The organism is Xanthobacter sp. ZOL 2024 (genome assembly GCF_052932325.1).
On the sequence record NZ_CM128808.1, the window covers coordinates 1,178,496 to 1,235,781 of the forward strand.

Consider the following 57,286-nt stretch of genomic DNA (forward strand, 5'->3'; position numbering starts at 1 on the left):
CCAACCTCGCCGACCTGCACCGCCACTGGCCCATCACCGAGCCGGAAACCTTCTTCACCGCCGCCTCGGGTGGCCTCGGCTGGACCCTGCCCGCCTCGGTGGGCATTGCACTCGGCGAGCGCGATACCGCCCGCAGGCGTCCGGTGCTGGTGGTGATGGGCGATGGCTCGTTGCAATATTCCATCCAGTCCCTGTGGACCGCGGCCCAGGCGAAGCTGCCCATCGTCTTCGTCGTGCTGCGCAATGGCGAATACGGCATCCTCAAAGCGTTCGCGCTGCTGGAGGAGACCCCCGGCGTCCCGGGGCTCGACCTGCCCGGCCTCGACATCGTCAGCCTCGCCAGGGGCTATGGCTGCACCGCAGAGCGCATCGCCGATCTCGACGCGCTGAAGGCGCGGGTGAAAGCGGGCTTTGCCGGTGATGGCCCGCTGGTGATCGAGGTGCCCATCGATTCCACCATCCCGCCGCTGATCTGAGCCGCCCGGCGGGCTCCGCGCCGGGTGCGGCGCCCGCCAGCCTTGCGGCGCAAGGCCCCGTCCTCTAAGACGCCGGAACGTTTTCTCACCAGCGTCGAAGAGTGCCATGGCGAAAGATCTGAAGCCGAAGGCCCGCCTGCCGCGGGGCCTTGCCGACCGCACCGGCGCGGAGCTTGCCGCCACCCACGCCATGCTGGCCAAGATCCGCGCCGTTTATGCCCTCTACGGGTTCGAGGCGCTGGAAACCCCGGCCTTTGAATATACCGACGCCCTGGGCAAGTTCCTGCCCGACCAGGACCGGCCCAACGAAGGCGTGTTCTCCTTCCAGGACGACGACGAGCAGTGGCTGTCGCTGCGCTACGACCTCACCGCGCCGCTGGCACGCTATGTGGCCGAGCATTTCGACGCCTTGCCCAAGCCCTATCGCTCGCACCGGGCGGGCTATGTGTTCCGCAATGAGAAGCCCGGCCCCGGCCGCTTCCGCCAGTTCATGCAGTGCGATGCCGACATCGTCGGCGCCCCCTCGGTGGCGGCCGATGCCGAGATCTGCATGATGGCGGCGGACACCCTGGAGGCGGTGGGCGTGCCGCGCGGGGATTATGTGATCCGCGTCAACAACCGCAAGGTGCTCGACGGCGTGCTGGAGGCCATCGGCCTCGGCGGCGACGACAATGCCGGGCGCCGGCTCACCGTGCTCAGGGCCATCGACAAATACGACAAGTTCGGCGTGGAAGGCGTGCGCCTGCTGCTGGGCACGGGCCGTAAAGACGAGAGCGGCGACTTCACCAAGGGCGCCGGGCTCGATGAGCGCCAGTCCGCCGTGGTGCTGGCCATGCTCACCGGCGAAGGTGTGCGCGCCGATGCCGACGGTGTGAAGGTGGAGATCGCCGGCGACGTGGAGCTCGCCGCCCGCCTCGCCTCCAACGCCGCCTTCCTCGAAGGCATGGACGAGCTCAACACCATCCGCATCCTGGTGGCCTCCGCCGGCTATGAGGACCGGGTGAAGATCGACCCCTCGGTGGTGCGCGGGCTCGAATATTATACCGGCCCCGTCTATGAGGCCGAGCTCACCTTCGAAATCCGCGATGAGGACGGGCGGCCCGTGCGCTTCGGCTCGGTCGCCGGCGGCGGACGCTATGACGGGCTGGTGGCCCGTTTCCGCGGTGAGAAGGTGCCAGCCACGGGCTTTTCCATCGGCGTCTCGCGGCTGCTCGCCGCCCTCGCAGCCCTCGGCAAGATGGACAGCGACGCGGAAGTTGGGCCGGTGGTGGTGCTCACCATGGACAAGGCGCCCGAGCGCATCGCCGACTACATGAAGATGGTGTCGGACCTGCGCGCCAACGGCATCCGCGCCGAGATGTACCAGGGCGGCGGCGGCATGAAGGCGCAGATGAAATATGCCGACAAGCGCGGCGCCCCGGCGGTGGTGATCCAGGGTTCCAACGAGAAGGACGCCGGCGAGGTCCAGATCAAAGATCTGGTGGAAGGGGCGAAGATCGCCGCCTCCATCGCCGACAATGCGGAATACCGCGCCGCCCGTCCCGCCCAGTTCGCGGTGAACGAGACCGAGATGGTCGCCGCCATCCGCGACGTGCTGGAGCGCCGCGCCGAACCCACCCTCGGGCTCGACGACTGATATTCTGCGCAGCGCCTGAGCGCCCCCATTTGGGACCGGTCGAAGGGCGGCGCCGATGGCATGATCGCCCCTGAGACTCCCGACGGCCGAAGCCGCCGGGGATAACCTCAGCTCAGCAGGTCCTTGAGGGTCAGGGCCATCACCAGGGTGGCCTTGTCGAGGTCGGAGAGGGTCAGCTTCTCATCCGCCCGGTGGCCGTTGGCCTCCTGGATGGTGTGCGGCCCGGCCCCATAGAGCACCACCGGCACGCCGGCTTCCGCATAGAGCCGGGCATCGGTGTAGAGCGGCACGCCGGTAGAGCCCACCTCCTCGCCCATCACCGCGGTGGCGTGGCGGCAGATGACCGAGGCGAGGTGCCGGGCCTTGTCGTCGGGCACCAGCGGGCGGGCCAGCAGCACCTGCCGCACCTCCACCTCCGCCTTCGGGAAGCGGGCCGCAGCCTCCGCGATCACTCCCCGCACCTCGGCTTCCACCTGTTCCGGCCGCTCTTCCGGCACAATGCGGCGGTCGAGGCGGAAGGTGACCTTGTCCGGCACCACATTGGTGTTGATGCCGCCGGAGATGAGGCCGACATTGAGCTGCGGCGCGCCGATGCCGGCGATCTCCGAGACCTTGCCCGCCAGCGTCCCACGATAGGCATAGAGCGCGGTGAGGATGCCGGTGGCCGCCTCCAGAGCATCGACGCCGGTGGCCGGAATGGCGGCATGGGCCGACTTGCCCTTCACCTCCACCTCCAGGTGCAGGCAGCCGTTGTGGGCCACCACCACCGCATAGCTGAAGCCGGCGGACACCGCATAATCGGGGCGCGACAGGCCCTGGGCGAGGATCCAGCCGGGGCCGACCTCGCCGCCGATCTCCTCGTCATAGGTCAGGTGCAGCTCCACCGTGCCCTTCAGCGGCAGGCCGGAACGCTTCAACGCATCGAGGGCGAAGGCATAGGTGGTGAAATCCGACTTGGAGACGGCGACGCCGCGCCCGTACATCACCCCGTCCACCACCTCGGCGCCGTAGGGATCATGGGTCCAGCCCTCGCCCGGCGCCACCACGTCGCCATGGGCGTTGAGGGCGATGGTGGGCCCCTCGCCGAAGCGGTGGCGGATGATGAGGTTGGTGACCGAGATCATGCCCGCCGCGCGCACCGTGGCTTCCGGCACCGGATGACGCTCCACAGTGAAGCCGAGACCTTCCATCAGCTCCGCCGCGCGGGCCGCGTGGGGGGCGCAATCGCCGGGCGGATTATCCGACGGCACCTTCACCAGCTCGGCCAGCATCTGGTGCTGGGCCTCGGCGCGGGCGGCGATCAGCGGCTTCAGGATCTCGATATCGGGCGCGCTCATGGCGGGTCCTTCTGTTGTTCTTATGTGGGAAGAAGAGCGCGGACAGCCCGCGCTCGTCGTTGGGAGTTCAGGGCCTCACCTGGCCGTCGCCCAGGCCTTGAGAACGGCGCGGTCCGCCGGCTCGATCTCGGTGACATTGTTGGGCGGCATGGCATGGGTGAGCACGGCCTGCACCAGGATCAGATCGCGGTTGCGGGCGATGGCTTCCGGCGTGTCCAGGAGGATGCCCTTGGGGGGCACCGCGATGCCCTCATACATGGGCTCGGCGGTGTGGCACATGGAGCAGCGGCCCATGACGATGTTCTGCACGTCTTCCGGCACCTCCACCGGGGTCGCCGCCTCGGCGGTGGAGACCAGTGCCGGCAGGCCGAGCGCTGCGCGCCCCGCCGGCGTGGTGGTGACCGACAAAGCGATGCCGATGATGAGGCACACCACCGAGACCGCCCAGCACCACCACTTGTCGCCGCGCCCGGCGTGGCGCTCGTTGTAGAAGTAGCGGATGAGCGTGCCCGCCACCAGCGCCAGCGCCACCATCACATAGGCATAGGGCGTGGAATAGGTGAGCGGATAGTGGTTGGAGATCATCAGGAAGACGACCGGCAGGGTGAAGTAGTTGTTGTGCGAGGAGCGCAGCTTGGCGGTCTTGCCGTAATAGGGGTCCGGCTCCTGGCCCGCCTTCAGCGCCGCCACCACCTTGTGCTGGTTGGGCACGATGACCAGGAACACGTTGGCGCTCATGATGGTGGCCATCAGCGCCCCGGTGTGGATGAAGGCGGCCCGCGGCGAGAACACATGCTGGTAGCCATAGGCCGCCGCCACCACCCCCACGAACACGATCGCCCCCACCTTCGCCGGCGAGTCGCCGAGCTTGGAGCGGCACAGGAGGTCATAGAGCACCCAGCCCAGCGCCAGGCCGCCGAGACCGATCACCAGCGCCACGGTGGGGCTGAGGTTCATCACCGCCGGATCGATGAGATAGATGGAGGACTGGTAGTAATAGATCCAGATCAGCAGGAAAAAGCCGGTGATCCAGGTGGCATAGGACTGCCACTTGTGCCAGATCAAATCCTCAGGCAGGAAGCTCGGGGCCACCAGATACTTCTTCACCTGGTAGAAGCCGCCGCCGTGCACCTCCCAGGCTTCCCCGCCCTTGCCGGCGGGAATATCGGGGCAGGCCCGGATGTGGGCATCCAGGTGCATGAAGTAGAATGACGCGCCGATCCACGCCATGCCGGCGATGATGTGCGCCCAGCGGAGCAGCAGGCTGCCCCATTCGTGCAGAATAGGTTCCATCTCAATTCGATCCTCGAAACTGGCTGGTCAAGGAAAGGTCGCGTCCTCGCCCTGAGGTGGTCTTTGGGGGCGGAGCCGCGCCGCATGGGGCAAGGCGCCCTGCCGCAGTGCGGGAAACCGTTCCCCTCCGCCACCGGCTTTCGTATCGTTGGCCCCGCGCCGCGACGGTGGATCGCAAAGCGGGGGATGGGACGTCGTGCTGGAGAACATGCGGGCTTTCGTGATGTCGGTGGAGAGCCAGAGCTTCTCCGAGGCCGCCCGCCGCCTGCGCCTGTCCGCCAATGTGGTGAGCCACCGCATCCAGACCCTGGAGAAGCACCTGGGCTGCCGGCTCTTCAACCGCACCACCCGGCGCATGAGCCTCACCGAGCAGGGCCGGGTCTATTACGAGAACATCACCGAGGCGCTCCGCCTGATCGAGGCGGCGGAGAGCAATATTTCCGAATTGGGCGCCCTGCCCCGGGGTGCGCTGCGCGTCACCGCCCCGCTGCACCTGGGCCGGGTGCTGGTGGCGGAAGTCGCCTCCCAATACCAGCAGGCCCACCCGGAAATCGACGTGCGGCTGCGCCTGTCCGAGCACACGCTCGACCTCGTGGCCGAATCCATCGACGTCGCCCTGCGCCTGGCGGCGTTCGAGGATTCCAGCATGATCATGCGCAAGGTGGCCCATGTGGAGCGCCTCCTGTGCGCCGCCCCCGCCTATCTGGAGCGGGCGGGCCTGCCGAAACGGCCGCAAGACCTGCTGTCCCATGAATGCCTGCTCCTTCGCTCCGCCAACATGCGCGAGCTGCGCTGGACGCTCACCGACCAGGGCAAGGACCTGCCCGTTCCGGTGACCGGACATCTGGAGGCCGACGACGGCGACGTGCTCACCGCATGGGCCCTGCAAGGGCGGGGCATCGTCGTGAAGCCCCGCTTCGAGGTGGCGCAGGCGCTGGCCTCCGGACAGCTGGTGCCGGTTCTGGAGGCGTTTCCCCCCGCGCCCGTCACCCTCGGCGTGCTCTATCCCGCCCGCCAGCTGGTGCCTCTGAAGGTCAAGGCCTTCGCCGACATGCTGGTGGACCGGGGGCGCCGCTACATCGCCCGGGAACTGGAGAAGATCGGGGAACAACCGGCGCCCTGAGCCCGCTGTTCCCCGGCCCTCCATCCAGCCCCCGCGCAGGAGCCCCTTTTGCCGTTCAGTGGGCCTCGGCCTGCTTGGCCGCGGCGACGATGTCGGCGGTGGAGGCCTTCTTGACGCCATTGAAGAACACGTTGAGCAACACCGCGACGATGGCGCACAGCAGGATGCCGCTTTCCAGCAGCGGGTGCAGCTCATGCGGCAGCGCCTTGAAGAAATTGGGCGACACCAGCGGGATCATGCCGAAGCCCACCGAGACCGCGACGATGAACAGGTTGTAGCGGTTCTCCTTGAAATCGACGCCGGTGAGGATGCGCGCGCCGGTGGCCGCCACCATGCCGAACATCACGAGGCCGGCGCCACCCAGCACCACCTGCGGCACCGCTTCCACCAGCGCCGCCATCTTCGGCAGCAGGCCGAGCACCACCATGATGGCGCCGCCCGCCACCGTCACCCAGCGCGAGCGCACGCCGGTGACACCGACGAGACCCACGTTCTGGGAGAAGGAGGTGTAGGGGAAGGTGTTGAAGATGCCGCCGATGAGCGTGCCCACGCCATCGGCGCGCAGGCCGCGGGAGAGCGCCTTCTGGTCCACCGGCTTGCCGGTGATCTCCGACAGCGCCAGGAACATGCCGGTGGATTCAATCATCACCACCACCATCACGATGCACATGGTGACGATGGGCACCAGGTGGAACGTCGGCGTGCCGAAGTGGAAGGGCAGGATCACGTCCACCCAGGCCGCCTTGGCCACCTTGTCGAAATTCATCAGGCCGAGCGAGCTCGCCAGCACCGCGCCGGCGATGATGCCCAGCAGCACCGCCACATTGGCGACGAAGCCCTTGCCCCAGCGGATCAGGGTGAGGATCACCACCATCACGAACAGGGAGATGCCGAGGCCGGCAAGCTGCCCGTAGTTGGGGTTGGCCACCTGCACCACCTTGCCCTCGATGGTCTGGGTGAAGAAGGGCAACCCGCCACCGGCCCAGTTGATGCCCACCCGCATCAAGGAAATGCCGATGATCATGATGATGGTGCCCGTCACCACCGGCGGGAACAGCGGCAGCAGGCGCGAGACGAACGGCGCCGCGACGATGCCGAACAGGCCGGCGGCGATCACCGAGCCGTAGATGCCCAGCAGCCCGATCTCGGGGCTGGCCGCCATGGCCAGCATGGGGCCGACCGAGGCGAAGGTGACGCCCATCATCACCGGCATGCGGATGCCGACGCCGAAGATGCCCAGCGACTGCACCAGGGTGGCGATGCCACAGGCGAACAGATCGGCGCTGATGAGGAAGGCCACTTCCTCCGGCGAGAGCTTCAGCGCGCGGCCGATGATGAGCGGGACCGCAACCGCGCCGGCATACATCACCAGCACATGCTGCAATCCCAATACGAAGAGCTTAGGTGCCGGCAGCACCTCGTCCACGGGGTTGACGGCTTCAGACATGAATGTCCCCTCGAAGGTATCATGAGGCAGATCTGGGAAGGTTCGTTATTCGGCGCTGTCGCGCTCGATATTGGCGCCGTCGCTTGCAAGCCCTGGCGGCTGAGACCATGGGCCCGCGACCTCGACGCTGTCGCTCTTTGGCGATCGCTGCAATGCATCAAAGACCATTTTGTCGGCTTGGAAAATGGTTGGAAAATCGGAATATCTTCCAATTTTTTTGGAAAATACTCGGGCTGCGGCTCCGCTATCATTTTCGCAATGCGGGATGAGCCTGCGACGGCGCGAGGAGCAAGATGGGACGTCTGTCGACCCACGTACTGGACACGGTGTCCGGCGGCCCCGCCGCCGGGGTGATCGTGGAGCTGAACCGCATCGAGGCCGATGGCACCCGCACCGCGCTGGCCCGGCACACCACCAATGCGGACGGGCGCACCGACACGCCCCTGCTGTCCGGCGAGAGCTTCGCCGCCGGCACCTATGAGCTGGTGTTCCACATGGCCGACTATTTCCGCGCCAGCGGCGCCAAGGTGGCCGAGCCGCCGTTCCTCGATCTCATCCCGCTGCGCTTCTCCATGGCGGCGGACGGCCATTACCACGTGCCGCTGCTGGCCTCGCCGTGGAGCTATTCCACCTATCGGGGGTCCTGAACCGCATGCCCCAATCCCTGCCGCCGGACGTGCCGCCCCGCGATCCCGTCACCGGCCAGCCCTATCCGCGCGATCTCATCGGCTATGGGTGCACGCCGCCGCATCCCCATTGGCCGGGGGAGGCGCGCATCGCGGTGCAGTTCGTCATCAATTACGAGGAAGGCGGGGAGAACAGCATCCTGCACGGCGATGCCGCCTCGGAAGCCTTTCTGTCGGAGATCATCGGCGCCCAGCCCTGGCCCGGCCAGCGGCACATGAACATGGAGTCCAATTACGAATACGGCGCCCGCGCCGGCTTCTGGCGGCTCCATCGCATGTTCACCAGCCGGGCGATGCCGGTCACCGTCTATGGCGTCGCCACCGCCATGGCGCGCAACCCCGAGGCCGTCGCGGCCATGCGCGAAGCCGAATGGGAGATCGCCAGCCACGGCTATAAATGGCTCGAATACAGGGATTTCAGCCGCGAGGACGAGCGCGCCCACATCCTCGAGGCGGTGCGGCTGCACACCAAGGTCACCGGCGCCCGGCCGCTCGGCTTCTACCAGGGCCGCTCGGCGGAGAACACCATTCCGCTGGCCATGGAGGAAGGCGGCTTCCTCTATCTCGCCGACAGCTATGCCGACGACCTGCCCTATTGGATCACCGGCCCCAAGGGCCCGCAGCTGATCGTGCCCTATACGCTGGAAGCCAATGACATGCGCTTCTCGGTGGCGGCCGGCTTCGGCTCGGGCACCGAATTCTACGACTATCTGAAAGACAGCTTCGACTGCCTTTATGCCGAGGGCGAGAGCGCGCCGAAAATGCTGTCCATCGGCCTGCATCCGCGCCTTGTCGGCCGCCCGGGCCGGGCGGCGGCGCTCGGCCGCTTCCTCGATTATGTGGCGGCCCACGACAAGGTGTGGGTGGCGCGCCGCGTCGACATCGCCCGGCACTGGATCGCCCGGCACCCGCCCAAGGGCGGCTACCGCCCCTCCTTCATGCCCAAAGGCCTGTTCGTGGAGCGGTTCGGCGGCGTGTTCGAGCACTCCCCCTGGATCGCCGAAGGCGCCTATGACCGCGGCCTCACCCCGGCGGAGGACACCGCCGCAGGACTGGCCGAGGCCATGAACGCGGTCCTGGAGGCGGCGCCCCGCGAGCAGCAGCTGGCGGTGATCCACGCCCATCCCGATCTCGCCGGCAAGCTGGCGGAAGCCAAGCTGCTGACGGCGGACTCCACCGCCGAGCAGGCCTCCGCCGGGCTCGACCGGCTCACGGCGGAGGAGAAGGCCCGCTTCACCGCCCTCAACGACGCGTACAAGACCAAGTTCGGCTTCGTCTTCATCATGGCCATCCGCGGCCGCAGCAAGGATGAGATCCTCGCCGCCTTCAGCCGCCGGCTGGAGCATGATGTCGAGGCCGAATTGGCCGAGGCCATCACCCAGATCGAGCGCATCGCCCGCCTGCGGCTCGACCAGATGCTGCCCGCCACGGCGCCCTGAGGGAGGCTCACCATGCCCGCCGCTGCCCCGATCGATCCGGCGCCCCTCGACGGCGCCACCCTCACCGAGCGCCTGAAGGAGCTGGCCGCCTTCTCCGACGTGCCCGGCGAGCTCACCCGCCTCACCCTGTCGCCGGCGCACAAGCGCGCGGCGGCCCAGGTGTCCTTCTGGATGCGCCAGGCCGGCATGAGCCAGGTGCATATGGATGCCACCGGCACCATCACCGGCCGCTATGCCGCCGACCGAGAGAATGCCAAGACCCTGCTGGTGGGCTCCCATATCGACACCGTGCGCAACGCCGGCATTTACGACGGCAACCTCGGGGTCGTCGTTGCCATCGCCGCGGTGGAGGAGCTCAGCCGCCAGGGCCGGCGGCTGCCGTTCGCCATCGAGGTGGCGGCCTTCGCCGATGAGGAGGGCGTCCGCTTTCTCTCCACCCTCACCTCCTCCAAGGCCATGGCCGGCCTGTTCGACCCCTCAGCCCTTGACGACATGGATACCCAGGGCATCTCCCGGGCCGAGGCGCTCAAGAGCTTCGGCGCCCCGGTGGAAACCCTGGCGGAATGCCGGCGCGATCCGGCCACCACCCTCGGCTATGTGGAAGTGCATATCGAGCAGGGGCCGGTGCTGGAGGCGGCGGGCGCGCCGCTCGGCATCGTCACCGGCATCGCCGGCGCCTCCCGGGGCCATGTGCGGGTGCGCGGCCAGGCTGGCCATTCCGGCACCCTGCCCATGCCCATGCGCCATGACGCTCTGGCCGCCGCCGCCGAGATGATCCTGGCGGTGGAAGCCCGCGGCCGGGCCGATGCCGACACGCTGGTGACCACCGTGGGCACCCTGCTGGTGGGCGGCGGCGCGGTGAATGTGGTGCCGGGCGAAGTGCAATTCTCCCTCGACATCCGCTCGCTCTCCGACGAACTGCGGGCCCGCGCCATCGCCGACATCGAGGAGGCCGCGCGCGCCATCGCCGCCCATCGCGGGGTTCAGGTGACGTTCGACATGCGCCACCACGTGCCCGCCGCCCTGTGCCACGGCCCGCTCAAGGATCGCATGGCTGAGGTGGTGGAGGATCTCGGGGTGCCGGTGGTGCGCCTGCCGTCCGGCGCGGGCCATGACGCCATGGTGTTCCGCGACGTGCTGCCCATGGCCATGCTGTTCGTGCGCTCGGAAAACGGCAGCCACAATCCGCGCGAATACGCCTCGCCCGCCGACATCGGCCTCGCCGCGCGGGCCCTCTACGCCTTCTTCCTGAAGACCGCCGAGGCGACCACCGACGCCTGAACGCGGCGCGGTCAGGCGCAAGGGGCGTGGAGAACCGGCGCCGTCAGGCGCGAGGGAGGTTTGAAACCGACGCCCTTAGGCGCAACGGAGCTTTGAAACCGACGCCGTCAGGCGTCGGTGTGGCCGCCCAGAACTTCCTCGGCGGTGAAGCCGTAGCTGCGGCCGCAGAACTCGCAGGTGACGGAGACCTTGCCGTCGTCCTGGATCATGCCGCGCCGCTCCTCCACCGAGAAGGAGGCGAGCACGCCGGCCACCCGCTCCCGATTGCAGGAGCAATGGGCGGTCATCGGCAGCGCCTCGAACACGCGGACCCCGCGTTCGTGGAACAGGCGGAACAAGAGCCGCTCGCTGGACAGATCCTTGTCCAGCAGCTCCACATCCTCCAGCGTGCCCACCAGGGAGCGCGCCTCGGTCCAGGCATCATCCTCGGCGAGGGTGTGGCCCTCGGTGCCCGCCGGCGCATCGCCGGGGTGAAGATCAGCCATGCGGGCGCGGGAGGGATCGTCGGGCAGGAACTGGGCGAGCAGCCCGCCCGCCCGCCAGGACGAGGCCTTGCCGCCGGGCCGCACCTCCTCGCCCACGGCGAGGCGCACCCGGGTGGGGATCTGCTCGGACTGCTGGAAATACTCGTGGGCGGCCGCCTCCAGTCCCTCGCCATCCAGCGCCACGACGCCCTGGTAGCGATTGGTGGACAGGCCCTGGTCGATGGTCATGGCCAGATGCCCGCGCCCCAGCAGATCCGCCGGGCTGGTGGCATTGCGGCGCTCGGCCTCGGCCAGCGCCTCCTTGTCGAAGCGGGCATAGGCGCGGATCTTGTCGGGGCTGACGAAGTCGGCCACCACCATGTCCACCGGCCCGTCGGTCTGGGTCTGCAGGATGAAGCGGCCCTCGAACTTGAGGGACGAGCCGAGCAGCACGGCCAGCGTCACCGCCTCGCCCACCACCCGCTTCACCGCCGGGGGATAATCATGGTGGGCCAGCACCGCGTCGAGGGTCGGCCCCAGGCGCACGATGCGCCCTCGCAGATCGAGGGCATCCACCTGAAAAGCGGTGACGATATCGTCCTGCGCGACGTCACTGGCGCCACGCGAGCGCTCGGCACTCATGCGCTCCTCCCTGAAAGGATGGCCATGCGCCCCGGCAAGCGCGGCGCATGGAACACGACATGCCCCCTCATAGCGCGGCGCCGCGGCCTCGGCCACAGCGGCGCGATGGGGTCAGCTGCCCGCTGCGTGGAAACACCAGGCAAGGATGCCCTTCTGCGCGTGCAGGCGGTTCTCCGCCTCGTCGAACACCACCGACTGCGGCCCATCCATCACCTCGCTGGTCACCTCCTCGCCGCGATGGGCGGGCAGGCAATGCATGAAGATGGCGTCCTTGTGGGCGCGGGCCATCAGGGCACCGTTGACCTGATAGGGCTTCAGCAGATTGTGCCGGCGCTCCGCCTCCTTGTCGCCCATGGAGACCCAGGTGTCGGTGAGGACGCAGTCCACCCCCTCCACCGCCTCTTCCGGATCCCGCATGAAGGTGACCTTGGCCTTGGTGCGCTTCACGAAATCCTTCAGCGCCTGGCGCGGGCCCAGCTCCTTCGGCGTCGCCACCTTCATGGAGAAATCGAACCGCTCGGCGGCATGCACCCACGAGACCAGCACATTGTTGGCATCGCCGGTCCAGGCCACCTGCCGGCCCCGGATGGGGCCGCGGTGTTCCTCGAAGGTCATCACATCCGCCATCACCTGACAGGGATGCGACACGCGGGTGAGCCCGTTGATGACCGGAACGGTGGCATAGGCCGCCAGTTCCATCAGGTCGTCATGGTCCAGGATGCGGATCATGATGGCATCGACGAAGCGCGACAGCACGCGCGCCGTATCGGCGATGGTTTCGCCGCGGCCGAGCTGCATCTCGGCGCCGGTGAGCATCACCGTCTCGCCACCCAGCTGGCGCATGCCCACGTCGAACGACACCCGGGTCCGGGTGGAGGGCTTGTCGAACACCATCGCCAGGGTCTTGCCCACCAGCGGGCGTTCTTCTTCCCCCGCCTTCCGCTTTGCCTTGAGATCCTTGGACAATTCCAGAACCCGCCGCAGCTCGGCCGCCGGGATTTCCGACAGGTCGAGGAAGTGGCGCACACCGTTCTCCGTCATTCCGCAGCCCCCTTGACCGGAGCGGAGGCCAGCGCCTGCTCCAGCCGCACACATGCGGCCTCGATCTTCTCCACAGCCAGATCCGCCTCGTCCGCCGAAACGGTCAGCGGCGGCAGCAGCCGCACCACATTGTCGGCGGCGCCGGGCGCGAGCAGACCCTCGGCCCGCAACGCCACCACCAGATCGGCGGCCGGCACCTGGGCCTTCAGACCCAGCAGCAGCCCCCGTCCACGCACCTCCGCAAGGATCTGCGGATGGCGCGCGGCCACCGCGCCCAGCTTTTCCACGAGCCGGGCGCTGATGGCATTCACATGGTCGAGGAAGCCCTCGGCCAGAACGATGTCGAGCACCGCGTTGCCCACCGCCATGGCGAGCGGGTTGCCGCCATAGGTGGAGCCGTGGGTGCCCAGAGTCATGCCCTTGGCGGCCACCTCGGTGGCCAGGCACGCCCCCATGGGGAAGCCGCCGCCGATGCCCTTGGCCACCGCCATGATGTCCGGCGTGATGCCGGCCCATTCATGGGCGAACAGCTTGCCGGTGCGGCCGACGCCGGACTGCACCTCGTCGAGCACCAGCAGCAGGCCCTTCTCGTCGCACAGGGCGCGCAGGCCCTTCAGGAAGGATTCCGGCGGCACGCGCACGCCGCCTTCACCCTGCACCGGCTCCAGCAGGATGGCGCCGGTCTGATGGGTGATCGCGGCCTTCACCGCGTCGAGATCGCCGAACGGCACATGGTCGAAGCCGGGCAGCGCCGGCTCGAACCCCTCCAGATACTTGGCATTGCCGCCGGCCGAGATGGTGGCCAGCGTGCGGCCATGGAAGGCGCCCTGGAAGGTGATGATCCGGTTCTTCTCCGGATTGCCGTTGGCGAACTGATACTTGCGCGCCATCTTGATGGCGCACTCCAGCGCTTCCGCACCGGAATTGGTGAAGAACATGGTGTCAGCGAAGGTGACCGCCGACAGCCGCGCGGCCAATTCTTCGCCGCCGGGAATGCGGAACAGGTTGGAGGTGTGCCACAGCTTGTGCGCCTGGGCGCTCAGCGCCTTCACCAGATAGGGATGCGCATGGCCGAGCACGTTCACCGCGATGCCGGCGGTGAAATCGAGATAACGTCGCCCGTCCGTCGTGACGAGCCAGCAGCCCTCTCCCCGCTCGAATTCGAGGTCGATGCGCGCATAGGTCGGCAGAACGGCGGTGATCACGAGATCCTCCTGAATGCGCCTCCGCCGACACGCAGGCCGACGAAGACAGCAGTCTCCTTCTTCGGGTGGGGCCGCACCCGGCCCCGGGCTTGTCCCCTTCCAATGGGGACGGCCGGACCTTGTCCGATCGGGGCGGGATGCCCCATTCGGACCGGGCCCGGGCAAGCGGGAATTAAAAAGGGCCGCCCCAGCGGGGGAGCGGCCCGACGCCCGGAATACTAATGATCGCGCGCGCGAGGTCAACAGATCTCCAAAGCCGCGCCGAAGAGCGGCACCTTCCAGGCCCGCGCTCCACGTCCATGCTCCAGACCCGTGCGCGCGCGGATCGTCCCATCGGCAACGATCTGGGGAAAACAGCCCGTGAGTGTTAACGGACTCTGTCGCCGGCGGCCGCCATATTGTAGCGTATTGATCATCGCCTACGAGATCTCGTGCGACCGACCTTCCTGGGACCTGCGGGTGTTAACGTTTCGCGTGCCATGTGGCGGCGGGATCGGGAAGAGAGTCCGAGTCCTCTCAGGCAGCATGGCGGTGCTGTCGGTGAGGCGATGTTGGGACGTCGCCCACGGGTGACGTCAGCTGATGCGGCAAATGGAGAAGAGCGATGAGCTGGAATGACGAGCGCGTCGAACTCTTGAAGAAGCTCTGGAGCGAAGGCCTCTCCGCGAGCCAGATTGCAGCCGAGCTCGGCGAAGTGACCCGCAATGCGGTGATCGGCAAGGTGCATCGCCTCGGCCTGTCCGGCCGCACCAAGGCGGCGCCCGCCCCCACCACCCGTCCGCGCACCAGCGCCCGGCCGGAAGGGCGCGAGCAGGCCCGGCCACAGCGGCCACTCACCCAGGGCAACGTGGCCCTGGCCCCCGAGCTCGAAGACCTGGTGGAGGAAGCTCCCGCCCCCGCGCCGGAGCCCGAGATGGCCAGCAACGTGGTGCCCATGGGCCAGCGCTGCACCATCATGAACCTCACCGAAAGCACCTGCCGCTGGCCCATGGGCGAGCCGGGCACGGACAGCTTCTATTTCTGCGGCTCCAAGAGCAATCCGGGCTCGCCCTATTGCGCGCACCACGCCCGCATCGCCTATCAGCCCGTCCAGGATCGCCGTCGCGATCGTCGGCTGGCCTATCTCTGAGCCGTCAACGCCGGCCCCATCCGGGGCCGGGTCGGCCATCGCCACCTGATGGCGCGGCGAGCCCATGAAGGCGTCCTCCCCCCGGGCAAGGCCGGGCGGCGGTGGGCGCCTTTGTCATGCCTGGAGCAGGCATGCCCCGGCCACGCGCGGGCCACGGCGCCAAGCGACGTCAATGCCCCGCAGCCGGACGGGCGGCCTCAATGGCACGCAGCACGGGCCCCACGCCCTTTCGCCACGCGGCGACCGGCACCCGAACCTCGAGCGACGCGCCTCAGCTGGCGCGGGCGAACATTTCGTTGAAGGAATAGCCGGCGCCACGCACGGTGCGGATGGGATCCAGCTGGCGGCCGCGGTTGAGCGCCTTGCGCAGCCGGCCCACGTGCACATCCACGGTGCGCTCGTCGATATAGACGTCCTGGCCCCACACCCCGTCGAGCAGCTGCTCGCGGGAAAACACGCGGCCGGGGCTCTGCATCAGAAACTCCAACAGGCGGAACTCGGTGGGGCCGAGATGAATCTCGCGACCGCCGCGATGCACCCGGTGGGTCTCGCGGTCGAGCTCGATGTCACCGGCCCGCAGCAGGGTCGCCACATGCTCGGGCTTGGCCCGGCGCAGCAGGGCCCGCACCCGCGCCAGCAGCTCGGGCACCGAGAACGGCTTCACCACATAATCGTCGGCGCCGGTGGCCAGGCCCCGCACCCGCTCGGTTTCCTCGCCGCGGGCGGTGAGCATGATGACCGGCAGGCGCTCGGTTTCCGGACGGGTGCGCAGCCGGCGGCACAGCTCGATGCCGGAGAGCCCCGGCAGCATCCAGTCGAGGATGACGAGATCCGGTACGCTCTCGCGCAGCCGCGTCTCGGCGTCGTCGCCGCGGTCGACACTTTCCACGCCGTAGCCTTCCGACTCCAGATTGTAGCGGAGCAGAAGGGTCAGGGGTTCCTCGTCCTCGACGATCAGAATACGCGCCGGCACAGTTTCTCACCCATCGAACAAAGCTCGCCTCACATCCGACCGCGCCGCGACGGCGACGGAGCCAAGGCGACGGCCTGCGCCGTCCCACCCCGCGCCGCCAGCCGCGTTCAGCCCTGGACGGTGCGCGCCGGGAAGGCGACGGTGGTGTCGCTGGAGGCGTCCGCCTTCGGGCGGCTCTCCGGCAGCACCTCGCCGGTGACCATGTAATAGACAACTTCGGCAATATTGGTAGCGTGATCCCCCATGCGCTCAATGTTCTTGGCGCAGAATAGGAGATGGGTGCACACGGAAATATTGCGCGGATCTTCCATCATGTAGGTCAGAAGCTCGCGGAACAGCGAGGTATACATGGTGTCGATGGCGTCGTCGCGCCCCCACACCTCCAGCGCCTTGGCGGGATTGCGGCCGGCATAGGCGTCGAGCACCTCTTTCAGCTGCTCCAGCACCAGTTCCGACATGTGCTCCACGCCGCGCACCAGCTTCTGCGGGTGATACTCGCCCTCGATGGCGATGACGCGCTTGCCCACGTTCTTGGCGAGGTCGCCGATGCGCTCCAGATCGTTGGCGATGCGGATCGCCGCCACGATCTCGCGCAGGTCGCTGGCCACCGGCTGGCGCTTGGCGATGACGAGGACGGCCTTGTCCTCGATGTCGCGCTGGGCCTGGTCGATGCCGGTGTCGAGGGTGACCACCTTCTGGGCCACCGAGATGTCGCGCTTGATGAGGGCGGTGACGCTGTCGGCCACCAAGCGCTCGGCCTGGCCGCCCATCTCCACCACGCTGCGGCCGATTTCCTTCAGCTCGACGTCGAAGGACGTCACGGTATGATCAGGCATCTGAGCCATCCTTCTCGCCTCAGCCGAAGCGGCCGGTGATGTAGTCGCGGGTCTTGATCTCCTTCGGATTGGTGAAGATCACGTCCGAAGGCGCCACCTCGATCAGTTCGCCCAGATAGAAGAAGGCGGTGATGTCGGCGCAACGCGCGGCCTGCTGCATGTTGTGGGTGACGATGACGATGGTGAATTCCCGCTTCAGCTCGTCGATCAGGTCCTCGATCTTCGAGGTGGAGATGGGATCGAGCGCCGAGGTGGGCTCGTCCAGCAGGATCACCTCCGGCCGCACCGCGATGGTGCGGGCGATGCACAGGCGCTGCTGCTGGCCGCCGGACATGCCCAGGGCCGAGGTGTTCAGGCGGTCCTTGGTCTCGTCCCAGATGGCCGCCTTGCGCAGGCACCATTCCACCCGCTCGTCCATCTGTGCCTTGTTCAGCTTCTCGTGCAGGCGCACGCCGAAGGCGATGTTGTCGTAGATGGACATGGGGAAGGGGGTGGGCTTCTGGAACACCATGCCGATGCGGCTGCGCACCACGGTGGAGTCCAGCTCCTTGCCGACGATGTTCACGCCGTCGAACAGCACCTGCCCCTCGGCGCGCTGGCCGGGGTAGAGGTCATACATGCGGTTGAACACCCGCAGCAGGGTGGACTTGCCGCAGCCCGAGGGACCGATCATGGCGGTCACGCGCTTCTCGGGAATGTCGAAGTTGATGTTCTTCAGGGCATGGTTCTGCCCGTAATAGAACTGCAGGCCCTCGACCTTGAGCTTCACCGGCGCCACCGGGGCATCGGGCTTGGCCGCGACGGAGGACGCGAGATTGAAGGTGGGATCGACCGCAGACGTCATCTGAGCCTCACTTGACTGTCGTCCACCCGGCGCGCGCCGGGCCGATGGAATATCCGGGGCCCGGCGCCAGGCGCGGGCCCCACGGGGTCTTCGTCAGCAGTGCCGCTCTCAGTGCATCCGCGCCAGAACCAGGCGAGACACCACGTTGAGAAGGAGCACGCCGACCGTGATCAGCAGCGCACCGGCCCACGCCAGCGCCACCCAATCGTCGAACGGGCTCCCCGCGTACTGATAGATGGCGATGGGCAGGCTGGCCATGGGCTTGTTGAGGTCCACGGACCACGCATTGTTGCCGAGCGAGGTGAACAGCAGCGGCGCCGTCTCGCCCGCCGCGCGGGCGATGGCCAAGAGCACGCCGGTGACGATGCCGGCCCGCGCCGCCCGCCAGGTGATGAACATCACCACCTTCCACTGCGGCGCGCCGAGGGCGAACGCGGCTTCGCGCAGGCCCACCGGCACCAGGTTCAGCATGTCCTCGGTGGTGCGCACCACCACCGGGATCACCAGGATGGCGAGGGCCACCGAGCCGGCCCAGCCGGAGAAGCCGCCGAACGGCACCACCAGCAGCGAGTAGATGAACAGGCCGACCAGGATGGAGGGCGCCGACAACAGGATGTCATTGACGAAACGGGCGGCGGCGCCGAGCTTCGTCTTCTTGCCGTTTTCGGCCAGGAAGGTGCCGCAGAAGATGCCGATGGGGCCGCCGATGAGCATGGCGATGCCCACCTGGATCAGCGAGCCGACGATGGCGTTCAGAAGGCCGCCATGCTGGCCGGGCGGCATGGTGATGTTGGTGAAGACGTTGAGGCCAAGGGCCGGCAGGCCCCGGGCGAGCAGGGTCCACAGGATCCAGCCCAGAAGGAAGATCGCGAACACCGCGAAGCCGATGGAGACGGCCTTGATGGTGGTGTCCTTGGCGCGACGGGCGGCAAGCGAAGCCATGAGAGAGCCTCCCGGTCAGTCCATCCGCGAGCGCACGAGCGCCCGGGACACGGCCAGAACGATGAACGAGATCACGAACAGGATGAAGCCCAGCTGCAGGAGCGAGGTCAGCTTCAGCGAGCCGATGGGCGCTTCCGGGAACTCGTTGGCGATGGTGGAGGCGATGGTGGCCCCCGGCGCGAACAGTGAGGCCGAGAGGCGGTTGGCATTGCCGATGACGAAGGTCACCGCCATGGTCTCGCCCAGGGCCCGGCCGAGGCCCAGCATCACCGCGCCCACCATGGCCGTGCGCCCATAGGGCACCGACACGTTCTTGTAGACCTCATAGGTGGTGCCACCGACGCCGTAGGCGGATTCCTTCAGCATGGGCGGCACGGATTCCAGCGTCTCCACGAACATGGCGGTGATGAAGGGCAGGATCATCACCGCCAGGATCAGGCCGGCGGTGAACATGCCCGAGCCCAGCGGCGGGCCCTGGAACAGAAGGCCGATGATCGGCAGCTGGCCGAAGGTGTCGATGAGCGGCGGCTGCACATAGGCGGCCATCAGCGGGACGATGACGAAGAAGCCCCACATGCCGAAGATGATGGAGGGCACCGCCGCCAGAAGCTGCACGGCCACGCCGATGGGCCGCTTGAGCGCGGGGGGCGCGATCTCGGTGAGGAAGAAGGCGATGCCAAACGACAGCGGCAGGGCCACCACCACGGCGATCACCGCGCTGAACAAGGTGCCGTAGATCTGCACCAGGGCGCCGTAATTCTCGGTCACCGGGTTCCAGGCGGAACTCCAGACGAACTCGAGGCCGAAATGCTGGAGGGCCGGCAGGCCGCCCATGAACAGTTCGGCGATGATGAGCCCGAGCAGCACCAGCACGAAGATGCCGCTGGCCCAGAGCAGGCCGACGAAGATCGGGTCGGAAACCGCGCCGGTCCCCTTCGCCTCGCTGATGGGAAGGGCCGAGCCCGTCCGCATACCGTCCACCGTCGCGTCCATTGGATGATGAACCCCCGCATGCCGCGCGCGGCGCGGCGAGAAATTTGCGTTCAAAGTCCCCCAGCCGGGGGTACGCGCACCGAGACTCTGCGAAACCGTGACTTCGCGAAACGATTGGACTTCGCGAAACAATTGCGGCCAAAGGGATGCCGCAGGGTTATCGACCCAACCGAAGGCGGCGGCAAGCCGCCTTCGGCCGGGGTGCGATCAACCGATCAATCAGAGCACCGGCTTGCCGTCGGGGCCCTTGATCTCGGCCTTCCAGGCGTCTTCCACCTGCTTCACCACCGAGGCGGGCAGCGGGATGTAGTGCAGGCCGGTGGCGATCTCGGCGCCGTCCTTGCCATAGGCCCAGCTGAAGAACTTCATGACCTCGCGAGAGGCCTCCACATTGCTGGGGTTCTTCGGCAGCAGCACATAGGTGGGGCTGACGATCGGCCAGGCCTTGGCGCCGGCGGTGTCGATCATGGACGCGGCGAAGTCCTTGGCGCCGGCCCAGTCGGCGGCGGCAGCGGCTTCGACGAAGTTGTCGACGGTCGGGGCGACGAAGTTGCCGGCCTTGTTCTTCAGCTCGGTCACCACCAGGTTGTTGGCCGAGGCGTAGATGTATTCCACGTAGCCGATGGCGCCCTTGAGGTTCTTCACGTTGGAAGCGATGCCCTCGTTGCCCTTGGCACCGGAGCCGGCCGGCCACTGCACGGAGGTGGCGGCGCCCACCTTGCTCTTCCAATCGGCGCTGACGCTGGAGAGATAGGTGGTGAAGATGTAGGAGGTGCCCGAGGCGTCGGACCGGTAGACCGGCACGATGGCCTGGCTGGGCAGCTTCACGCCGGGGTTGAGCTCGGCGATCGCCTTGTCATCCCACTTGGTGATCTTGCCCATGTAGATGTCGGCCAGCACCGGGCCGGTGAGCTTGAGCTCGCCGCTCTTGATGCCGTCCAGATTGAAGGTGGCCACCACGGCGCCGATCACGGTCGGGAACTGCAGCAGCTTGTTGGCTTCGAGCTTCTCGGCGGGAACCGGAGCGTCGGACGCGCCGAAGTCCACGGTGCGGTTGATGATCTGGTTCTGACCGCCGCCCGAGCCGATGGACTGGTAGTTCAGGGCGTTGCCGGTCTTCTCCTTATATTTCGCGCCCCAGGCCTGATAGACGGGAGCGGGGAAGGAGGCACCGGCACCGTTGAAGTCGGTGGCCTGGGCGACGCCGGCGAACATGGTGCCAGCCACGGCGATCGCGCCGAGAGCGGTGGTGAGCTTCACGATTTCTCTCCTTGCCAATGTCATTGCTGCCCGACGATCCCGGCGACCCCTGGCCCCGGCCGTGACGCAACACTGGGCGCCGGACTCTTAAAGCCGGCGCGCCACGGTTCTATGACGTGGACGTGACATGCACATGACGGACCAGGGGCTTGTTTTCAAACGATTCTTTTAGTTCTACGGCAAAACATCCAGGCGAACGGTGAACGCCGCCCCCTCGCCCAGCACGCTATCCACCGCCAAGCGACCCCGATGCCGGGCGACGATATGCTTCACAATGGCGAGGCCGAGACCGGTACCACCCTGCTCCCGGCTGGCGGCCACATCCACCCGGTAGAAGCGCTCGGTGAGGCGCGGCAGATGCTCGGGTGCGATGCCCGGGCCGAAATCCCGCACGGTGATGACCGCCACCCGCCCCTTCGGCCCGGCCTCATGGCCCACCGTGACCAGCACCTGCTGGCCGGCGGCTCCATATTTCAGGGCATTTTCCACCAGATTCTCGAACAGGCGGATGAGCTCGTCGCGGTCGCCGCGCACCGCCAGGCGCTCGGGATCGGCCACCAGCTCCAGTGCCACGCCGCGGTCGGCGGCCAGCGGCGAGAGGGTGTCGCAGACATGGGTGACGATGGCGCCCAGCTCCACCGGCGTCTCGGGCTGCACATGGGCGTTGAGCTCGATCCGCGACAGCGACAGCAGGTCGTCGATCAGTCGCGACATGCGACGGGCCTGCGCCGCCATGATGGCCAGAAAGCGCTCGCGGGCCGCAGCATCGTTGCGCGCCGGCCCCTGCAGGGTCTCAATGAAGCCGGACAGGGACGCCAGCGGCGTGCGCAGCTCGTGGCTGGCATTGGCGACGAAATCGGCGCGCATCTGCTCTACCCGCCGCTGCTGGGTGAGATCGCGAAAGGTCAAAAGCACTGCATCTGGTGAGGCGCCCGAGCGCCTGTCGCCGCCGGCGTCCAGGTGCAGGGGCACCACATGGGCCTCCAGCCAACGGTCGAGGGGCACCCGCTCGGCGAACTCCACGCGGCGGGGCAGCCCGTCGGTGGCGGCCGCCCGCACCGCATCGAGGACTTCCGGCACCCGCACAAGGAACGACAGGGGGTCCCCCACCCGCACCGGACCGATGGCCAGGCCCACGCGCGCATTGGCGGTGACGATCTCGCCCTCCGTGGTCAAGAGCAGCGCCGGCTCCGGCAGCGCGCTCACCACCGCCTCCACCTTGGCATCGCTGCCCGGCTGCGGGGCCGCCGCGGCCGAGGTGCGGAACGGGGGCGGCGCGGATGTCGGGCGCGGCACCACCAGAGCCAGCACCAGCAGCAGGCCCATCATGAAGGCCAGGGTGGGATGGAGCAGGTCCATCGCCAGCCCCACCGCCACCAGGGCGACGAGGCCCAGCCAGATCCAGAAGGCCGGCGCCCGCAGCCGCGCCCCCGCCCGGGACCGCGCGCCACCTGCCGCGCCATTTGCCGCGCCACTTGCGGAGCTCTCCATGTCCTGGCTCATGTCCCCATCTCTCCCGGCCCCTGGAGCCACCGGCGCCACCGCCCCGTCGTGCCTGCGGCCGCCCCAGGATGCCCGGCCCGATCCCAAAGTCATCCCGGGATCACCTCGGAATCGTCCCAAGGTGCTCCCCGACCGCCCCCCGATGGTCGCCTTTCAGCTACCTTGCGACCATGCCTTCCGGCGAATCGGCGTCAAGGCCTTAAACGCCCATGGTCATCGGCTGTCACGAAGGCATTACGACACTGTCCACCGGCCGCCGGACCGGACGCGTTTTCACCCGCGGCCCCTGTCCCATTCGGTCACGCAATGTGATGACGCCGCCGGGAAATGACACCGATTGGGCCACATGGCTCTGCTATGAGGGCCCAACACTTCAGGAGGTAGGGACATGCTCGCAACGCGCATCTTTCAGGGTCCTGGCCGGGTTGCCGCAATGGCCCTGGGCCTGGGGCTCGGCGCGGCGCTGGCCGATCCGGTGCCGCAATCCCTGCCCCAGCCGCTGCCCATGCCGCTGCCCATGCCCACCGCCGACTTCAGCCTCAAGGCCAAGCTGCTCCACGGTGGCCTCGTCGACCTGTCCCACAGCGGCGGACGCATGCGCGTGGAGGTCACCCGCCCCAACGTGCCGGGCACCATGATCGGCATCATCGACCTCAAGGCGAGCCGCATGGTGATGATGACCCCCAACCTGCCGAAGATGGCGCTGGAGGTGGACCTGCCGCCGGAATATGTGGTGGGCGCCATGACCGGCACCGGCACCAAGGTGGGCCAGGCGCAGGTGGCGGGCATGAGCTGCGATCTGTGGCAGGTCAACGGGCCGGCCCAGCGCAAGGTCCGCGCCCCCACCGTGGCCTGCATCACCGCCGACGGCATCGCCCTGCGCACCGAAACCGAGATCAAGGGCGAGAAGCGGGCGCTCTACGAGGTCCAGAGTGTCGATCTCGCGCCGCAGGACCCCACGCGCTTTCAGCTGCCGCCCGGCCTGCAGGTGATCAAGGTGCCCAAGGGCAAGCTGGGCGCACTGCTGAATCTTCCCGCCATGGGCAGCCCGACCACGCCGGTGACCACTCCCGCACCGGCGGCGCCCCGCTAGCCGCGCGCCACTCCGCCTCACCCCACACCGCCTTTGCGGAGGCCTCCGGCGACGGGCTCAGGTTGGCACGCCCCTCAGGGGGCCACCTGCCGGCCCAGGGGCGGACGCGACGGCTCGACCCGCTCGGGCGCGAGAGACGCCGTCCCGGGGCTCGCGGCATCCACCGCCGCCTCGGCATCGCATTGAGTCTTCCGGCGCCCCAGGCTGAAGGTGCCCAGCCGCAGCTCGCGCACCCCGAGCAGGGTCAGCGCCAGGGCGAAGGGAACGATGTAGTAGAACAGGCGGAAGATGAGCAGCGCGCCCACCATCTCGCCCTTGTCGAACTGCGGCAGCGCCACCAGCAGCGCCGCGTCGAACACCCCGAGGCCGCCCGGCGCATGGCTGGCGAAGCCCAGCAGGGTGGCGGTGACGAAGATCACCGCCAGCGACACCGGATCGATATAGGGATGCGCCGGCATCAGCATGTACATGGCCGAGGCGCACAGGGTGAGGTCGAGGATGCCGATGCCGATCTGCACCAGGGTCGAGCGCCCGTGGGGCAGCGTCACGAACCAGGAGGAGCGGCCGATGTTACGCGGCGCCATGGACACCCAGATCACATAGGCCACCAGCAGCACCAGGGCGCCGATGCCGATGATCCGGTTCACCGCCGGCGGCAGCTGGTCCACGGCGGTGGCCGCATCCGGGTGGATGGTGATGCCGAGACCGAGCACGGCGATATTGCCAAGCCAGAAGGTGAGGCCGGCGATGAAGCAGACCTTCGCCACGTCGATGGCCCCGAGCCCCCAGGCCGAATAGATGCGATAGCGCACCGAGCCGCCGGTGAAGACCGTGAAGCCCACATTGTGGCCGACGGAATAGGAGCAGAAGCCCGACAGCGCCGCCACCCGATAGGGCACGTCGTCCTTGCCGATGCTGCGCAGGGCGAACCAGTCATAGAAGGTGAGGGTGAGATAGGCGCAGCCCACCAGCACGAAGGCCGCAGCCACGTGCCAGGGGTTCTTCTCGGTGAGCGCGTTCACCACGTCGGCGAGCTTGAGGTCGTGGAGCATGCGGTAGAGAACCACCGCGGCGAAGGCGATCACGATCAGGCTGGCGATCAAACCCAGGCCATGCAGGCCCACCTTCTCACGCAGGAACGCCCACACCCTTGAAAGACCAGACCGTAGACTCATACCGACACCATCCCCCGCCCCTGAAAGGTCGTCGCGCTCACAACAGCACGGATCTTCCGTAGCGTGAACGTTCTTTTGTCGCGGCGTCCGCCGGTTCGTGGCGGCCGGAGCGCCCGGGCCCCGGCACAGAGCACCCTAAAAGCGTCAGCTTGCGGGCAGCCCGTCGTCACATCTTGACGGGATAGCCGATCTCCACGGTTCGCGCCCGCGGCAGACCGAAGCGGTCCACCGACCGCTCGGCATTGCGGGCCAGGAACGCGAACACATGGGCCACCAGATCGCGGACCCGCCCCAGTTCATCGGGCGGGATGATCCGCTCGTGACCGATCACATAGACCGCCGCATCCGGATCGATGCCCCGGGCGCTCAGGGCCGGGCCGAGCACCGACGGCACGTCGATCTGCTGCATGTAGCCGAAACGCAGGTCCACCCGGACAAAATTCTCGTTGAGCGTGGTCACCCGCACCCGGTCTTCCACCGAGACGCGCGGCCGGGCGGCGATCCACACCGAAACGATCACGGACTTTTCAAACCGCACCTTGAGCAGGTCCGCCATACGCGACAGGGCCACCGGCGTCATCGCCCCGGCGCGGGAGAGGAAGATGGCCGTGCGCGGGCTGTCCACGTCGTTGGCGCGGTCCTTGCGCCCCATGAAGGCATCGAGCGGCTCGGTGAAGCGCACCTGCTGGGCCACCACCGCCTCCAGGCCGCGCCGCCAGCTCACCATGACGAAGATGATGACTGCGGCGATGGAGAGGGGCAGCCAGCCGCCGTCATGGATCTTGGTGAGGTTGGCGGTGGCGAAGGAGAGGTCCACCGTCAGCATGCACACCGCCATCAGTGCCACCGCCGGCGCCGGCCAGCCCCAGGACCGCTTCACCTGGGCGATGAACAGGATGGAGGTGGTGACCATGGCGAACGCCACGGCGATGCCATAGGCCGACGCCAGCCGCTCGGAGCCGCCGAAGCCGATCACCACGGCGATGCAGGAGATCATGAGCAGCCAGTTCAGCCGGCCCACATAGATATGCTGCTCGTTGTGCTCGGAGGTGTAGCGGATGCGCATGGGCGGCAGATAGCCGAGCTCGATGGCCTGCTTGGCCAGGGAGAACACGCCGGTGATGATGGATTGCGAGGCGATCACGGTCGCCGCGGTGGCAAGGAACAGCAGCGGAATGTCGAACAGGTCCGGTGACAGATCGTAGAACGGGTTGCGAACCGCATTGGGATCCACCAGCAGGATCGCGCCCTGGCCGAAATAGTTGAGCAGCAGCGCCGGCATGGCCACGAACAGCCAGGCCCGGCCGATGACCCGGCGGCCGAAATGGCCCAGATCCGCATAGAGCGCCTCGCCGCCGGTCACCGCCAGGAAGCAGGCCCCGAGGATGACGCCGGCCAGCCCCGGGTGGCCCAGCATCAGCATGATGCCGTGGCGCGGATCGAGCCCCGCCAGCACCTGCGGCGCCTGGACGATGCCATAAAGCCCCAATGCCGCCAGCGAGCCGAACCACAGCAGCATCACCGGCCCGTAGAAAGCGGCGATGCGCTCGGTGCCCAGCCGCTGGGACAGAAACACCGCCAGCAGCACCAGAACGGTGAGGACCACCACCCAATGCTCCAGCTCTGGAGCGATCACCTGCAGCCCCTCGATGGCGGAGAGCACCGACATGGCCGGCGTGAGCACCCCATCGCCGATGAGCATGGCGGCGCCGATGAGGCCCGCCGCCAGGAGATACCACCGCAGCCCCAGGGCGCTGCGGTGCAGATCCAGCAGGGTCACCAGCGCCAGGATGCCGCCTTCGCCGTCATTGTCGGCACGCAGCACCAGCATCACATATTTCACGGTGACCGAAAGGATGATGCTCCAGGTGATCAGCGACAGCAGGCCGAGCACGTCCTCGCCGAGGAAATTGGTGCCGCCCACCGCCAGCACGCCCTGCTTGAGGGCATAGAGCGGGCTGGTGCCGATATCGCCGAAGACAACGCCGAGCGCGCCGATCTCCGCCGCGAAAGGCAGGATTCGCGTCCGGTCGCGGGTCATGCTGGTGGCCATGATGGGGGTTCGGCTCCTCAGCCTGCACAGCGGCGGGCAAGCATGCCGGGTCGCATGCACGGTCGCAAACAGGGCAGCGCGAAAGAATGCGAGCGGACGAACCTGCGGCTTCCGCGCCACCTCGCGGCCTGTGACCCGCGCACCACTTCGATCAAGGGAAGCCCCCGCAGCGCCTGACCTCCGCCGGAAGGCGGATCATCGACTCGTAGCTCTGTTCGCGGGGGAAGACAATGGAGCGCGACGGGCCCGCCGGCGCGCCGCGACGCCGCGCGCCATTTGACCTTGCGGCCCGCCTCCCCCATGACCATGGCGAAACACGAGCCATCCATGACCTTTCGCGCCAGCCTCCTCACGCTTTATCCCGAGATGTTCCCCGGCCCGCTCGGCCACGCCCTCGCCGGCAAGGCGCTGGCCCGGGGGCTGTGGTCCCTCGATGCCCTGCAGATCCGCGACCATGCCCTCGACCGCCACCGCTCGGTGGACGACACCCCCGCCGGCGGCGGTCCCGGCATGGTGATGCGCGCCGACGTGCTGGCCCGCGCCATCGACGCCGCCGCCCCCGCCGGTGACCCCCGGCCGCGGCTGCTGATGACGCCGCGCGGCCGGCCGCTGACCCAGGCGCGGGTGCGCGAGCTGGCGGCCGGTCCCGGCGTGGTCATCCTGTGCGGCCGGTTCGAGGGGGTGGATGAACGCATCGTCGCGGCCCGCGGCCTGGAGGAGATCTGCGTCGGCGATGTGGTGCTGTCCGGCGGCGAGGCGGCGGCGCTGCTGCTGCTGGATGCCTGCGTGCGGCTCATTCCGGGGGTGATGGGCAAGACCGAGAGCGGTGATGACGAGAGCTTTTCCGCCAACCTGCTCGAATACCCCCAATATACCCGCCCCCAGACGTTCGAGGGCGCGGGCATTCCCGAGGTGCTGGTCTCCGGCGACCATGCGCGCATCGCCCGTTGGCGCCGTGCCGAGGCGGAAGCCATCACCCGTGCCCGCCGCCCCGATCTGCTGGCGCGCACCGGGGCCTGTGACAGCGCCATGAAGGAAAGGGAATGACACGCGCCCTAATCTCATGTATGGAGCCGCGTCCCCTGAACTGACAACGACACGATGTGGCGCCGGGACCTGCCGCGGAACGCTCCGTGGCCGCCTGCGGCAGCTGCTAAAAGGTTGGTGACATGAATATTATCGAGACGCTCGAGCAGGAGCAGGCCACCAAGCTGGCCGAAAAGCGCGCCATTCCGGAATTCCAGCCGGGTGACACCGTCATCGTCAACGTGAAGGTCGTCGAAGGCGAGCGCTCTCGCGTGCAGGCTTACGAGGGCGTGGTGATCGCCCGTTCCGGCGGTGGCCTGAACGAGAGCTTCACCGTGCGCAAGATCTCCTATGGCGAAGGCGTGGAGCGTGTGTTCCCGGTCTATTCGCCCATGATCGATTCCATCAAGGTGGTGCGGCGCGGCAAGGTCCGGCGCGCCAAGCTCTATTATCTGCGCGACCGGCGCGGCAAGTCGGCCCGTATCGCCGAGCGCCAGGATCGCACCGCCGACGGCAAGATCAAGAAGACGAAGGCCGCCCCCGCCCCCACCGCGGCGGAGTGAGACGGCGCCGGCTGTCACAGGCCGACACGATATTTGGCGTCGCCGCCCGTCGGCGACGCCTTTTTTATTGCCCGTTTCTCTGCGCCTCCCGTGCCCGCCACCATTCAGCGCGCGGCATCGCGCAGCCGCGCGAACAGGCCGTCCGGGTCCGCGTCGTAGGCCCGGCGGATCGCCTCCAAAGCGGTGACGCCGCCGCGATAGCTGGCGCCGCCCACGTGCAGCCAGCCGTCCACCAGCATCTTCGGCTCGCTCCAGCCGCCATCCACTTCCGGCACATGCACGGTGCGCAGCTTCGGCCAGGCGAGCGCGTCGTCGTCCAGCCGGCGATAGAGCACATACCAGTTGCGGCCGCCGGTATCGGTGCCCAGCAGGCGGTCGGGGCCGAAATCCAGCGGCAGCCGCGCCAGGCTGCCGTTGAATACCGCGAAGCCGGGCCACAGATACCAGGCCTTGGCCCGGCCGCTCCAGCGCCGCAGCCCATACACCGGCTGGTCGGCCACATGGGCGGCGAGGTCCATGGGCTGCAGCGCCACCAGGTCGTGATCGAGCATGGCGAAGCTGTCGGGCGCCACCGGGCGCACGATATTGTGGAACGCCCAGTTGGCCGCCGCCGCATGGGAGCGGGCCGAGCGCGCCCGCACGAACAGCGCCGGCGGCGCCGACACATAGAACAGGCCCCGCTCGGCCGCGATGTTGGCCAGCGCCACCCGCGCCTCCAGCTCGGTGGAATTGTCGCACACCACCAGCGGCGTATCGGGCAGGAAGCGGGCCATGGAATCCGCCAGCAGGGCCACCGCCTCGGGCACGTTATAGGCAATGGTCAGGGCCAGCGTGCGTGGACGCCGCGCGCACAGCCCCTGCACGGTGGCCACCAGGCCGGCCGCGCCGCGCGCCCGGTGCAGGCGATCCAGCAGCGCATAGCGCGCGTGGTTGACCCAGTGCAGCCCCGGCACCGCCGCCATGCGACCCGCCAGGGTCAGCGGCTCCAGCTTCTTGGCCCGGCGCAGCTTCTGCGCCCGCAGTTCCGGCCCCTTTGCCATGCTCAGGCTCCACCTCGCGCCACCGGCGGCTCGCTCGCGGCCGTCAGCCGGGCCAGCACCCCTTCGGGATCCGCCAGATAGGCGACCCGCACATTCTCGAATGATCCGTCGCGCCAACCGTGGCCGGCGCCGCCGGCGTGCAGCCAGCTATCGGCCAGCAGATGGGGTTCCGGCGCGCCGGTCCGCACATCTCTCACAAACACCCGCCGCACCTGCGCCCAGGTCAGGGCCGCACGATCGAGGTGGCGGTAGAGCACGCCCCAATTCTGCCCACCGGTATCCAGGGTCAGGGGCGTGTCGGTGCCGAAATCGAGGGGCAGATCACGCACCGCGGCGAAATCAAACACGCTGTAGCCGGGCCACAGGTACCAGGCCGCGCCCCGGGTCGCCTCGCGCACCATGCCGTAACAGGGCTGGCCGGCAACTTGCGCGGCGAAATCCACCGGCGCCAGCGGGATCAGGTCATGATCGAGCAGGGCAAACACCGGAGGCGCCGCCGGGCGGATCAAATTGGCGAGGATCCAGTTGAGCGCCACCGCGTGGGAGCGCGAGCCGTTGCGGCCGCCGCGATAGGGCGAGGGCGGCAGGCTGCAATAGGGCAGCCCCCGTCCGGCGCACAGCCGGGCGATCTCCGCCCGGGCCTGCGGGTCCGAGGAATTGTCGCACACCACCAGCAGCGTCTGCGGGGCAAAACGGGTCATGGCCTCGGCCAGCAATGCGATGGCCTGCGGCATGTTGAAGGCCACCGTGAAGGCCACCGGGGCCCCATGCGCCGCAATCCGGCGCACCAGCGCCCCCTGGTCCGGCGCTGCGCGACGACGGTAGAGGCGATCCACCATCCGGTTGCGCAGGCGGCGCAGGCGGTGGGCCAGCGGCGCGCCCGTCAGCCATTCGCGCGGCGCGTAATCGTTCAGCTCGCGCATGGCCCTACTCCGCTCCGCTCGCCGGCACGCGGGCGTAAAGCCGGGTGGTGCCGCGCCCGTCGGCCCGCGGGAAGCTGCCCAGGGGGCGGAACGCCTCCGGGGCGGCAGCGATCGCCCCCGCCAGCAGGGTGTGGAGCGGATCGGCAGCATCGGTCCAGTCGGCCAGCGCCACATAGCCCACGCCGAGTTGCTCCAGTGCCGGGCGCACATCGTCCGGTGTCTCCAGCGGCACCCCGGCCGCCGGCCCGCGGCCGGAGATGGCCAGCGCCATGCGCCCGGGCACCACGAAGCTCTGCCGGGCACGATCCCGCTGTGCCACAGCGGCAATCAGCGCCCCCTCGCCTGCCACGTCCGCCACCACCAGGATGGCCCGCGGCGCGCCCGGATCGGCGAGAAACGTCTGCGCCACCCCATCCATGCCCACCGCCGGCTTGTGGAGGGGCACCAGCACCGAAGGCAGGGCGCAGAGCAGCAGCACCAGCATCACCACCAGCCCGGACAGGGTGCCCCAGCTGCGGGTCAGCAGCTGCAGCAGGCGCATGCCGCCGAAGGCCGCCAGCATCACCAGCGGGGCGCAGAGCGGGAGCGCCGCCTGCGGACTGACGGGAGCCGCCAGCACGCCAAGCCCCGCAGCGAGCAGCAGCGCGCCGAGCGCCAGCACCGCCGGCGCCAGGGCGTGGCGATGCCGCGGCGCGCGCACCCATCCGGCGATGCCGCCAATCACCGCGAGGCCAGCCAGCACCCCGCCGATGGCCGCCGCCGCAAACGCGCCGACCGCCCCCGGGGCCGCGAGCGCCGCGGCGCCCAGGGGCGTCGGCAGCCGGTTCAGCACCAATGGCGCGGTGCCGATGGTCCAGGGGCCGGCCACCACCAGCACGACGAGAAAAGGCAGCCAGAAATCGAACCGCCGCGCCAGGGCCAGCCGGCCGGTGATGAGGGCGGCGATCAGCGGCAGCAGCAGCAGCGACAGGCCCGCGCTGTGCACCAGCGCCGCCGCCGCCGCCAACAGGCCGAACAGGGCCGCGATGCCCCGGCCCGGTCGGGCCAGATAGGCGGCGTAGGCCAGCAGCGCCCAGAGGGTGAGCAGCGCCAGCGGCAGCTCGAGACCGACAACGATGGTGGCCTCACGCACCACGGGCAGCACCATAAGCACCGCGCCGACGGCAAGGCCCGGCAGGATGCCCAGCGCGCGGCTGGTGGCCCAACCGGCCGTGACCACCAGCAGCGCCGTCAGCACCGCCGGCAGCAGCAGGATGGCGGGCGTGGCCGCCGTCAGCAGCAGGATCCAGGCGCCCTCTGCCAGGTAATAGAGTGGCGGCGTTGCCCCGAGCACCACACGCGGGAAATGCAGGGCGAAATCGGAGATGAAAGCCAGCAGCGGGGGAAAGCCGGCGGCGACATAGTCCGCCAGCATGAGGCCGGTGACCACGTGGCCAGCCTCCGCCGGGCTGGTGGCGGAGAATTCGGCCATGTAGGCCCCGGCCGCCCGCTGCTGCAGCAGCACCAGCACGGTCATCAGCGCCGCCAGGATCAGGAAGCCGAGACCGCGCAGCGCCGCCGCCCCGCGGCTGCGGTGGCCCACCGGCTCCACGGGCGCGTCGTTCGGGAGCGCGTCATCGGCCCGCGCGGCTCCGGGCTGAAGCTGTGCCGCTGCGGCCGACGCTGGGTGGACGTCCTCGGCGGCGGGCGCGCGGTCCTCCGGTGCGGGGCCGCCCTGCCCGACGCTGTGCTGACCCGTGCCCTGCCGGCCCATCTGCTGCGCCAACTGTTCCTCCGCGACCACGCGGGCCGGGCCGGACCGAAGACCGGCGGGGCGCCCTGCGGGGCTCCGCCGTCTCCACCACCGCGCGCGCCGCGCCCGAGAACCGCCCCCGCCCGGCGCGACAGGGCGCGCGAGTGCCGAAGCTCTCTCGGAAGAAGTGAGGGCGCGCCTGCCGACCGCGATGTCCACGCCGCGCGCGTCCATCCGGCGCCGGCGCACCAAGACGCCTAGCCTTCTAGTGGGAGAACGGCGTGCCGTCCATGCGCGGCATGCAATCGGCCCACCGCCTCGCCCAACGGAGGGCGCGGAGCGCGGATGAAGCGGAACTGGGAAGGGGTCGGAGGCTTGGGGTCAGCTCCGCCAACCCACAGCGGGCACGGCGACGGCCCCCGGCAGACGGACCGGCGGAGCCAACGGCCAGTGGCGCTAACTGCCGTTCTTGCCGAAATTGCTCATGTGCCCCTCACGCTGGGCCTGCGCCCGCCACACCTTGGCAGCAGCCTTGAGCTTGGCGTCGGGGGCAATCCGCGACATCAGGCGATCCATATGCGCGCTGCCGCACTTGGGGCACAGCGGCGTGTCCGACATGCCGATCAGCAGCTCGCTATCCGTGTTGCAATCCCGACAATGGAAGCCATAGAGCGGCATCTGGCAACCTCTAGACCCGACACGACACCGCACACGGCGGGCTCGTGCCCTTGAAAACACTTGAGTTTCCGACGCACCGGGGGGACGGACTGCCGGAACATGCGACGACACCCCCCAGCGATGCAGGAAGCGGGCCAGGGCAGCCCTCGCCCGATCCGGCCCGCGCCGGCTTCAGTCGAACAGGGACAATTGCTCGCCCACGGGCTTGGGCCGCCGGAAGTGGGCCGTCGTGAGCTTCAGCCCCCGGCCCTGCAGGCCGAGGCGCCGGGCGGCGATCTCGAAACGCCGCCCCAGGGTCCAGGCATAGGGGCCATCGCCGCGCATGCGGGCGCCGAATTCGGAGTCGTAATCCTTGCCGCCGCGCATCTGCTGCAGCAGCGCCAGCACGTGGCGGGCCTTGTCGGGGAAATGGGTCACCAGCCACTCGCGGAACAGGTCGGCCACCTCCAGGGGCAGGCGCAGCAGCACATAGCCGGCCTCGCTCGCCCCCGCCGCCTTGGCCGCATCGAGAATGCGTTCCAGCTCCATGTCGTTGAGGGCGGGGATGAGCGGCGCCGTCATCACCGCCGTGGGAATGCCCGCCTCGCTGAGCCGCTGCAGGGTGCCGAGCCGCCGCTGCGGGCTCGCCGCCCGTGGCTCCATCAACCGCGACAGGTGGGGATCGAGGGTGGTGATGGACACCGCCACCTTCACCAGCCCTTTCTCCGCCATGGGCGCGAGAATATCGATGTCGCGCGCCACCAGGCCGGATTTGGTGACGATGGCCACCGGATGGCCGAACTCCCGCAGCACCTCCAGCAGCCGCCGGGTCACCTGATATTGCCGCTCGATGGGCTGGTAGGGATCGGTATTGGTGCCCATGGCAATCACCCGCGGCTGGTAGCCGGGATGGGACAATTCCCGCGCCAGCAGCTCCGGTGCGTCGGGCTTCACGAACAGCTTGGTCTCGAAATCAAGACCCGCCGACAATCCGTGATAGGCGTGAGTCGGCCGGGCGAAGCAATAGACGCAGCCATGCTCGCAGCCCCGATAGGGATTGATGGAGCGATCGAACCCCACATCCGGCGACTGGTTGCGGGTGATGACCGTGCGGGCGCGCTCCTCGGTCACCTCGGTCTTGAAGGCGGGCAGGTCCTCCAGGCTCTGCCAGCCATCGTCGAACCGCACCCGGGCCGCCGGCTCGAACCGCCCGGCCGCATTGGAGACCGCGCCCCGCCCGCGGCGGCGACCGGCCGCCACCTCGGCTTCCGGCCACATTGCCTCCGCCGGAGCGGGCGCCACGGTGGGCGCAGCAGTGGGCGCCACCGCCTCGAGGCCCCGGGCGTCTTCGGCCTCGCGCGCCCTGCGGGCCCGATCCTGGTCCAGCCGACCATACACCCGCGCCCGTCCGGGCGCGGCGCCCTCCCCCGGGAGACCCCTCGCCTTGCGGCTTCCCTTACCACTTGCCTTGGCGCCTGCCTTACCCCCTGCCCTGCCGCCTCCTTGGCCGTTCCCTTTGTTCTCGCCCTCGCCCTTGGTCCCGCCTTGGGGCACCACGGGCACCGCCCGGACCGCCGTCGGAGCCGCCATCTGGACCGCCATCTGGGGCACACATGCCAGCAGGTCTCCCGCCGGGGCGGACGGGGGCGGCACGGGTGCGCGTGGGGGGCGATGCAGGTTCATGGCGCGAAGCTAGCACCCGCCTGCGAACATAACAAGAACATCCGTTCGGAAAGGGGCCTCAGCCGGCCCCATGACGCTTGAGGCGCGCCTTTGCTCTATTGTACGCTGCAGCAGCGGTTGCCAGACGCTATGCCGTCCTTTAAAGCCGCAGAAGGCTTATGCGCCAGGGGGGATAAGATGGCGGATCATGCGACGATCGAATACGCCACTGCCGACGGCAACGACTATGCCGAGCACCAGCGCACCTATGCCTTGTTCACGGCGCTCACCAAATGGGTGACCATCGCGATCGCCGTCATCCTCGCCCTGATGTGGATCTTCCTCCTCTGAGCCTTGTGCGCCCGGAGCACTGGAGACTTCTCAAATGAAAATCGCTGTCCCCGCCGAGGCCGACCTCGGTGAGCCGCGGGTCGCTGCGACCCCGGATACGGTGAAGCGTCTCGTGGCGCTCGGCGCCGATGTGACCGTCGAAAGCGGAGCAGGCGTCAAATCCGGCATCCTCGATGCCGAATATGTGGCGACCGGCGCCACCATCGCAGCATCCGCCGCCGAGACCCTCGCCGGCGCCGAAGTGGTACTCAAAGTCCGTCGTCCCACGGAAGCCGAACTTTCGTTGTACAAACCCGGTACCCTGGTGCTCGCCATCATGGACCCCCACGGCCACGATGACGCCCTCGCCGCCATGGCCAAGGCCGGCGTCAGCGCCTTCGCCATGGAGCTGATGCCCCGCATCACCCGTGCGCAGGTGATGGACGTCCTGTCCTCGCAGGCCAACCTCGCGGGCTATCGCGCCATCATCGACGCGTCCTACGAGTTCAACCGCGCCTTGCCGCAGATGATGACCGCCGCCGGCACCGTGCCGGCCGGCCGCGTCTTCATCATGGGCGCCGGCGTCGCCGGCCTGCAGGCCATCGCTACCGCCCGGCGCCTCGGCGCCATCGTCACGGCGACCGACGTGCGCCCCGCCTCCAAGGACCAGGTCTCCTCCCTCGGCGCCAAGTTCATCGCCGTGGAGGACGAGGAGTTCAAGCAGGCCGAAAGCGCCACCGGCTATGCCAAGCCCATGTCGGCCGAATACCAGGCCAAGCAGGCGGCGCTGGTGGCCGAGCACATCAAGAAGCAGGACATCGTGGTCACCACCGCCCTCATCCCCGGCCGGCCCGCGCCGCGCCTGGTGAGCGCCGAGATGGTGGCCTCCATGCGTCCCGGCTCGGTCATCGTCGATCTGGCGGTGGAGCGCGGCGGCAACGTGGAAGGCGCGGTGCCCGGCGAAGTGGTGGAGATCGGCGGTGTGAAGATCATCGGCCATCTCAACGTGCCGGGCCGGCTCTCCGCCTCCGCCTCGCCGCTCTACGCCAAGAACCTCTACAACTTCTTTGAGACCATGGTGGACAAGTCGGCCAAGACGCTGGCGGTCAAGTGGGACGACGAGCTGGTGAAAGCCACCCTGCTCACCCGCGACGGCGCCGTCGTGCATCCGAACTTCGCCCCGAAGGCCCCGAACACCGAGGGAGCTGCACAATGAGCCCCATCACTGCTGATGCCGCAGCCGCCGCAGCGGCGGCCCAGGCGCGCGCCGCCGCCGAAGTGGCCCGCCAGGCCGCCGAGGCCGCGCAGATCTATGCCGACCAGGCCGCCACCGTGCTGGGCGCGGCCGCCCATGCCGCCACCGGCGGCGCCATCGACCCGTTCGTGTTCCGCCTCTCCATCTTCGTTCTGGCGGTGTTCGTGGGCTATTACGTGGTGTGGTCGGTGACCCCGGCGCTCCACACCCCGCTGATGAGCGTCACCAACGCCATCTCCTCGGTGATCGTGGTGGGCGCGCTGCTCGCCGTCGGCGTCACCACCGTGGGCGATGCCTCCCACGCCTGGGGGGCGCGGATCTTCGGCTTCATCGCCCTCATCCTCGCATCGGTGAACATCTTCGGCGGGTTCCTGGTGACCAGCCGCATGCTCGCCATGTACTCGAAGAAGAAGTGAGGCCCGCGACATGACCGCAACCCTCGCGGCCCTGCTCTATCTCGTTGCAGGCGTCCTGTTCATCCTCGCCCTGCGTGGCCTCAGCCATCCCACCACCTCGCGGCAGGGCAACCTGTTCGGCATGGTGGGCATGACGGTGGCGGTGCTCACCACCCTCGCCCTGCAGCCCCCCTCCGATCTGGTGGGCTGGGTGCTGGTGATCGCCGGTATCGCCATCGGCGGCGGCATCGGCGCCGTGGTGGCGCGGCGCATCGCCATGACCCAGATGCCGCAGCTGGTGGCGGCCTTCCACTCGCTGGTGGGCCTGGCCGCAGTGCTGGTGGCGGCGGCCGCGCTCTATGCGCCGCGCGCCTTCGGCATCGGCGATCCTGGCCATCTGCACGGGGCGAGCCTCGTGGAAATGTCGCTGGGCGTGGCCATCGGCGCCATCACCTTCACCGGCTCGCTGATCGCCTTCGCCAAGCTCAACGGCAACATGAGCGGCAAGCCGATCATGCTGCCGGCGCGGCACTTCATCAATGCCGGCCTCGGCCTGCTGCTGGTCATCCTGATCATCGCCTTCGTGCTCACCGGCTCGATCACGCTGTTCTGGATCATCACCATCCTGTCGCTGGTGCTCGGCGGCCTGCTCATCATCCCCATCGGCGGCGCCGACATGCCCGTCGTGGTGTCGATGCTGAACTCCTACTCGGGCTGGGCGGCGGCCGGCATCGGCTTCACCTTGGGCAACACCGCGCTGATCATCACCGGCGCGCTGGTGGGCTCCTCGGGCGCCATCCTCTCCTACATCATGTGCAAGGGCATGAACCGGTCCTTCATCTCCGTCATCCTCGGCGGCTTCGGCGGTGACGCCGGCGCGGCGGCCGCGGCCGGTGGCGGCGAGGCCCGTCCGGTGAAGCAGGGTTCGGCGGACGATGCCGCCTACATCATGCGCAACGCCGAGAAGGTCATCATCGTGCCCGGCTACGGCATGGCGGTGGCCCAGGCCCAGCATGCGCTGCGCGAGATGGCCGAGTTCCTGAAGGAAGAAGGCGTCGAGGTGAAATACGCCATCCACCCGGTGGCGGGCCGCATGCCCGGACACATGAACGTGCTGCTGGCGGAAGCCCAGGTGCCCTATGACGAGGTGTTCGAGCTCGAGGACATCAACTCCGAGTTCGCCCAGGCGGACGTGGCCTTCGTCATCGGCGCCAACGACGTGACCAACCCGGCCGCCAAGACCGACCCCAACTCGCCCATCTTCGGCATGCCGATCCTGGACGTGGAGAAGGCCAAGACCGTGCTCTTCATCAAGCGCGGCATGGCGGCGGGCTACGCCGGCGTGGAAAACGAACTGTTCTTCCGCGACAACACCATGATGCTGTTCGGCGACGCCAAGAAGGTGACCGAGGAGATCGTGAAGGCGTTCGGCCACTGAACCCGCCCGGCCAGCGCCCGCCGCTGGCCGGAGACTCTCATCGAACGGCCGCCGGGCCCCGTCCGGCGGCCGTTTTCATGCGCCACCACGGGCGGGGCGCCAGGGCGGGGCGCCAGGGCGGATTGATCCCGGTCCACGCCGCTGGCCTGTGCTCACGGTTTTCTTGCGGGCAGCCGGTATCCTCTGCACTGCAAATGGCTTTACTATCGGCGCCGTCCGGCCGGACGCGGGTGACCCCGCGCTCGGTTCGGCATGGCAAGGCCCCAGCCGGGCGATCCGGGCCGCTGGGGAAGGGGGTTGAAGGGTGAAGGGGCGAGCGTTGCACGGGCGCGCCATCCACGGCGCGGCGGTCGTCGAGCGGGCGTTTGAAGCAGGCCGGAGCGCCGCGATGGCCCTGGGCCGCGCGGCGACGCGCCACCCGCCGCATGCGCCCCCCCCTCTGCCGGACTCCCGCCGCGTTTCCCCGACCGGACGAGGCCGCCCGTGAGCCTTCCGCGTGGCATGGCCCGTCTGCGGCTGAACAAGAACGTCTCCTTCGACACCGCACTGGCGCTGGTGGACTATTTCGCCGATCTCGGCGTCAGCCATCTCCACCTCTCGCCGCTGCTCGCCTCCCGCCCGGGACTGGCGGGCGGCGTGCTGGACCATACCCAGGTCGACCCGGTGCTGGGCGGCGAGGCCGGCCTGCGCCGGCTGGTGGCGGCGCTGCGGCGGCGGCAGATGGGCCTGGTGGCGGACATCGCCCCCGCTTATCTGGCGGTGGGCGGCGCCGACAGCCCGGTGTGGGCCGATATCCTCGAATGGGGCCGCGACGCCAGCCATGCCCATTGGCTCGACGTCGACTGGCGCGGCGGCGAAAGCGGTCTGCGCAACACCCTGCTGGCGCCCTTCCTCGACCAGCCCTATGGCGCCGCGCTCGCCGCCGGTACCGTGGCGCTCGCCTTCGATGCCGCCCGCGGCCGCTTCGAGGTGCGCCACGGCCCCCACACCTTTCCCATCTGCCCGCGGGACTACAGCCAGATGCTGGAGGCCTCGCCCCTGCCCTCAGCCGAGCAGATGCGCGCCGTGCTGGCGCGCCTGCCCCGCATGCGGCCGAGCCCGGCGGAGATCGCCGGCGCCAAGGCCAGCCTGGCGCGGCTCGCCGGCACCACGGAGGGCCGCTCGGTGGTGGCCGCCGTGCTGGCGGCGTTCGACGCCCGCACGGAGCTGGGCCGCGCCCGGCTCCACCGGCTGCTGGAGCGCCAGGCTTACCGGCTCGCCTGGTGGGGCACGGCGGGCGACGAACTGAACTGGCGCCACCATCCCGATACCCCGGCCCTGGCCGCCCTGCGGGTGGAGCGGGCCGACGTGTTCGACGCCACCCATACGGGGCTCTTGCGGCTTTATGGCGAAGGCCTGCTGGACGGCTTCGTCATCCAGCAATGGGACCTGCTGGCCGATCCCTTGAGCTATGCCCGCCGCCTGCGGCTGAAGCTGGACGCGCTGGCGGCCCACCGCCCGCGCGAGGCGGGCGCGCTGTATCTCGCCGCCGGCACGGCGGGACCGACCACCGAGCGGGCCACCGCCGGCGTGCTCATGGGCACTTCAGATGCCGCCCGCGACGACGCCCTCGGCGCGCTGTTCCACGACCCCACCGCCGCCACGCCCCTCACCGACATCTGGACCGCCACGTCCGGTGACCGGCAGCGTTACGGCGACAAGCTCGCCAGCGTTCGCCGCGAGGCCATCCGCGATTGCCTCGGCGCCGAGCTGCAGCTGGTGGCCCGCGCGCTGCACGAGGTGGGCCAGGGGGATCTCACCACCCGCGACATCACCTTCGCCGCCATCAAGCGGGTGGTGCTGGAACTGGCGGTGGCCCTGCCGGTGCGCCGCACCTATGCCGATCTCGACGGGTTCGACGCCCGCGACGCCGCAGTGTTCCGCACCGCTCTCGAACGAGCCCGGCGACGCATCTCGCCGCTCGACAGCGCCGTGGCCGACCAGCTCGCCCAGTGGCTGGGCGATGAGCCACCCCGGCAATTACGCGACATTGAGCAGAGCGGCGCCCGCGAGCATGCCATCGCCGCCTTCCAGCAGTTCACCGCCGCCCTGGCGCGGGTGGCGCTGGACGACACCCTGCTTTACCGGCTCGGCCGGCTGGTCTCCCGCAATGAGGTGGGGGCCGACCCCACGTTGCTGGGCCTGTCGGTGGACGCCTTCCACCAGCGTGCGGCGGCGCGTGCGCCGCAGGACCTGATCGCCACCACCGGTCCACGCCAGAAGCGCGGCGAGGATGCCCGCCTGCGGCTGGCGGTGCTCAGCGAAATGCCCGGCGAATGGGAGCGGGCGCTGCGCCAGCTGGTGGAGCTCACCGCGCCCTTCCGCACCCGCCTCCAGGATGGCGTGGCCCCCGAGCCCACCGATGTGGTGCTGCTGCTGCAGACCCTGGTGGGCGCCTGGCCGGCCACCCTGCGCGCCGACGATGCCCTGGCCCTCGGCGACCTGCACGACCGGCTGCAGGCCTGGTGGCTGAAGGCCATCCGCGGCGCCCGGGTGCGCACCCGGGCGGTGATGGGCAGTGCGGATTATGAAGCCGGCTGTCTCGCCTTCCTCAAGACTCTCATGGAGGAGCGCGACGGGATGCCGGCGCGGCGCCTGCTGGCCGAACTGGTGGCGCGGGTGGCCCGCGCCGGCGCGCTCAACGCCCTCTCCCACTGCGTGCTGAAGCTCACCCTGCCCGGCATCCCCGAACTGTTCCACGGCGGCGAATTCTGGGACCTCAGCCTGGAGGGAACGGACGTTGGCCGCGCGGGGGATTATCTGGGCCGCACCTCGGGCCTGACCGCCGGTGCCATGCCGGACAAGCTGATGGACACCTATCTCGATGGCCGGGTGAAACAGGCCACGGTGGCGCGGCTGCTGGAGCTGCGGGGACGGCTGCCGGCCCTGTTCAGCCAGGGCGACTATGCGCCGTTAACGGTGGAAGGCCGGCTGGCCGAGCACGCCGTGGCCTTCTCCCGCCGCCATCGCGGCCAGCACATGGTGGTGGTGGCGACACGCCTGGCCCTGCGCCTGCTGGGGCCGGAAACCACCACGCCGAAGGTGCCGACCCTGCGCTGGAGCGACACCGCCGTGGTGCTGCCCGATGCGCTCACCGGCACCTTCAGCGAGGCCCTCACCGGCCGCGTGGTCGACAGCCGGCTCGCCCGCTTCGATCTGTCCGACCTGCTGCTGACCTTCCCCGCGGCGGTGCTGGTGCGCAGCTAGCGCCCCCTTCTCCCGAACGGGATGCGGCCCGGCGCGAGGCCCCTGGAGCCCTTCAACAGGATAGCGCCCCTCATGTCGGGCCCGTCAGCGGGGCGCCTGCGGCCGGGGCCGGCCCGGGCCATCGGGCGGCGCGGGAATGAACTCCGTATGGTCGGAGGGAATGAGATCGAACCGCCCCTCCCGCCACGCCGCGCGCGCCGCGTCGATGCGGTCCAGGCGCGAGGAGACGAAATTCCACCAGATATAGCGAGGCCCCTCCAGCGGCGCGCCTCCCAGCACCAGCAGCCGCGCCGCCGTGCGGGCCCGCGCCGTGGTGGCAAGGCCGTTGCGGAGCACCAGCATGCGGCCTGGGGGAAAAAGGGTGCCGTCCACCTCCACCTCGCCCTCCAGCAGGAACACCGCGCGTTCCTCCGCCTCCGCATCCAGCGGCAGGGCCGCGCCGGGGGCGAGCACGGCATCCACATAGAGGGCCGGCGAGGCGAGCGGCACCGGGGCCCGCGCGCCGAACGCCTCGCCCAGGATGACCCGCGCCGACACGCCGCCATCCTCCAGGCGCGGCAGCGCCTCGGCGCCCACATGGACGAAGGCGGGCGCCTCGTCCTCCTGCGCCTGCGGCAGCGCCAGCCACAGCTGCACCCCGGAGAGCGGCCCCCCGCCCGCCTTCACCCGCGCATCATGACGCTCGGAATGCACGATGCCGCGACCGGCCGTCATCAGGTTGACGGCGCCGGGGGTGATCACCTGCGTGCTGCCGAGGCTGTCGCGATGGGTCATCTCCCCCTCGAGCAGATAGGTGACGGTGGCAAGGCCGATATGGGGATGGGGCAGCACATCATGGGCGTCGCCCGGGCCGAACCGCACCGGGCCCATGCGATCGAAGAAGATGAAGGGGCCGATCATCTGGCCCTGGGGCGAGGGCAGCACCCGCCCCACCTCCATGCCGCCGATGTCGCGCCGGCGCGGCACCAGCACCGTCTCGATGGCATCGCAGCCGGCGGCATCACCAGCCTCGGGATCAGGACAGGGAAGGACGCTCATGGCGGGCTCCATCGGATCGGGGGATGAAAGATCGGGGAATGACGGTTCGCGCGCGCACGGTGCCGCGGGTGGTCACGTGGCTTGCCGACGCCATCGCCGACCGCCACAACAGGCCGACAGCCGCAACGGCGGCGAGAAGGAGACACCGATGGCGCCCGACCTGCAACAGCGCATCTATATCGAAACCCGCCTTGGCAACGAGGGGCCGAGCGCCGCCCTCGCCTATTTCTTCTGGCTGTTCCTCGGCATCGTCTCCGCCCACCGCTTCTATCTGGGCAAGACCGGCACGGCCATCCTGCAGATCATCTCCTATTTCTTTGTGATCGGGGTGATCTGGTTCCTGATCGACGCCCTGCTGCTGCCGGAGATGATCCGCGCCCGGCAGGACGAGATCCGCCGGCGCATCGCCGCCACCTTGCCCGCCTGAGGGGCACCGGAAACGACATCGCCCCGCATCAGCAGCTGATGCGGGGCGATAGAAAAGCGTGGACCGGCGCAAGGCCGCGTCGCGGGGCCTCAGGCCATTTCGCTGACGCCCTTGCGCTCGTTGCGCTTGCGCTCGTTGGGATCGAGGAAGCGCTTGCGCAGGCGGATGGACTTGGGCGTCACCTCCACCAGCTCGTCATCCTGGATCCAGGCCAGCGCCCGCTCCAGCGTCATGCGGATCGGCGGGGTGAGGCGCACCGCCTCATCCTTGGAGGTGGTGCGGATGTTGGAGAGCTTCTTGCCCTTCAGCACGTTCACTTCCAGGTCGTTGTCCCGGTTGTGAATGCCCACCAGCATGCCCTGATACACCTTCCAGCCCGGCTCGATGATCATCGGACCGCGATCTTCCAGGTTCCACAGGGCATAGGCCACCGCCTCGCCCTGCTCGTTGGAGATCAGCACGCCATTGGTGCGGCCGGCGATCTCGCCCTTGTAGGGGGCGTAATCATGGAACAGCCGGTTCATGATGGCGGTGCCGCGGGTGTCGGTGAGCAGTTCCGACTGGTAGCCGATGAGGCCACGGGTGGGGGCGTAGAAGACCAGCCGCTGGCGATTGCCGCCGGAGGGGCGCATTTCCACCATCTCCGCCTTGCGCTCGCTCATCTTCTGCACGACGGTGCCGGAATATTCCTCGTCCACGTCGATGAGGACTTCCTCGATGGGCTCCATCACCGTGCCAGTGGCCTCGTCCTTCTGGAACACCACGCGCGGCCGCGACACGGCGAGCTCGAAGCCCTCGCGCCGCATGGTCTCGATCAGCACCGCCAGCTGCAGCTCGCCACGACCGGAGACGAAAAAGGAGTCCTTTTCAGTGGACTCCTCGATCTTCAGGGCCACATTGCCCTCCGCCTCGCGCAGCAGCCGGTCGCGGATGACGCGGCTGGTCACCTTGTCGCCCTCGGTGCCGGCCAGCGGGCTGTCGTTGACGATGAACGTCATGGTCACGGTGGGCGGATCGATGGGCTGGGCGGCCATCGCCTCGGTCACTTCCGGGGCGCAGAAGGTATCGGCCACGGTGCCCTTGGTAAGGCCGGCGATGGCGACGATGTCACCGGGCACGCCCTCTTCGATGGGCTGGCGCTCGATGCCGCGGAACGCCAGGATCTTGGACACGCGGCCCTGCTCCACCAGCGAGCCGTCCTGGGCCAGCACCTTGATGGCTTGGTTGGGCTTGAGGGTGCCGGAGCTGATGCGGCCGGTGATCATGCGGCCGAGGAAGGGGTTGGCCTCCAGAAGGGTGCCGATCATGCGGAACGGGCCCTCGTGGACGGTGGGCTCGGGCACGTGCTTCAGCACCAGGTCGAACAGGGGCGCCATGCCCTGGTCCATGGGGCCTTCCGGGCTGTCGGCCATCCAGCCGCTGCGGCCGGAGCCGTAGAGAATGGGGAAATCGAGCTGCTCGTCGGTGGCGTCGAGCGCCGCGAACAGGTCGAACACCTCGTTGATCACCTCGGTGGGGCGGGCGTCCTGGCGGTCCACCTTATTGATGGCGACGATGGGCTTCAGGCCGATCTTGAGCGCCTTGCCCACCACGAACTTGGTCTGGGGCATGGGGCCTTCGGCGGCGTCCACCAGCACGATGGCACCGTCCACCATGTTCAGGATGCGCTCCACCTCGCCGCCGAAGTCGGCGTGGCCGGGGGTGTCGACGATGTTGATGCGGGTATCCTTCCACACCACCGAAGTGGCCTTGGCGAGGATGGTGATGCCGCGTTCCTTCTCGAGATCGTTCGAGTCCATCACGCGCTCGGCGACGCGCTGGTTCTCGCGGAAAGCACCGGACTGCTTGAGAAGCTCGTCCACCAGGGTGGTCTTGCCGTGGTCGACGTGGGCGATGATGGCGATATTGCGCAGCTTCATGGGCTTCCAGCACCAAAATGCGAGTCCGAAATGCTCGGGCCCGCAGGAGAAAAGGGGAAAGTTGCGGCGCAAAATACACGGAAAGCGACGAAGATCAATGCGCGGCTGGCAATCGCACCGCGCCCGTGGCATGTCACAGCCGCAGATCAGGGAGGTCCCATGCAGGTCGGCGAGCTCGCCCTCGGCATCCTCATCAGCTTCGTCACCATCGCCATGCAGGCGGTCCTCACGGTGCTGCTGGGCCGCAGCCTCCAGGCGCTCAGCCACCGGGCGGTGAAGGAACGCTCCGTTCCCACCCTCATCCTGGTGATGTGCTACGCCGGCGGCGCCCTCACCTTCGGTCACTTCCTACAGGTGGGCGTGTGGGCCACCTCCTATGTGGTGCTGGGGGTGGCGCCGTTGCACGACGCCTATGATCTCGCCCTGCAGAATTTCACCACCCTGGGCTATGGCGATCTGCTGCCGGCCAAGGGCTGGCGCCTCTTGGCGCCCATCACCTCGGCCAACGGCCTGCTGCTGTTCGGCTGGTCCACCGCCTTTCTCTACACGGTGCTGAACCGCGCCGCCCAGGCGCTGCACCTGTTCTGATGCATCCTGCGGCATTCGCCTCTGCGAATACGATGGCGCCTTAGAAAAATCCGGCCGCGCCGCAGGTTTCCGCTCCGCCGGCCGAAGTCCTGGGGTATAAGAGCGAAACTGCACCTTCAGAGTGTTCCGCCGGCGACCGCATCAGATGCCACCTGATCACCCTCGCGACGACGACCCTGCGCCCCCCTCCGGCCGTCACGGCCCGCGCCCATCGGCCCCCGTCACCCCCGCCGAGGCGGCCCGCCGGATGGCGGATCATCCCTTTTTCCGCGGCATGGACCAGGCTGCCATGGCTGCTCTCATGGTCCAGGGAACGGCGGTGGATGCCGCGCCCGGCGAGCTGCTGATCCGCCGCGGCGATCCCAGCACCTTCGCCCTGCTGATGGTGGAGGGCATCGCCGATGTGGTGATCGACACCGCTTACGAACACGTGATGCTGGCGGCCTGCGAGAGCCCCACGGTGATCGGCGAGATCGGCGCTTTCACCGGCGTGGAGCGCACCGCCCACGTGCAGGCGCGCACCCGGGTGCGGGCCATCCGCGTGTCCGCCGACGCGCTGGCGGCCGCCGGCCAGGCGCACCCCGGCCTGCTGGCGGCGGTGCTGCAGCAATTCGGCCAGCGCTTTGCCACCTTCAACCGCGCCTTCGGCTTTTATGCCAATGCGTTGAACGCCCTGGAGCGGCGCGCCTTCGACCTGCGGCTCCTTGACGACCTGCGCAACCCACTGCCGGAACTCGCCAATTTCAGCGCCTCCTTTCGCCGCCTGGCGGAGGAACTGATGGTGCGCGAGGCGGAGCGGCGCGAGCTTGCCAATGCGGCGGCGATCCAGCGCGCCATGCTGCCGGCGCCACTCGGCCCCGAGGCCCTGGCCCATCGGGCCGACCTTTATGCGGACATGCGCCCCGCCCGGGCGGTGGGTGGCGATTTCTTCGATGCCTTCCTGCTGGCCGACGGGCGGCTGGTGGTCACCATTGGCGATGTGGCCGGCAAGGGCATTCCGGCGGCGCTCTTCATGTGCGCCACCCAGACCACCCTGCGCACGGTGCTGCGGCACGAGAGCGATCTGGCCCTCGCCATGGCCTCGGCCAACGCGCTGCTGTGCGCCACCAACAGCGAGCAATTGTTCGTCACCGCTTTCTGCGCGGTCATCGATCTCGCCAGCGGCGTCATGGACTATTGCAGCTGCGGCCATGCCGATGCGCTGGTGCTGCGCGGCTCCGGCGACATCGAGCGGCCGAGCGTGTGCGGCATGGCCCTCGCCATGATGGAGGGGGCGAGCTACACCGCCCGCCGGCTGGTGCTGTCGCCGGGCGACCGGCTGCTGCTCTATACCGACGGCCTGACCGACGCCACCGATGGCGCGGATCACCGTTTCGGCGAGACACGGCTGGAGGCGGAGGTGGCCAAGGGCACGGCGCTGCGGGCGGCGGTGTTCGTCACCAGCCTGCTCGACCGTATCGAGGCGTTTGCCGGCACAACCGACCAGTTCGACGACATGACCGCCCTGGCAGTGGTGTTCAACGGCGGGGCATAGGCGCGCCCGCGCCCCACCGCGCTCAGTCGGCGAAGCGGTCCTGGTCGCCCGCCATCAGCACCAGATCGCTCAGGGTGAAGCGATCGAAATCCAGGGGTGCGCCGGGCACCAGGATGGAGCTGTCCGAGTGGCGCACCAGCGTCCACACGGTCTCCGCAACGATCCGGCTGCCCACCGGCCCCAGATGGGCGCCGCCGGGTCTCTCCGGATGCCCCGCCTCGGCCAGCAGATAGAACCACAGGGGCGTGGCGTCGGCGAACGGCGCCGCCGCCGCCCTCTGGTGCTCCGGCAGGGCGGCGAGCAGCGCAGCGCCGGCCAGTTCCGGCACGCCCATGTGGCGGGCCAGGGCCTGGCCGGTGGGCAACCCCAGCCGATAGCCCTGCAGCAGATGCTGAAGGGCCAGGGCGGCCACCGTCTGCGGCGCGCCGGCCAGTTCCGTGTTCAGCGCCCGTGCCCGCTGCGGCGCGCGCGCCTCCAGCGGCAGGAACCCCTCCCAGGCAATGATCCAATGCTCGGGCAAGGCGTGCGGGCCCCGCCCGGCGGTGCCGAGGGCGAAGCGGGTGGCGAGGGCACCGCGCGCGATGTCGCGGAAGCAGGGATTGTAGTCATAGCTGCCACGCATCATGGCGGGGGCGAGGCAGAAGGCGGCGGCGCTGAACTCCACCGGCATCAGCAGATCCGCCGCGCGCGCCACGCGCCAGAAGCGCGGCCCGTTCTCCACCACATCCTCCAGCACCGCGCGATCGCAGATCTGGCCCAGCAGATCGAACAGCACCATCCATTGGTAGCGCTGGCGCAAGCCCCGCCGCGCCGCGTCGAAGGTGCGGCCGCCGCTCACCAGCGCATTGTGGGCCTTGAGAAACGCCACATGGAGCTGGCTCATCACCAGCATGTCGTCATTGCGCGGATCGCCACAGCGCGGCGCCCGGTCACGTGCAGGCTCGGTGCTGCGGGAAAAGCGCGGCAGATCGTTGCGATCCCCCTTGCGCGGCGGCCGCGGCAGCGTCCCCGGTGCCACCTTGCCCAGCAGCATGCGCCGCACCACCGCCGGATCACGCGGCGCGTCATAGACGCTGTCGAGATCGAGCCGGCCGCTGCGCCGGTTCGACACGCCGTCGAGCTGCGCCAACGGCGTGAAGAGGGTGGACGGGTCGGTGCCCCCGTCATCGGCGCGGGCCAGCACCAGATCGTGCAGCACGAATTGCAGCAGATAGGTGTAGGCGGCCGGCAGCGGTCCGTCGCCGGCGCTCTGCACGCGCGGCGCCGGCGGCACCGGCTGCGGCTCCGTCATCGCCTCCGCCAGGCGAGCCAGCGCGTGCACCGTCGCCGCCCCGTCGGGCAGGCGCTGCGCGGGAGCATCGAGGGTGGCGAACATGCGACCAAAGCGCCCGGCGCTGGTGCGTGCCCCGACATCGTGGGCCAACGCGCGGACCCGCGCCCCCACCGCATTGGTGCGCGATGGCCACGCATCGTCACACCCGATGGTCATCTCCATGGCACTCCTTCGCCACTCCCTCGCCCCGGCCCGCCCGGCCGGCGGCGACACCGCGACGACGCCGGTGGCCACCCGGCCATCACGCAGCATCTGCGGGCCTTTCGCCACAAGCCACCACGAGTGGCCCGCGCGCTTCATCCTCCATATGGGGGATGAGGCTCAAGCCCATCGTCTTGCAGGCTGGCACCATTATGCAATGCTGGGGTGACGCGGGCGGCAACCGCAGGTGGCCGGGTGGTATCGGGCGACATCTGGCGTCCCCCGGGGGACGGGCCGCGCAATGGCGCCACGGGCCGGGTCACAACCCCGAGCGCACCGGCGCCGCGCCTGGGCAGCGCCGTTGGTGGCCCTGGGGCCGGCGCACCGGGCAGAGACGAAATGGGGCGGACATGGACGATCTCGACCAGTATTCGCGGCTGATCCACGACGTTTACGAGCTGAGCGGCGATCCCGATCAGTGGGGCCTGCTGCTGGAAGGCATCACCCGCTTCATCGGCGGCCGCGTCACCCAGCTCGCCGTCTTCAGCCTCAAGAACAATCTGCGCCCCACCTGGCGGGTGTGGGGCGCAGATCAGCAGGAATACCGCACCTTCATCTACCGCCACGCCACCGAGGATCCGCGCCTGTCCTACATCCTCTCCAACCCCGGGCGGGTCATCTGCGCCGAGGATGGGGTGGACCCGGAGCAGTTCCGCGCCACCGCCTGGTTCCGCGAGGTGGTGGAGCCCATGGATCTCGAACACTCGCTGGTGTCCTATTTCGCCAAGGAAGCGGACATCATGGCCACCCTCGCCTCCATGCGCGGCCGCGAGCCAGGACCGTTCGGCGCCCATGAAAAGCAGCGGCTGGGCCTGGTGGTGCCACACCTGCGGCGGGCGTTTGAATATTATGCCCTGCTCGATGAGGCGAAGGCCAAGGTGAACGACATCGGCGCCGCCCTCGACATTGTCGATGCCGGCATCTTCCTCACCGACGCCGACCTCAACGTCGCCCATGTGAACCGCGCCGGCGAAGCCATGCTGAAGGCCGGCGACATCGCCGTGCGCAGCGGCCGGCTGGTGTTCAAGGACACGCGCGCCGCCCGCCAGATGCCGGCGGCGGTGGCCCAGGCCCTCGCCGCCGCCCGGGGCGAGACCCACCTCAGCCATGCGGACCACATGGAAGTGCCGCGACAGGAGGGCGACGAGGCCCCCTATCGGGTCTCCCTGCATCCCCTGCCGGAAACCGCCGAGGCCGCGCGGCTCACCCAGCGCTCGCAGATCGCCGTGGTGGTGCGGGCGCCGGCCCGCAGCGGCGCCGACGTGGCGCGCCGGCTGCAGACCACCTTTCACCTCACCCCCGCCGAGGCCGGGCTGGCGGCGGCGCTGGCATCCGGCGCCGCCCTGGCGGACTATGCCCAGCAGCGCAATGTGGCGCTCTCCACGGTCCGCAGCCAGCTCAAGGCGCTCTATGAAAAAACCGAAACCCGCCGCCAAGGCGAATTGGTCGCACGGCTGCGCGGCAGCCTGGACTTGAGCCTGGCCTGAACTCAGATTGTCCTTCAACGGGACACAACTGACATGATGCGTGCGGGAGCGATCCGCATCGGCGCCTGACGGGTCCGGCCGGCGATGCGAATCTCTCCCGCCCTCTCTCCAGCCAGCGCGCCCCTGCGGCGCGCCCGCAAGACAGGTGATCAGGGGGCGACATGGTGGGGCGGACGACCAAGGTGGTGCTGGGCGGCATCGCCAGCGTGGTGGTGCTCGCGGCGTTGACCAACGCCGTGGTGCACAAGGAGCCGGCGGCGCCCGACAAGGCGGAAACCGTGGTCCATCTCGACCAGGGATGGGACGCGGCGCGGCGCGAGCAATTCTATTTCACCCCCCAGGGCAGCACCCTTCTGCCCTATGCCTTCCTCAAGGCGCTGGAGCAGCCGGAGGGCGAGGGCCTGTTCCTTGATCCCAAGGCGGTCGCCCAGACCGGCTTCCTGCCGGCCCTGGGCCCCTCCCCGCTCAATCCGGACGGGCTGCCCATCGGCTTCGTGAAGGACCCGCGCCCCGGTGGCGCCTTCGGCCCCATGGCCGGCCTCACCTGCGCCGCCTGCCACACCAACGACATCAAGGTGGGCACCACCCGCATCCGCATCGACGGCGGCGCCTCCCTCGGCGATTTCCAGATGCTGATGGCGCGTCTGTCCCAGGCGCTCGACGCCACTTTGGCTGACCCCGCCAAGTTCCAGCGCTTCGCCGCGCGGCTTTCGGCCAAGCCGGAAGCGGTGCGCCCGGCCCTGGAAGCCACCGCCAGCGAGATCCGCCGGCTCGATGCCGCCGGCTGGACCCCCTCGCCTTACGGCCGCGGCCGGCTCGACGCCTTCGGCCACATCCTCAATGCGGTGGCCGCCGAGGCGCTGCACAGTCCCGCCAACTTCCGGGTGCCGGACGCACCGGTGAGCTATCCCTTTCTGTGGACCACCCCGTTCCAGCGCTATGCCCAGTGGAACGGCGTCGCCGGCAATCCCATCGGCCGCAATGTGGGCGAGGTGCTGGGGGTGTTCGGCCATCCCAGCATCGGCACCGGCGCGCCGGCCACCTTCTCCTCCACCGCCCTCGCCGACAATCTCCATGCCCTGGAGACCTGGGTGGCCGAGCTGAAGCCGCCGCCGTGGCCGCGGGAGCTGGGCCGGGTGAGCCCGTCCCGCGCCCGCAAGGGGGCCGCGCTCTTCGCCACCCATTGCAGCGGCTGCCATGGGGGCCCCGACTATCCGCTGACGCCGGCGGCCGACACCATCGGCGGGCGGCAGTGGCTGGCGGTGAAGATGGTGGATCTCGGCACCATCAAGACCGACCCCAAGATGCTGCAGAATTTCGCCACCCGCACCGCCGAGACCGGCGCCCTCGCGCCCCTGTTCGGCGGCGCGCCGCAAGTGCCGGCGGGCGGCGTGCTGCTGGCCGTGGTGGGCACCATCGTCGAGAATGACTTGCGCACCCTCGGCATCACTGGCGACGCCCGCAAGGCCTATTATGGCTGGCGCTTCGCTCCGGACAGCGAGAAGCCGCAATCGGGCTGGACCACGCCGCTCGCCTACAAGGCCGGGCCGCTGGCCGGCGTCTGGGCCACCGGCCCGTTCCTGCACAACGGCTCGGTGCCCACCATCTACGACCTGCTCTCGCCTCCGGGCGAGCGGCCGAAGCGCTTCTATGTGGGTTCGGAGCGCTACGACCCGAAGATGCTCGGCTATGTCTCGCAGCTGGAGAAGATCCCGGAAGGCGAGCGTGCCGGCCTGTTCCTGTTCGACACGGCGCAGCCCGGCAATTCCAACGCCGGCCATGCCTTTCCCGATCCTTCGGTGGCGCGCCTGTCGCCCTCCGATCGCTATGCCATCATCGAATATCTCAAGGTGCTGGAGGGACCCGATGTCCGCGCGCACTGACACGCCCTATCTCGACCAGCTCAACGCCCTCGCCCCTAAGGACCGCTGGCCGCTGGCCCGCACCCTCATCAGCACGGACCCGCGCGGCTTCTTCGCCGAGCTGCGGGCCCATGCCCCCATCTACGAGACCGCCGAGGTGACCCTCATCGCCAAGCGGGCCGACGTGATCGAGGTGCTGTCGGCGCCCAAGATATTCACGGTGGACCTCTACAGGCCGAAGATGGGCGACTTCATGCTCGCCCAGGACGAGACGGTGGTGAACTACCGCGACAAGTCGGTCATGCGCGCCATCCTCACCTGGGACGATCTGCCCAGGGTCCGCGCGCTGGTGGCCGAATGCGCCGAAGCGGCGCTGGATGGCGCCGGGGCACAGATCGAGCTGGTCTCCGCTTATGCCCGGCTAGTGCCGCTGCGCCTGGTGCAGCGCTATTTCGGCATCAATGGCCCGGACGCCGACCTGCTCGACTGGTCCTATGCCAACCAGATGGACCAGTTCAACAACCTGCCCTACGACGGCCGCCCGGACGCCGACGCCATCCACGCGGCGGCGGAAGCCTCGCGGGTGAAGCTGAGGGCGCTGTTTGCCCAGCTGATCCCGCTCCGCTTGGCCGAGATCAAGGCCGGCACCGCCCCGGACGACATGCTCACCCGCATCCTCTCCCTCCAGCTGCCGGCGAGCGCCCAGTTCGGCATGGACCGGGTGGTGATCAATGTGGGCGGGCTGCTCATCGGCGCCATCGAGACCACTGCCGAGGCGGTGGTGAATGCCCTCGCCGAGCTGTTCGCCCGGCCCGAGGTGCTGGCCGGCGCCCGGGCCGCCGCCCTCGCCGACGATGATGCCACCTTCGACGGCTACGTCTGGGAGGCTCTGCGCTTCTCGCCCATCGTCGCCTTCATGTTCCGGGAGGCCTCGGCCACCTCTACACTGGCCGGCGGCACCGCGCGGGAGAAGGTGATCGGCGCCGGCACGGTGCTGCTGCCCCTGAGCCTCTCGGCCATGTTCGACCCCGACTTCGTCGCCGCGCCGGAGGAGTTCCGGCCCGACCGGCCGCTCCACACCTACCTCCATTTCGGCTATGGCCACCACGAATGCCTGGGCCGCTACGTGGGCTCCGTGATGATCCCGGAGCTGGTCAAGCACGTGCTGAAACGCCCGGCCGCCCACCCCAAGGGACCGGTGGAGATGGACGGGACCCCCTTCCCCCAGCGCTGGCCGCTCGCTCTCGCCTGAAGCCGGCCGCGGCGCTGCAACGCCGAACGAACGCTCGCTTGACTTTTTGCGCCCAGAACCTGTCATACAGGGGACACCAAAGCCAAAAGAGCGCCCATTAAAGCGCCCTGGGGAGCGATCTGGGAGAGCGATGTGACCAACGACCGGCGTCCACCCGCCAGCGCGGACTATTCGCTGGAGGGCCTGTGCGCGCGCATCTATGAGCGGCATCGCGACACCATCAAGGTGCAGAAGCCCCGGGTGGCGGTGGCCAATCTCGCTCGGATCGTCGAGGCGGTGCTCACTTTGTCCAACCGCCAGGGCTTCCACGCCACCTCCCTGCGCGACCTGTCCCGCGCCGCCGGGATCAGCATGGGCGGCCTCTATTCCTATTTCGATACCAAGGACACCCTGCTGCTCATGATCCTGGAGCAGGTGGCCGGCGCGGTGGAAGAGGCGCTGTCCCAGCCACCCGAGGAGGTGGCGGGGGATCCGGCGCGGCATCTGCGCTGGCTCATCGAAACCCATGTGGGCCTGTCGGAGGCCATGCAGCCCTGGTTCGTGTTCGCCTACATGGAAGCCAAGGCCTTTCCCGCCCCCGCCCGCACGGCGGCGGTGGAAAGCGAATTGGCCACCGAGCGCATGTTCGCTGCGGTGCTGGAGGCCGGTGCGGCCAGCGGCCGGCTGAAGGTGGACGATGTGGAGTTCACCGCCACCCTGATCAAGCCGCTGCTGCAGGATTGGTATGTGAAGCGCGGCAAGTACCGCAAGCGCGGGGTGACTGCGGTGACCTATGCCGCGCGGGTGGCCGATTTCGTGTTGGCCGCCCTCGCGCCGCCGGCTCCGCTGCCGGTTCCCGCCGCGCCACGCCGCGCGCCGAAGCCGGCCGTGTAACGAAAAAGGCCCCGGAACCGATCCGGGGCCTCTTTCATTTCAATGCCGCCCGTTCGCGCGAGTCACACCCGCTCGACGATGGCGGCGATGCCCTGGCCGCCGCCGATGCACATGGTGATGAGGCCATAGCGCTTGCCGGTGCGCTGCAGCTCATAAAGCGTCTTCACCATCAGCACCGCGCCGGACGCACCCACCGGGTGGCCGAGGGCGATGGCGCCGCCATTGGGATTGACCTTGGCTGGATCGAAGCCGAGCGCCCGCCCCACCGCGCAGGACTGGGCCGCGAACGCCTCGTTGGACTCGATCACGTCGATGTCGGCCACGGTGAGGCCGGCCTTGGCGAGGGCGGTCTTCACCGCCGGCACCGGGCCCATGCCCATTTCCGAGGGATCGACGCCGGCGAGCCCGTAGGAGACGAGGCGCGCCATGGGCTTCAGCCCCTTGGCCGCCACCGCCGCGCCGGTGGCCAGCACCACCATGGCGCCGCCGTCATTGATGCCGGAAGCGTTGCCGGCGGTGACCGTGCCGTCCTTCTTGAACACCGGCTTCAGCTTGGTCATGTCGGCCAGGGTGACGTCGCGGCGCACGTGCTCGTCGGTGTCGAACACCACGGTACCCTTGCGACCGGCAATCTCCACCGGGGCGATCTGGTCCTTGAAGTAGCCCGCGTCGATGGCGGCGGCGGCGCGCTTGTGGCTCTCCACCGCAGCCGCGTCCTGCACATCGCGGCTTACCTGGTAGCGCTCCGAGATGTTCTCGGCGGTCACGCCCATGTGGCCGTGGCCGAACGGGTCGGTGAGCACGCCGATCATCATGTCGATGGCCGAGGTCGGGCCCATGCGCTGGCCCCACCGCACCGCCGGCATCAGATAGCCGCCGCGGCTCATGCTCTCGGCACCGCCGGCGAGCGCCATCTCGGCGTCGCCCAGCTTGAGGATCTGGGTGGCATTGACGATGGCCTGCAGGCCCGAGCCGCACAGCCGGTTGACGGTGAGGGCGGGGGCCTCCTTCGGCACGCCGGCCTCGATGGCCACCACGCGGGAGATGTACATGTCGCGCGGCTCGGTGTGGATCACATTGCCCACCACCGTGTGGCCGATCTCATCGGCGGCGATGCCGGCCCGGGCGATGGCAGCCTTGGCCGCATGGGCGCCGAGGGCGGTGGGGGGAATGTCCTTCAGCGCGCCGCCGAAGCTGCCCACCGGCGTGCGGGCGCCGGCAACGATGAAGACGTCGGGATTGCTCATGGTGAAAACCTCCCAGAACGGTCAGGACGCAGGCCACCGCGCGCGATGGAGCCGCGGGCGACAGTCGGCGGATGAAACAGGGCCCTGCTCAAAGATCAAGCCGACGCGGCGGGGGCGCTGCGTCGGCCGAGGGTGCGCCGGCCACGGACGCGGCGCATTCAGGCTGCCGCGGCGGCGAAAGCGGGCACCGGGTGGCCATCGCGCGCGCACAGGGCCTCCACCGCCTGCTCGACGGTTGCGGCACCATAGCGGCGCATGAGAGCGAACGGCCCCTCCTTGAACTTCAGCGCCAGAACCGCGCCCTGGTCCACGGCTTCGGGCGCGGCCACCTTTTCGGCCGCCAATTCCAGGGCCGGCAATGCCAGGGCGCCCAGCAGGCGGCGCTCCACCAGGTCGAGGTCGGCACCGGCAACGCGGCTCTCAAGGGGCCAGTCCGCCCCGGTGGCCGCCTGCGCGTTCAGGGTGCGGCTGGTTTTGTAGAAGGGGCCGAGGGAGCCGAGATTGGTCATGGCATGGGCGGAGACCGCCGGCCGGATCAGGTTCATGACGGTGAACGGCCCCGCCGCCGCGCCGAGCCGCTCTTGCGCCACCTGGTCCACATCCGCCGTGCCGGCGATGCCATCCTCGATGATGCGGGTAGCCTCGTTGTAATAGGGACAGAAGAAGCGGTTGATGGCGAAGCCCGGCCGATCGAGGCACGGCAGCGGCGTGCGGCGGGTCGCCTTGAGGAAGGCGAGCGCAGCGTCAACCGTCGCCTGCGTCGTCGCGTCGGAACGGACCACTTCCACCAGCGGCGAGACCTCCGCCGGGCTGAAATAGTGCAGCCCCAGGAAGCGCGGGGCGAAGGCGAAGCCCACTGACAGATCGCCTACCTTCAGGGCGCTGGTGTTGGTGGCGAGCACCGCCGCCGGCGACAGATGGGGCTGAAGCTCCGTGAACAGCGCCCGCTTCACGGCGAGATCCTCGAACACCGCCTCGATCACCACATCGGCGGCGCCGGCCTCGGCCAGGGTGGCGGGACGCAGACGGGCGAGCGCCGCCTGGGCATCGGCCTCGGCCATGCGGCCGTTCTTGACCCAGCGGGCATAGACGCTGGCGGCGCGGGCCCGGAGCTTCTCAACCCCGTCGGCGCGAGCATCGAAGACCTGGACCTCGAAGCCATGACGCGCCGCATCGAGGGCGATGCCGCCGCCCATGAGGCCGGCTCCAATGACAGCCAATCGGTTCATCTGCACTCCTCCCACGTCGCGACCGGCGGGCACGGCCGCATGCGCCTGACCGTCGGCCGGCACCGCGGATGCGGTCATCGGAACAGACTGGATCAAACGTTTGTTTGGTGAACCTGCATACGCCCGTCGCCCACGTCGTGCAATGGCGGGCTCATTTATGAAATGCTATTTCATAATTATATGGGCGCTGAGGTCAACTCCGCGGCACGACGGGCGAAGGCGGCGGCGAGGCGCCCCGTATCCCCGGCATTGGCGGAATTGGCGTTTCCGGCCTTGGCGCGGGCGGCGATGCCCTCGAAAATCACCGCCCAGCGGAACAGCGCGAACGCCATGTGAAAATCCGTCAGCGCCTGGCCATGGTGGGCGGCGGCGCTGTAGTCCGCCACGAACTGTGCACGGCTCGGGATGCCGAGGGCGGCAAGGTCCAGCCCTTCGATGCCGCCATATTCATCGGGCTTCGACACCCAGGCCATGGCGCAATGGGCGAGATCCGCCAGCGGATGGCCGAGGGTGGACAATTCCCAATCCAGCACCGCCACCACCTCGGGCTTCTGCGGATGGAACATGAGATTGCCGATGCGATAATCGCCATGCACCAGGCTGGTGGTGTCGTCGGCGGGAATATGCGCCGGCAGCCACGCCACCAGGCGATCGATATTCTTGTCGTCGCGGGTGCGGGAGAGCTCCCATTGCCGGGTCCAGCGGCCGATCTGCCGGGCGAAATAATTGCCCGGCTTGCCGAAATCGGCGAGCCCCACCGCCGCGACGTCCACGTTGTGGAAGGCGGCGAGGGTGCGCGCCATGGCGCCATACATGGCCCGTCGCTCCTCCGGTGACACCCCCGGCAGGGTGCAATCGTGGAACACCCGGCCTTCCACCTTCTCCATCACATAGAAGGGGGTGCCGATGACCGTGCGATCGCTGCAATAGAGCAACGCCGGCGGCACCGGCACATCGGTGCCGGCCAGCGCCCGGATGATGCGGTATTCCCGATCGATGGCATGGGCCGAGGGCAAAAGCTCTCCCGGCGGCTGCTTGCGCAGCACCAGGGCACGGCCGTCATAATCCACGAAGAAGGTGGGGTTGGACTGGCCGCCGGCAATGGGGGTGAGCCGCGGCGCCCCGGAAAGCCCCTCCACATGGGCCTTCAGATGGGCA

At 69.0% G+C, this 57,286-nt stretch carries 48 protein-coding genes (2 of these 48 only partly in view); 22 read left to right on the top strand and 26 right to left on the bottom strand.

Going from position 1 to position 57,286, the window contains the following annotated elements; translation table 11 throughout:
• On the top strand, positions 1 to 476 hold the 3' portion of the coding sequence (gene mdlC, locus ACU4E7_RS05670) for a benzoylformate decarboxylase (protein ID WP_447020931.1). Its footprint begins 1,171 nt before the window's first position; the window shows 476 of its 1,647 coding nt (coding positions 1,172–1,647); its start codon lies off the left edge, out of view; it ends in the stop codon at positions 474 to 476.
• A gap of 106 nt (positions 477 to 582) precedes the next feature.
• On the top strand, positions 583 to 2,112 hold the full coding sequence (gene hisS, locus ACU4E7_RS05675; RefSeq protein ID WP_447020932.1) for a histidine--tRNA ligase: 1,530 nt from the start codon (positions 583 to 585) through the stop codon (positions 2,110 to 2,112).
• 107 nt (positions 2,113 to 2,219) lie between these two features.
• Here the strand turns inward: hisS and ACU4E7_RS05680 are convergent, their stop codons facing one another.
• On the bottom strand, positions 2,220 to 3,449 hold the full coding sequence (locus ACU4E7_RS05680) for a M20/M25/M40 family metallo-hydrolase (RefSeq protein ID WP_447020933.1): 1,230 nt from the start codon (positions 3,447 to 3,449) through the stop codon (positions 2,220 to 2,222).
• A 75-nt stretch (positions 3,450 to 3,524) separates the two neighbouring features.
• Positions 3,525 to 4,742, bottom strand: a complete 1,218-nt coding sequence (locus ACU4E7_RS05685; protein WP_238123735.1) for a urate hydroxylase PuuD — start codon at positions 4,740 to 4,742, stop codon at positions 3,525 to 3,527.
• A gap of 196 nt (positions 4,743 to 4,938) precedes the next feature.
• Here ACU4E7_RS05685 and ACU4E7_RS05690 point away from each other — a divergent pair, with 196 nt between their 5' ends.
• Complete coding sequence (locus ACU4E7_RS05690) at positions 4,939 to 5,865, top strand: LysR substrate-binding domain-containing protein (protein WP_447020934.1); 927 nt, start codon at positions 4,939 to 4,941, stop codon at positions 5,863 to 5,865.
• A 55-nt stretch (positions 5,866 to 5,920) separates the two neighbouring features.
• On the opposite strand, the gene ACU4E7_RS05695 is transcribed toward ACU4E7_RS05690, so the two are convergent.
• Entirely contained in the window at positions 5,921 to 7,312 is a 1,392-nt protein-coding gene (locus ACU4E7_RS05695) for a nucleobase:cation symporter-2 family protein (protein ID WP_238123737.1), read from the bottom strand.
• A gap of 293 nt (positions 7,313 to 7,605) precedes the next feature.
• Between ACU4E7_RS05695 and uraH the strand changes: the two genes are divergently transcribed.
• Genes uraH through ACU4E7_RS05710 form a run of 3 tightly spaced genes read left to right on the top strand, consistent with a single transcriptional unit; the run spans position 7,606 to position 10,718 of the window.
• Positions 7,606 to 7,959: a hydroxyisourate hydrolase gene (gene uraH / locus ACU4E7_RS05700; RefSeq protein ID WP_238123738.1), complete on the top strand. Its 354-nt coding sequence runs from the start codon at positions 7,606 to 7,608 to the stop codon at positions 7,957 to 7,959.
• A gap of 5 nt (positions 7,960 to 7,964) precedes the next feature.
• Positions 7,965 to 9,437: an allantoinase PuuE gene (puuE, locus tag ACU4E7_RS05705; protein ID WP_447020935.1), complete on the top strand. Its 1,473-nt coding sequence runs from the start codon at positions 7,965 to 7,967 to the stop codon at positions 9,435 to 9,437.
• A 12-nt stretch (positions 9,438 to 9,449) separates the two neighbouring features.
• Positions 9,450 to 10,718 carry an allantoate amidohydrolase gene (locus ACU4E7_RS05710; RefSeq protein ID WP_447020936.1) on the top strand — a complete coding sequence of 423 codons (1,269 nt, stop codon included), beginning with the start codon at positions 9,450 to 9,452 and terminating at the stop codon, positions 10,716 to 10,718.
• 107 nt (positions 10,719 to 10,825) lie between these two features.
• Here the strand turns inward: ACU4E7_RS05710 and ACU4E7_RS05715 are convergent, their stop codons facing one another.
• From ACU4E7_RS05715 to ACU4E7_RS05725, 3 genes are all read right to left on the bottom strand, one after another.
• Positions 10,826 to 11,824: an Hsp33 family molecular chaperone gene (locus ACU4E7_RS05715; protein ID WP_447020937.1), complete on the bottom strand. Its 999-nt coding sequence runs from the start codon at positions 11,822 to 11,824 to the stop codon at positions 10,826 to 10,828.
• Positions 11,825 to 11,935: 111 nt separating this feature from the next.
• Entirely contained in the window at positions 11,936 to 12,865 is a 930-nt protein-coding gene (gene argF / locus ACU4E7_RS05720) for an ornithine carbamoyltransferase (protein ID WP_447020938.1), read from the bottom strand.
• The gene (locus ACU4E7_RS05725; protein WP_447020939.1) at positions 12,862 to 14,070 is read right to left on the bottom strand and encodes an acetylornithine transaminase; all 1,209 of its coding nucleotides are present in this window, start codon (positions 14,068 to 14,070) and stop codon (positions 12,862 to 12,864) included. The genes argF and ACU4E7_RS05725 overlap by 4 nt, the downstream gene beginning before the upstream one ends.
• Positions 14,071 to 14,674: 604 nt before the next feature.
• Here ACU4E7_RS05725 and ACU4E7_RS05730 point away from each other — a divergent pair.
• Positions 14,675 to 15,199, top strand: a complete 525-nt coding sequence (locus ACU4E7_RS05730) for a GcrA family cell cycle regulator (protein ID WP_238123744.1) — start codon at positions 14,675 to 14,677, stop codon at positions 15,197 to 15,199.
• Positions 15,200 to 15,470: 271 nt separating this feature from the next.
• On the opposite strand, the gene phoB is transcribed toward ACU4E7_RS05730, so the two are convergent.
• From phoB to ACU4E7_RS05765, 7 genes are all read right to left on the bottom strand, one after another.
• Positions 15,471 to 16,172 (bottom strand): phosphate regulon transcriptional regulator PhoB, encoded by a 702-nt coding sequence (gene phoB, locus ACU4E7_RS05735; RefSeq protein WP_238123745.1) that lies wholly within the window; start codon positions 16,170 to 16,172, stop codon positions 15,471 to 15,473.
• Positions 16,173 to 16,279: 107 nt separating this feature from the next.
• Positions 16,280 to 17,008 (bottom strand): phosphate signaling complex protein PhoU, encoded by a 729-nt coding sequence (gene phoU, locus ACU4E7_RS05740; protein WP_238123746.1) that lies wholly within the window; start codon positions 17,006 to 17,008, stop codon positions 16,280 to 16,282.
• Positions 17,009 to 17,027: 19 nt separating this feature from the next.
• Complete coding sequence (pstB, locus tag ACU4E7_RS05745; RefSeq protein ID WP_238123747.1) at positions 17,028 to 17,852, bottom strand: phosphate ABC transporter ATP-binding protein PstB; 825 nt, start codon at positions 17,850 to 17,852, stop codon at positions 17,028 to 17,030.
• Positions 17,853 to 17,960: 108 nt separating this feature from the next.
• Positions 17,961 to 18,794: a phosphate ABC transporter permease PstA gene (gene pstA / locus ACU4E7_RS05750; RefSeq protein ID WP_238123748.1), complete on the bottom strand. Its 834-nt coding sequence runs from the start codon at positions 18,792 to 18,794 to the stop codon at positions 17,961 to 17,963.
• 15 nt (positions 18,795 to 18,809) lie between these two features.
• The gene (pstC, locus tag ACU4E7_RS05755; RefSeq protein WP_443267607.1) at positions 18,810 to 19,787 is read right to left on the bottom strand and encodes a phosphate ABC transporter permease subunit PstC; all 978 of its coding nucleotides are present in this window, start codon (positions 19,785 to 19,787) and stop codon (positions 18,810 to 18,812) included.
• A 219-nt stretch (positions 19,788 to 20,006) separates the two neighbouring features.
• The gene (gene pstS, locus ACU4E7_RS05760; protein ID WP_447020940.1) at positions 20,007 to 21,047 is read right to left on the bottom strand and encodes a phosphate ABC transporter substrate-binding protein PstS; all 1,041 of its coding nucleotides are present in this window, start codon (positions 21,045 to 21,047) and stop codon (positions 20,007 to 20,009) included.
• A 174-nt stretch (positions 21,048 to 21,221) separates the two neighbouring features.
• Positions 21,222 to 22,550, bottom strand: coding sequence for an ATP-binding protein (locus tag ACU4E7_RS05765; protein ID WP_447020941.1), 1,329 nt, complete (start codon positions 22,548 to 22,550; stop codon positions 21,222 to 21,224).
• Between the two features lie 388 nt (positions 22,551 to 22,938).
• Between ACU4E7_RS05765 and ACU4E7_RS05770 the strand changes: the two genes are divergently transcribed.
• Positions 22,939 to 23,643, top strand: a complete 705-nt coding sequence (locus tag ACU4E7_RS05770) for a hypothetical protein (RefSeq protein ID WP_447020942.1) — start codon at positions 22,939 to 22,941, stop codon at positions 23,641 to 23,643.
• A gap of 74 nt (positions 23,644 to 23,717) precedes the next feature.
• Here the strand turns inward: ACU4E7_RS05770 and ACU4E7_RS05775 are convergent, their stop codons facing one another.
• Together ACU4E7_RS05775 and ACU4E7_RS05780 are read right to left on the bottom strand one after the other, a co-directional pair.
• Positions 23,718 to 24,818, bottom strand: a complete 1,101-nt coding sequence (locus ACU4E7_RS05775) for a UPF0104 family protein (RefSeq protein WP_447020943.1) — start codon at positions 24,816 to 24,818, stop codon at positions 23,718 to 23,720.
• A gap of 166 nt (positions 24,819 to 24,984) precedes the next feature.
• Entirely contained in the window at positions 24,985 to 26,871 is a 1,887-nt protein-coding gene (locus tag ACU4E7_RS05780; RefSeq protein ID WP_238123754.1) for a potassium transporter Kup, read from the bottom strand.
• Positions 26,872 to 27,198: 327 nt separating this feature from the next.
• Between ACU4E7_RS05780 and trmD the strand changes: the two genes are divergently transcribed.
• Both trmD and rplS read left to right on the top strand, forming a co-directional pair.
• Complete coding sequence (trmD, locus tag ACU4E7_RS05785) at positions 27,199 to 27,918, top strand: tRNA (guanosine(37)-N1)-methyltransferase TrmD (protein WP_447020944.1); 720 nt, start codon at positions 27,199 to 27,201, stop codon at positions 27,916 to 27,918.
• Positions 27,919 to 28,040: 122 nt separating this feature from the next.
• Positions 28,041 to 28,460, top strand: coding sequence for a 50S ribosomal protein L19 (gene rplS / locus ACU4E7_RS05790; RefSeq protein WP_238123756.1), 420 nt, complete (start codon positions 28,041 to 28,043; stop codon positions 28,458 to 28,460).
• Positions 28,461 to 28,564: 104 nt separating this feature from the next.
• Here the strand turns inward: rplS and ACU4E7_RS05795 are convergent, their stop codons facing one another.
• The 5 genes from ACU4E7_RS05795 to ACU4E7_RS05815 all read right to left on the bottom strand — a co-directional run bounded on the left by ACU4E7_RS05795 (position 28,565) and on the right by ACU4E7_RS05815 (position 34,090).
• The gene (locus tag ACU4E7_RS05795; RefSeq protein ID WP_238123757.1) at positions 28,565 to 29,500 is read right to left on the bottom strand and encodes a hypothetical protein; all 936 of its coding nucleotides are present in this window, start codon (positions 29,498 to 29,500) and stop codon (positions 28,565 to 28,567) included.
• 2 nt (positions 29,501 to 29,502) lie between these two features.
• The gene (locus tag ACU4E7_RS05800; protein ID WP_447020945.1) at positions 29,503 to 30,423 is read right to left on the bottom strand and encodes a hypothetical protein; all 921 of its coding nucleotides are present in this window, start codon (positions 30,421 to 30,423) and stop codon (positions 29,503 to 29,505) included.
• A gap of 4 nt (positions 30,424 to 30,427) precedes the next feature.
• A complete protein-coding gene (locus tag ACU4E7_RS05805; RefSeq protein ID WP_447020946.1) occupies positions 30,428 to 32,188 on the bottom strand; it encodes a hypothetical protein in 1,761 nt (586 codons plus the stop codon).
• Between the two features lie 423 nt (positions 32,189 to 32,611).
• Positions 32,612 to 32,833: an FmdB family zinc ribbon protein gene (locus ACU4E7_RS05810; RefSeq protein ID WP_447020947.1), complete on the bottom strand. Its 222-nt coding sequence runs from the start codon at positions 32,831 to 32,833 to the stop codon at positions 32,612 to 32,614.
• Positions 32,834 to 33,004: 171 nt separating this feature from the next.
• Positions 33,005 to 34,090 carry a PA0069 family radical SAM protein gene (locus tag ACU4E7_RS05815; protein WP_447021591.1) on the bottom strand — a complete coding sequence of 362 codons (1,086 nt, stop codon included), beginning with the start codon at positions 34,088 to 34,090 and terminating at the stop codon, positions 33,005 to 33,007.
• A gap of 582 nt (positions 34,091 to 34,672) precedes the next feature.
• On the opposite strand from ACU4E7_RS05815, the gene ACU4E7_RS05820 reads away from it, so the two are divergent.
• The 5 genes from ACU4E7_RS05820 to treY all read left to right on the top strand — a co-directional run bounded on the left by ACU4E7_RS05820 (position 34,673) and on the right by treY (position 41,138).
• Positions 34,673 to 34,825 carry an aa3-type cytochrome c oxidase subunit IV gene (locus tag ACU4E7_RS05820; RefSeq protein WP_238123761.1) on the top strand — a complete coding sequence of 51 codons (153 nt, stop codon included), beginning with the start codon at positions 34,673 to 34,675 and terminating at the stop codon, positions 34,823 to 34,825.
• Between the two features lie 34 nt (positions 34,826 to 34,859).
• On the top strand, positions 34,860 to 36,020 hold the full coding sequence (locus tag ACU4E7_RS05825) for a Re/Si-specific NAD(P)(+) transhydrogenase subunit alpha (RefSeq protein ID WP_238123762.1): 1,161 nt from the start codon (positions 34,860 to 34,862) through the stop codon (positions 36,018 to 36,020).
• Positions 36,017 to 36,475, top strand: coding sequence for a proton-translocating transhydrogenase family protein (locus tag ACU4E7_RS05830; protein ID WP_238123763.1), 459 nt, complete (start codon positions 36,017 to 36,019; stop codon positions 36,473 to 36,475). The genes ACU4E7_RS05825 and ACU4E7_RS05830 overlap by 4 nt, the downstream gene beginning before the upstream one ends.
• Positions 36,476 to 36,485: 10 nt before the next feature.
• Positions 36,486 to 37,892: an NAD(P)(+) transhydrogenase (Re/Si-specific) subunit beta gene (locus ACU4E7_RS05835; RefSeq protein ID WP_447020948.1), complete on the top strand. Its 1,407-nt coding sequence runs from the start codon at positions 36,486 to 36,488 to the stop codon at positions 37,890 to 37,892.
• 483 nt (positions 37,893 to 38,375) lie between these two features.
• Positions 38,376 to 41,138, top strand: coding sequence for a malto-oligosyltrehalose synthase (treY, locus tag ACU4E7_RS05840; RefSeq protein WP_447020949.1), 2,763 nt, complete (start codon positions 38,376 to 38,378; stop codon positions 41,136 to 41,138).
• Positions 41,139 to 41,222: 84 nt separating this feature from the next.
• Here the strand turns inward: treY and ACU4E7_RS05845 are convergent, their stop codons facing one another.
• On the bottom strand, positions 41,223 to 42,176 hold the full coding sequence (locus ACU4E7_RS05845) for a pirin family protein (protein ID WP_447020950.1): 954 nt from the start codon (positions 42,174 to 42,176) through the stop codon (positions 41,223 to 41,225).
• Between the two features lie 148 nt (positions 42,177 to 42,324).
• Here ACU4E7_RS05845 and ACU4E7_RS05850 point away from each other — a divergent pair, with 148 nt between their 5' ends.
• Complete coding sequence (locus ACU4E7_RS05850; RefSeq protein ID WP_238123767.1) at positions 42,325 to 42,603, top strand: TM2 domain-containing protein; 279 nt, start codon at positions 42,325 to 42,327, stop codon at positions 42,601 to 42,603.
• 89 nt (positions 42,604 to 42,692) lie between these two features.
• Here ACU4E7_RS05850 and typA read toward each other — a convergent pair whose 3' ends face one another.
• Positions 42,693 to 44,522 (bottom strand): translational GTPase TypA, encoded by a 1,830-nt coding sequence (typA, locus tag ACU4E7_RS05855; RefSeq protein WP_238123768.1) that lies wholly within the window; start codon positions 44,520 to 44,522, stop codon positions 42,693 to 42,695.
• Between the two features lie 159 nt (positions 44,523 to 44,681).
• Between typA and ACU4E7_RS05860 the strand changes: the two genes are divergently transcribed.
• Positions 44,682 to 45,110, top strand: a complete 429-nt coding sequence (locus tag ACU4E7_RS05860; protein ID WP_447020951.1) for an ion channel — start codon at positions 44,682 to 44,684, stop codon at positions 45,108 to 45,110.
• A 289-nt stretch (positions 45,111 to 45,399) separates the two neighbouring features.
• Entirely contained in the window at positions 45,400 to 46,644 is a 1,245-nt protein-coding gene (locus tag ACU4E7_RS05865) for a PP2C family protein-serine/threonine phosphatase (protein WP_447020952.1), read from the top strand.
• A 22-nt stretch (positions 46,645 to 46,666) separates the two neighbouring features.
• Here ACU4E7_RS05865 and ACU4E7_RS05870 read toward each other — a convergent pair whose 3' ends face one another.
• Positions 46,667 to 48,139, bottom strand: a complete 1,473-nt coding sequence (locus tag ACU4E7_RS05870; RefSeq protein ID WP_447020953.1) for a hypothetical protein — start codon at positions 48,137 to 48,139, stop codon at positions 46,667 to 46,669.
• Between the two features lie 389 nt (positions 48,140 to 48,528).
• Between ACU4E7_RS05870 and ACU4E7_RS05875 the strand changes: the two genes are divergently transcribed.
• The 4 genes from ACU4E7_RS05875 to ACU4E7_RS05890 all read left to right on the top strand — a co-directional run bounded on the left by ACU4E7_RS05875 (position 48,529) and on the right by ACU4E7_RS05890 (position 53,652).
• Positions 48,529 to 49,665, top strand: a complete 1,137-nt coding sequence (locus tag ACU4E7_RS05875) for a helix-turn-helix transcriptional regulator (RefSeq protein WP_447020954.1) — start codon at positions 48,529 to 48,531, stop codon at positions 49,663 to 49,665.
• Between the two features lie 161 nt (positions 49,666 to 49,826).
• Complete coding sequence (locus ACU4E7_RS05880) at positions 49,827 to 51,548, top strand: di-heme-cytochrome C peroxidase (RefSeq protein ID WP_447020955.1); 1,722 nt, start codon at positions 49,827 to 49,829, stop codon at positions 51,546 to 51,548.
• Positions 51,532 to 52,779 (top strand): cytochrome P450, encoded by a 1,248-nt coding sequence (locus tag ACU4E7_RS05885; protein WP_447020956.1) that lies wholly within the window; start codon positions 51,532 to 51,534, stop codon positions 52,777 to 52,779. Before ACU4E7_RS05880 ends, ACU4E7_RS05885 begins: the two co-directional genes overlap by 17 nt.
• A gap of 132 nt (positions 52,780 to 52,911) precedes the next feature.
• Positions 52,912 to 53,652, top strand: a complete 741-nt coding sequence (locus tag ACU4E7_RS05890) for a TetR/AcrR family transcriptional regulator (RefSeq protein ID WP_447020957.1) — start codon at positions 52,912 to 52,914, stop codon at positions 53,650 to 53,652.
• Positions 53,653 to 53,714: 62 nt separating this feature from the next.
• On the opposite strand, the gene bktB is transcribed toward ACU4E7_RS05890, so the two are convergent.
• The 3 genes from bktB to ACU4E7_RS05905 form a co-directional block, all read right to left on the bottom strand.
• A complete protein-coding gene (bktB, locus tag ACU4E7_RS05895; RefSeq protein ID WP_447020958.1) occupies positions 53,715 to 54,899 on the bottom strand; it encodes a beta-ketothiolase BktB in 1,185 nt (394 codons plus the stop codon).
• 158 nt (positions 54,900 to 55,057) lie between these two features.
• Positions 55,058 to 56,128, bottom strand: a complete 1,071-nt coding sequence (locus ACU4E7_RS05900) for a 3-hydroxyacyl-CoA dehydrogenase family protein (protein ID WP_238123777.1) — start codon at positions 56,126 to 56,128, stop codon at positions 55,058 to 55,060.
• A 176-nt stretch (positions 56,129 to 56,304) separates the two neighbouring features.
• Positions 56,305 to 57,286, bottom strand: partial view of a phosphotransferase family protein gene (locus tag ACU4E7_RS05905; RefSeq protein ID WP_447020959.1) — the 3' portion only. 47 nt of this gene lie beyond the right edge of the window; only the last 982 of its 1,029 coding nucleotides appear in the window; its start codon lies off the right edge, out of view; it ends in the stop codon at positions 56,305 to 56,307.

Coding starts and splice junctions, on each gene's coding strand:
- phoU (WP_238123746.1), bottom strand. CDS start 17,008: ATGCCTGATCATACCGTGACGTCCTTCGACGTCGAGCTGAAGGAAATC.
- ACU4E7_RS05820 (WP_238123761.1), top strand. CDS start 34,673: ATGGCGGATCATGCGACGATCGAATACGCCACTGCCGACGGCAACGAC.
- pstC (WP_443267607.1), bottom strand. CDS start 19,787: ATGGACGCGACGGTGGACGGTATGCGGACGGGCTCGGCCCTTCCCATC.
- ACU4E7_RS05850 (WP_238123767.1), top strand. CDS start 42,325: ATGGCGCCCGACCTGCAACAGCGCATCTATATCGAAACCCGCCTTGGC.
- ACU4E7_RS05730 (WP_238123744.1), top strand. CDS start 14,675: ATGAGCTGGAATGACGAGCGCGTCGAACTCTTGAAGAAGCTCTGGAGC.
- ACU4E7_RS05870 (WP_447020953.1), bottom strand. CDS start 48,139: ATGGAGATGACCATCGGGTGTGACGATGCGTGGCCATCGCGCACCAAT.
- rplS (WP_238123756.1), top strand. CDS start 28,041: ATGAATATTATCGAGACGCTCGAGCAGGAGCAGGCCACCAAGCTGGCC.
- hisS (WP_447020932.1), top strand. CDS start 583: ATGGCGAAAGATCTGAAGCCGAAGGCCCGCCTGCCGCGGGGCCTTGCC.
- ACU4E7_RS05835 (WP_447020948.1), top strand. CDS start 36,486: ATGACCGCAACCCTCGCGGCCCTGCTCTATCTCGTTGCAGGCGTCCTG.
- ACU4E7_RS05860 (WP_447020951.1), top strand. CDS start 44,682: ATGCAGGTCGGCGAGCTCGCCCTCGGCATCCTCATCAGCTTCGTCACC.
- ACU4E7_RS05825 (WP_238123762.1), top strand. CDS start 34,860: ATGAAAATCGCTGTCCCCGCCGAGGCCGACCTCGGTGAGCCGCGGGTC.
- ACU4E7_RS05715 (WP_447020937.1), bottom strand. CDS start 11,824: ATGAGTGCCGAGCGCTCGCGTGGCGCCAGTGACGTCGCGCAGGACGAT.
- ACU4E7_RS05815 (WP_447021591.1), bottom strand. CDS start 34,090: ATGTGGCCGGAAGCCGAGGTGGCGGCCGGTCGCCGCCGCGGGCGGGGC.
- typA (WP_238123768.1), bottom strand. CDS start 44,522: ATGAAGCTGCGCAATATCGCCATCATCGCCCACGTCGACCACGGCAAG.
- puuE (WP_447020935.1), top strand. CDS start 7,965: ATGCCCCAATCCCTGCCGCCGGACGTGCCGCCCCGCGATCCCGTCACC.
- pstB (WP_238123747.1), bottom strand. CDS start 17,852: ATGACGTCTGCGGTCGATCCCACCTTCAATCTCGCGTCCTCCGTCGCG.
- trmD (WP_447020944.1), top strand. CDS start 27,199: ATGACCTTTCGCGCCAGCCTCCTCACGCTTTATCCCGAGATGTTCCCC.
- ACU4E7_RS05765 (WP_447020941.1), bottom strand. CDS start 22,550: ATGAGCCAGGACATGGAGAGCTCCGCAAGTGGCGCGGCAAATGGCGCG.
- ACU4E7_RS05885 (WP_447020956.1), top strand. CDS start 51,532: ATGTCCGCGCGCACTGACACGCCCTATCTCGACCAGCTCAACGCCCTC.
- ACU4E7_RS05880 (WP_447020955.1), top strand. CDS start 49,827: ATGGTGGGGCGGACGACCAAGGTGGTGCTGGGCGGCATCGCCAGCGTG.
- ACU4E7_RS05810 (WP_447020947.1), bottom strand. CDS start 32,833: ATGCCGCTCTATGGCTTCCATTGTCGGGATTGCAACACGGATAGCGAG.
- ACU4E7_RS05795 (WP_238123757.1), bottom strand. CDS start 29,500: ATGGCAAAGGGGCCGGAACTGCGGGCGCAGAAGCTGCGCCGGGCCAAG.
- ACU4E7_RS05830 (WP_238123763.1), top strand. CDS start 36,017: ATGAGCCCCATCACTGCTGATGCCGCAGCCGCCGCAGCGGCGGCCCAG.
- pstA (WP_238123748.1), bottom strand. CDS start 18,794: ATGGCTTCGCTTGCCGCCCGTCGCGCCAAGGACACCACCATCAAGGCC.
- argF (WP_447020938.1), bottom strand. CDS start 12,865: ATGACGGAGAACGGTGTGCGCCACTTCCTCGACCTGTCGGAAATCCCG.
- ACU4E7_RS05695 (WP_238123737.1), bottom strand. CDS start 7,312: ATGTCTGAAGCCGTCAACCCCGTGGACGAGGTGCTGCCGGCACCTAAG.
- ACU4E7_RS05845 (WP_447020950.1), bottom strand. CDS start 42,176: ATGAGCGTCCTTCCCTGTCCTGATCCCGAGGCTGGTGATGCCGCCGGC.
- ACU4E7_RS05680 (WP_447020933.1), bottom strand. CDS start 3,449: ATGAGCGCGCCCGATATCGAGATCCTGAAGCCGCTGATCGCCGCCCGC.
- ACU4E7_RS05865 (WP_447020952.1), top strand. CDS start 45,400: ATGGCTGCTCTCATGGTCCAGGGAACGGCGGTGGATGCCGCGCCCGGC.
- ACU4E7_RS05780 (WP_238123754.1), bottom strand. CDS start 26,871: ATGGCCACCAGCATGACCCGCGACCGGACGCGAATCCTGCCTTTCGCG.
- uraH (WP_238123738.1), top strand. CDS start 7,606: ATGGGACGTCTGTCGACCCACGTACTGGACACGGTGTCCGGCGGCCCC.
- ACU4E7_RS05770 (WP_447020942.1), top strand. CDS start 22,939: ATGCTCGCAACGCGCATCTTTCAGGGTCCTGGCCGGGTTGCCGCAATG.
- ACU4E7_RS05800 (WP_447020945.1), bottom strand. CDS start 30,423: ATGCGCGAGCTGAACGATTACGCGCCGCGCGAATGGCTGACGGGCGCG.
- ACU4E7_RS05775 (WP_447020943.1), bottom strand. CDS start 24,818: ATGAGTCTACGGTCTGGTCTTTCAAGGGTGTGGGCGTTCCTGCGTGAG.
- ACU4E7_RS05685 (WP_238123735.1), bottom strand. CDS start 4,742: ATGGAACCTATTCTGCACGAATGGGGCAGCCTGCTGCTCCGCTGGGCG.
- ACU4E7_RS05710 (WP_447020936.1), top strand. CDS start 9,450: ATGCCCGCCGCTGCCCCGATCGATCCGGCGCCCCTCGACGGCGCCACC.
- ACU4E7_RS05900 (WP_238123777.1), bottom strand. CDS start 56,128: ATGAACCGATTGGCTGTCATTGGAGCCGGCCTCATGGGCGGCGGCATC.
- bktB (WP_447020958.1), bottom strand. CDS start 54,899: ATGAGCAATCCCGACGTCTTCATCGTTGCCGGCGCCCGCACGCCGGTG.
- ACU4E7_RS05875 (WP_447020954.1), top strand. CDS start 48,529: ATGGACGATCTCGACCAGTATTCGCGGCTGATCCACGACGTTTACGAG.